Genomic DNA, 57,671 nt, shown 5'->3' with positions numbered 1-57,671 from the left:
GCCCTCGTGCTGCTCGTGTTGCCAATCCTGGGGCCGATCCCGGGACTGGGTGCTGGCCTCGCGCATGCGCAGCCGCCAGGTGACGAGGAGGGGACGCCAGGCGATGCCACGGAGGAGACCGCGACGACGCCTCCCACCGTCGACGAAACCGCGGCGCCCGTCGACGAGCCGAGCACCGAGACCACCGCCACCGTCACGACCCCGACCGCTCCTCTCACTCCCGGCGAGCCACCCCCGGGGCCCCCGCCCGAAGACGAGGACGACCGCCCTCCGCGAACGTACCCCCGCCTCGTGCTCGCGGGCGGTCCCGTGGTGGGCCCCCATGCATTCGGCAATGAGGAGTGCGACGCCGAAGAAGCGCGCTGCGAGACCAAGGGCTCGTTCCTCGGGCTGGGTGGTCAGCTCGAGCTCCGAGGTCGCCTGTGGCGTCTGCTCTACCTCCACGCCCGTGGCGTGATCGTGGGCAACGTGTCCCCCAACGATCGCGTCCATCGCGGCGTGGGCATGGTGGGCGTTGGCCTGGGCCTCTACGGCCGCCGAGCATTCGGCCGTGGCGAGTACCTCTACGTGGGCCCCTTTGGCGACAACCACTTCGAGCCACCGTTCTACGAGGGTGAGGTGGCCGTCGACGAGTGGGGCCACCACGCCGGCCTGCTGAGCGTGGGCTTTCGCCAGCCCCTGCCCGCGAGGCTGGCGGTCGAGCTATGGGGCGGCCTGATGATCGGCCCCCGCTCGGTGCGACGGGTCCCTCAGATCGAGCCCGACGAGCGCGTGCTGTCCACGTTCCTCATCGGGCTGAACCTGAGCTGGGACGCCTGGCCCTGATCGTTCGCGGCACGGGCTACGAAGCGAGGACGTCGTCGCGATCGTCGAGGGTGGGCTCGTTCGGTGGGGCTCGTTCGGTGGGGCCTTGGCGCCGCATTTGACCGCCGCGCCTGCAGGTGTTTCCCTGGGAGCGGTGGCGATGAGACCCGAGCGGAGGACCCTCGCGTGAAGGCTCGGATTCGAGGCTCCGAGCTGGTCCGGGCCCTGGTGCTGCTGGGGGTCGGGGTGATCCTTGGCCTGCTGATGGGCAAGCCCCACGATCTCTACCCCTTCACGGTCGTCGGCTGGGGGCTGTTCGTGGTGTTCGAACTCGCCTTGGTGGCGGGCGCGGTGCGCATCGTGCGGCTCGAGGCCATCGAGCCCGACGACCATCGCTTCGTGTTTCGAACGCGCGAGCTCTCCGTCTTCACGGAGCTGGGGATCGGTGTGTTCGGCGTCATCGGGCTGCTCCTGCTGACCTCCGGCTACATCGCCGCCTTCGGCACCGAGTTCGATCCACCCGGGCCCGCCTGGCATCCGCGTAGCCACGCAATGGACGTGATCCTGGGGACGGTGTGCGGACTCTTCATCGGGCTGCCGGCCGTCTTCTTTCGGCCCGCCTTCGTGCTCGATCTCGAAGAGGGCACCCTGCACCGCTACCCCTTCGGTCGGGCCCTGCCCGTGCGGAGCCAGGCGCTGCAGCCTTCGGTCCTGGTGGTCGCCGAGGGCTACTACGCCGGCAGCAACCCGCGCATTCGGATCGGCTTCATGATCCGTGGTCGCACCGCGGCCGGCAACTTCGAGCTCGAGCTGGTGCGGACCCAAGATCCAGCGGTGGTCGCCGAGCGCGAGCGCTACTGGCAAGATGCCATGCGACGCCTCGGCATCTCCGCGACCGCGGAGCCTCACGAGGGGTAGGGGATCGTTCGGGGTGGTCCTGCCCGAGTCGTCACGAACCGGAGATCGACCCCGCCACGATCCACGCTCGGCCTCCGATTGTCGCTCAGGCGGCCGCCTACGCCGTTGCTCGCGCAAGCGCGCCACAGTAGAAGCTCGGCCCCCCATGGACCTCCGGCACATGAACCCCAGCCAGCGCGCGGCGGTGGAGCACGTCGACGGGCCCCTGCTCGTGCTCGCGGGCGCGGGCTCGGGCAAGACCCGCGTGATCACTCATCGAGTGGCCTACTTGCTCGAGCTCGGCATCGTCCCCGCTCGCATCATGGCGCTGTCGTTCACCAACAAGGCGGCGGGCGAGATGCGCGAGCGCCTGGCCAAGATGGTGAGTCCCGGCATCGCCGCCGAGCTGTCGATGGGCACGTTCCACAGCCTGGGCGCGTGGATGATGCGCGAAGACCCGCTGACCTTCGGCCTGCCCGGCCCGCGCTTCTCCATCCTCGATCAGGGCGACGTCTACGGGGTGGTGCGAAGCCTGCTGCGGGAGCACGGGCACCACGCGGCGGGCAACGACCGTCGCTTCGACCTCGGCGCCATCGTGCAGCGCATCAGCCTGTGGAAGAACGACTTCGTCCGGGCCGAGCAGCTCGAGTCGCTCGTCGTCGACGAGTACGACGTGGTCGCGGCGGCGATCTACGAGCACTATGGCGAGCGCCTGCAGAGCCTGGGTGCGGTGGACTTCGACGACCTGGTGTGCCGCATCGCCCACGTGCTCCGCGGCGACGAGGCGGCGCGCGACCGCTGGCAGGGACGCTTCGACTACGTGATGGTCGACGAGTACCAGGACACCAACGGCGCTCAGATGGAGCTGCTGCGCCAGCTGGTGCGCCCGCCCCACAACCTCGCGGTGGTGGGTGACGACGACCAGGCGATCTACGGCTGGCGCGGCGCCAAGGTCGAGAACATCCTGCGCTTCGAAGAGCACTACCCCGGCAGCCGGGTGATCAAGCTGCAAGAGAACTACCGCTCGCGCGCGCCCATCCTCAAGGCGGCCAACGCGGTGGTGCGCAACAACCAGCTCCGTCACGAGAAGGAGCTGGTCATCACGCGCGGCGAGGGCTCTCCGGTGCAGCTGGTGGTGGCGGCCGACGGCGCCGCCGAGGCGGCGTGGGTGGGTCGCAAGATCCGCCGCATGGTGATGGACGAGGGCATCCCCACCACCGAGGTGGCGGTGCTCTACCGCTCGGCGCTGCAGGCCAAGGCGATCGAGGAGGAGCTGCAGCAGCACGGAGTGCCCTATCGCGTGCTGGGCGGCCAGTCGATGTACGACAAGAAGGAGGTCAAGGACGCGCAGGCCTACCTCAAGGTGCTCGTGATGCCGCGCGACGAGCTCGCCCTGCGGCGCGCGCTGGAGACCCCGCCGCGGGGGATCGGCGCCCGCAGCATGGAGCGCATGGCCGCGTGGGCGCGGGCGCACAAGGCCCCGCTCATCGAGGCGGTGCACCGCGCCAAGGACGTGCCCGATCTCCCCCATCGCGCGCTCGAGTCGCTCGAGTACTTCTCGCGGCTGGTCCACCGCCACCAGGCCCGCGTCCGCGAGGCCGGGGTGAGCACGGCCCTCGGTGAGCTGCTGGGAGCGATCGATCTGCAGGAGCACGTGCGCAAGGAGACCGGCTCGGATGCCGCCGCCGAGGCCCGCTGGGGCGGCGTCAGGTGGCTGCTCGGCAGCATCGACCGCTACGAGCAGCGCATGCGCGGCAAGGGCAAGCCACCGCGCTGGTCCGAGTACCTGGGCACGATGGCGCTCGACAACGGCAGCAGCGAGGACCCGAACAAGACCGAGGAGGCGCGCACCAGCATCAAGGGCCAGGTCACCCTGGCCACCCTGCACAGCGCCAAGGGCCTCGAGTGGGACCACGTGTTCATCATCGGCGTGGAGGAAGGCACCATGCCCCACCGCCGGGTGGCGGCGCCGCGGGCCAGCGATGCGATCGCCGGCGACCTCGAGGAGGAGCGGCGGCTGTTCTACGTGGGCGTGACCCGGGCGCGCGAGCAGCTGTGGCTCACGCGAGGTGCCGGGAGGATCGACCGCGGCAAGGAGATTCCCCGCGAGCCCAGCCGCTTCCTGCTCGAGCTGCCCGATGATGGCAGCGTGCAGGAGTACCAGATCGAGAAGGAAGAAGAGCTGAGCTCGCAGGCGATGGGCGACATCGCGGATGCGTTCCTGGCGATGATTCGGCCGCCGGAGTGAGCCCCGGGCACGAGCGGGCGTGGGCTAGAAGAAGTTCCCCGTGACCAGGATGTAGATCATCACCCCGCCGATCGCGATCGGGCACAGCACCTTGATCGCGAGCGCCCACACCCCGCCCAGGGGCAGCCCGTTCATCTCGTCGAGCGCCTTTTGGGCCCCCCAGCGCCAGCCCGCGAACAGGGCGATGAGCAGCGCGCCCAGCGACAGCGACACGTTGCCGAAGATGATGTTCATCAGGTCGAGGAAGCTCTGCTCGAACGCGAACTTGCCGAGCCCGTCCACCGCGCCCTGCGACAGCGCCGAGGGAATCGCCAGCAGCAGGCAGGCGCCCGTGACCGCCCAGACCGCGCGCTCGCGCTTCCAGCCGCGCTCGCCCACGAAGTAGGCCACCACCACCTCGAGCAGCGAGATCGTCGAGGTCAGCGCGGCCACGGCCAAGAGGGCATAGAACGCGGCGCCGAACGCCTGACCCAGCGGCATGCTGTGGAAGATCGCCGGCATCGCCACGAACACCAGGCCCGGCCCGGCGCTCGGCTTGGCCCCCACCGAGAACAGCGCGGGGAAGATGATGAGCCCCGCCAAGATCGCGATCCCGGTGTCGAACACCGCCACCGAGACCCCGGCCATGCCCAGGCCCTCCTTCTTCTCGAGGTACGAGCCGTAGGTGATCATGGCGCCCATCCCCAGGCTGAGGGAGAACAGCGCCTGTCCCAGCGCCGACATCACGGCCTCGCCGCTGAGCTTGCTGAAGTCGGGCGAGAACAGGAACCGCAGGCCCTCGCCGCCCCCGGGCAGGGTCAGGGCCCGAGCCGCCAGCACCACCAGGATCACGAAGAACACGGGCATCAGCACCTTCGAGGCGCGCTCGATGCCTCCGCTGACCCCACCGCGCACCACCACCGCCGTCAGCAGCAGGAACGCGGCGGCCATGCCCACCGTCTCCAGGGGGCTGCTGATGATCTCGCCGAAGATCCGGCCGCTCTCCTCGGGGCTCACCGTGCTCGCGAACGTCCCCGAGAGGGCTCGCCCGAGATACGAGAGCGTCCAGCCCGCGATCACGCTGTAGAACGAGAGGATGCCAAAGCCGGTGACCACCCCCAGGCCGCCGACCCAGGTCCAGCCCTTGCCCGTGCCCGGGTCGAGCTCACGGAACGCACCCACCGGGTTCTTGCCCGACGCGCGCCCGATCGACAGCTCGGCCAGCAGCACCGGCACCCCGATGAGCACCACGAAGCCGAGGTAGACCAGCACGAACGCCGCCCCCCCGTACTCGCCGGTCGTGTACGGAAAGCGCCAGATGTTGCCGAGTCCGATGGCCGAGCCCGCGGCGGCGAGGATGAAGCCGATGCGGGAGCCGAACTTGCCACTTGGGGGTGCCGAGGTAGCGCTCACGGGATCCTCCTGCCGGCCGCATCAATCGTCGTCGCGCCCCGTTGCCGGGGCAGGACCGAGCGTGCCGTCCGTGGACGGCACGGACGCTGAAGCGGTCTTCGCGCGCCGACTATAGAGAAGCCGCGTCATCGCGGCAAGCACGGCCCCCAGCACCACCAGCACGCACGACCACGGAAGCAGCCATCCGATGCGGGCGAACACGGTTGGCCGCGCGGCCGTGTTGCGGGGCAGTGCCACGTCGACCACGAGGCGCTCGGGCGGCACGGGGCTTTGCACCGTGGGCCCACGCGCCGGAAGGTGGGCCACCACGCGGCCCCCCGAGTCCACCACCGTGCTCACCCCTGCCGCCACGCTGCGCACCATGGGGATGCGATGCTCCACGCTGCGAAACTGGGCCAGCGCCAGGTGCTCCCAGGGCTCGGCCGTGGCCCCGAACCAGGTATCGATGGTCACGTTGACGAACACGTCGATCCCTCCGTCCTGGGTGGCCACGTCGCGGGCGAAGCCGGGGAAGATGTCCTCGTAGCAGATGAGCGGGCCGGCCACGAACGGCGCGGGCGCGGGCTCCTTGGGGCGCGCCGCAGGCTCGATCACGAAGCGGGCCGGGCCCTCGCCCGCCAGGTTGTGCGACATGCTCGGCACGTGCCGGATCGCCCACACGGGATCGACCAGCGGGACGTACTCGCCGAACGGCATCAGGATCACCTTGTCGAAGGTGCCGGTGACCGTGCCGTCGGCCGCCATCGCATAGACCGTGTTGCGCTCCCAGCGAACGTTGGGCTCGTAGCTGCCCGCGCCAAAGATGGTGGGCAGCCCGTGACCCCGCAGCACGCTGCGAAACGGATCGGGGAAGTCCTCCACGAACGGCCGCCGCGTGCGAAACGGGAACGCGCCGGCCTCGGGCCACACCAGCACCTGGGCGCCTTCGTCGGCCGCCCGCCGCGACATGCTCCGCAGCCGTCGCATGCGATCGCCGTTGTCGAGGGCCCCCAGCGCCGTGTTGGGCTGGATCACGCCAACGCGCACCGTCCGGGCCTCGTGCAGCTCGGCATCGATCGCCCGCAGGCGCCAGTGACCCAGCCCGGCGCTGACCAGGGGAATCGCCAGCGCCACCGCAACCCGGAGCAGCCGGGCCCGACGGGGACCCGCGAGGAGGATCGCGTCGGCGAGCAGCACCCCCACCAGCACCACCTGGGCTTCCACCAGCGGCACCCCGCCGAGCTCGGCGGCCTGGATCCAGAGCGGCTGCTCGGCGAACCCGATCATCGGCGTATAGGGAAACAGCGCCGGCCATGGGGTGGTGAGTCCGATCCACAGCACCACCGGCCACGCGATCGCCCACGCGCCTCGCGAGGGCCCGCGCGCCACCCCCCACGCCCACAGCCCGAACGGCACCGCGGTCCAGGCCGAGAACAGCAAGAGCCCCACGAGCGCGACCCAGCCCGGCAGGCCCCCGAAGCGCTCGAGCGTCTCGGCCATCCACGGAAAGCCCACCAGGCCCGTGCACAGCCCGCCGCACCAGCCCAGCCAGAACACGGGAGGGATCCGCCCTCGAATCCATCGCCGAGGGCCCCGCGATCGAAGGGGCGCGACCCGGGCCACCAACGTCAGCGGCACGAAGCCCAGCCACACCAGCCAGGTGATTCCTCTCGGCGGGGCACCCAGCGCCATCATCAGGCTCGCGGTGGTCGACAGCGCCGCCAGCGGCAGCACGCCGAGCGACTGGAGGCGCGCTCGCACGGGGCAAGCATGCGGCAGGTCGATCCCCACGCGCCAGCGGGGTCATCGAGGTGCCCGCACCGGACTCGGCGTCCGACGCCCATCCACTCAGAGCCCACGCACGTACTGCACGAGCGCCTCGAGCACCGCGGGCTTGGACCGCAGATCGGGATTGGGCGCCATCAGCGGGTGCCGCCCCACCGCCGGGCCCCCCTCGAGGATCACGGTCCGCAGGTGCTCGTCGCTCACGGTGGACTGCCATGCGCGATCGGAGAGCCGCCGGGGCTTGACCTCGAGGTGACGCGCCTGCGGCCCGTCGCCATGACCCCGCGGCCCATGGCACGTGGTGCAGCGCTCCTGCCAGATCCGCCGGGCCTCGGCCGCGATCGCGGGGTCCTGCGGAGAGGCCGGCTCCTCGCAGCCCGCCAACGCAGCGAGCAGCGCGAGCCCGCACCGGATCCTCACCCGAGCGATCACGAGGAACTCCCGCCGGATCGCCCATCCTCGAGCGCGTCGAGATCACGCGGCCAGTCCTTGCCCAGCAGCCGCGACATCGCCCGGTCGGCCAGCCTGCGTCCTCCGGTCTGACAGCCGGCGCAGTAGTTGGTCTCGCGATCGGCGTAGACGATCCGCTGCACCGGAGCCTGGCACACCGGACACGGCTGCCCGAAGCGGCCGTGCACCGCCATGTCCTCGCGAAACGCGGTGACCTTGGCGGGGAAGCCATCGCCCACCTCGTCTCGGATCCGGGCCGTGAACCCGGCCAGCACCTCCTGGGTGGCTCGCCACAGCCGCTCGATCGCCTCGGGCTCGAGGCGTCCGGTGAGCACCACCGGCGACAGCCGAGCCGCATGCAGGATCTCGTCGGAGTATGCGTTGCCGATCCCGGCCAGCCGCCGTGGATCGGTGAGCGCCCGCTTGAGGGTGTGGTTGCCCTGCGTCAGCGCCTCGGTGAACGCCTCGAGCGAGCAGCCCATCACCTCGAGGCCGCCGCGATCGTGCGCGCCGAGGCCCGCGCGGCCCTGCACGAGGTGCAGCGAGGCCCGCTTCTTGGTGCCCTGCTCGGTCATCACCAGCGTGCCTGCCTCGAGCACGAAGCGAGCCAGCAACGCCTTGCCTCCGGGACCCTTCTTGCTCGAGCCCGCCGGCAGCCACTGGAGCCGCCCCAGGCGCATCAGGTGCAGCACCAGCAGCAGCTCGTCCTCCAGCTCGATCACGATGCGCTTGGCCAGCCGCTCCACCCCGACCACCCGGCGTCCCTGCGCGTCCTGCCACGGCGGCAGCGCCGTCCGCAGCACGAACGGCGAGCGCAGCTCGAGCTTCTGCAGCACGTCGCCCACCACCAAGCGCCGCAGGCACTCCACGTAGATCGTGATGTCGGGCAGCTCGGGCACCGTGAAGACCGTGACGCCAGCAATGGATAACGCAAGGACCCCATCCCGTACTACCGTCTCGCGCATGCTCCCTCGACGACGATTCCTGGGCCTGGGCCTGGCCGCGGCCGGTGCATGCTCCCGTCGCACCGTGACCTCCGCGCCCGGGACGCCGGGCACCGCGGCCATCGAGCGAATCGTGCTCGGCCGCGTGCTGACCCTCGACCCCACGCTCCCGCAGGCCGAGGCCGTCGCCATCGCGGGCGACCGGATCGCCTACGTCGGCTCCGCCACCGACGCTCTCGCCCGCCGCAGCCCCACCACCGAGGTCATCGACAACGGCACCGGCCTGGTCACCCCGGGCCTGGTCGACGCCCATGCCCACCTGCTCGGCCTCGGCCGCAGCCTCGAGGAGATCGATCTACGCGGGGCCGCATCGATCGAGGAGGTCGTCGCCCGCGTGCGGGCGGGCGATCGCGGCCAGCCCTGGCTGCTCGGCCGCGGGTGGGACCAGAACCAATGGCCCGGCGCCGCGATGCCCACCCACCACCCGCTCTCCCGGGCGTTCGGCGAGCGCCCGGTGTGGCTGCGCCGCGTCGACGGCCACGCGGGCTGGGCCAACGAGGCCGCGCTGCGAGCCGCCCACATCGGGCCCGGCCGCGCCTCCCCCGAGGGCGGCGAGATCCTGCTCGACGCCGAGGGCAATCCCACCGGCGTGCTCATCGACGCCGCCATGGGGCTGATGCAGCCTCCGGACCCGAGCATCGACGACCTGCGCCGGCAGCTTCGCGCCGCCCAGGCGCACGTGCTGGCGCGCGGCCTCACCGGGGTGCACGACATGGGCGTGGGACCGATGGTCGACGCCCTCTATCGCGAGCACGACCACGCCGAGGATCCGACACAGCGCTTGCAGCTACGCGTGATGGGCTACGCCGACGCCGACTGGCTGCCCACCCTGGCGCACGAGCGCACCGCCGATCACCCCGCCCCCGAGCATCTCTATGCGCTGCTGGGGGTCAAGCTCTACGCCGACGGGGCGCTCGGCAGCCGCGGCGCCGCGCTCTTGCAGCCCTATGCCGATCGTCCCGATCACCGCGGGCTCATGCAGCACGGCCCCGAGGCGTTCCTCGCCCAGTGCGAGCGAGCCACCGCCGCGGGCTACCAGCTCGCCACCCACGCGATCGGCGACGCCGCCAACCGTGCCGTGCTCGATGCCTACGCCGCCGTGATCGAGCGCCACGCCTTGGTCGGTGCGCGGCTTCGGATCGAGCACGCCCAGATCGTCGACCTCGCCGACATCCCGCGCTTCGCCGCCCTCGGCGTGGTGGCCAGCATGCAGCCCACCCACGCCACCAGCGACATGCCGTGGGTGCCCGACCGCCTCGGACCGGATCGCCTGGCCGGCGCCTATGCGTGGCGGCGCTTCCTCGACGCCGGCGTTCCCCTGTGCTTCGGCAGCGACTTTCCCGTGGAGCTGCCCGACGTCACCCATGGCCTCCATGCCGCCATCACGCGGCAGGACCCCTCGGGCCATCCTCCCGAGGGGTGGCTGCCGCAGCAGCGCCTGAGCCTGCTGCAGGCCCTGGCCGCGTTCAGCTCGGGAGCCGCGTACGCGTGCTACTCCGAGGGCTTCGTCGGACGGATCGTCGCCGGACACGTTGCCGACCTCACCTGCTTCCGCGACGACCTGCGGCAGCTGTCGCCGCTCGAGCTGCGCGGGGCCCCCGTGGCGGCCACCCTCGTCGCGGGGCAAGCACGGTATCGAGCCTGACGGGGCGGGCACCGACATCCCGCCGCCGCCCCGCCCCGACCTGCGAATTGGAAGCAGACAGCGCCTCCCATCGGCGGCATCTTCTCGTGCCTGGCCATGGCCTCGGAGATCACCATGCTCGATCGAACCTCGCTCCACCTCTTCGCCCTCGCCCCGCTGCTGCTGTTGGCCTGCCCCGCCGACGAACCAACCCCGATCGAGACGGCGAGCGGTTCCAGCACGGGCGACACCAGCAACCAAACCCTGACGCTCAGCGATCCCTCGGTCACCGTCAGCGACACCACCCCGGACACCGGCACCGGCTCGAGCTCGGGCTCGTCCACCGCCGCCGTCGACTCCGGCTCGGGCTCGTCCACCGCCGACGACGGCTCCGACTCCGGCTCGGAGAGCAGCGGCGAGCCACCCCCGCCCATGCTCTGGGAGCGCGACTTCGGCTCGGGCGTGCTGCTCGACCCCGAGGACGACGACTACGGCCCCGGCGACTACGTCTATCCCATGGGCGTCGACTCCGGCTCGTCCGATCTGCGCACGTTCGAGCTCGACTACACCGCGGTCGACGGCATGCTGCACTTCACGCTCGGGCTGACCACCATCACCGAGAACACCCGCATCAGCATGCTGCTGCTCGACGACGACGCCTGGGCCAACGCCGGCAGCGACATCGTCTACACCGTGGGCGGCACCGAGGTGCGCACCCCCAACTGGAACGACAGCGGCGTCCAGCTGATCCTCATGGATCCCGCCAGCCCCCTGTTCGACTTCGGAGCCATCAACGACATCGATCCCTTCAGCGACAACCCCCGGCCCGACAACGCGATCTACCTGCGCGAGGCCAGCGGCGCCCCGTTCCTCGGCGAGGACGGCATGCCCTCCTATTCCACGATGAACCTGCGCCGGCTCGACGTGATGGTCGACACCATGGCCGACCCCAACACCATGAGCTTCGACGTCGATGCCACCTGGCTGGCGCCCTACCTCGACACGCAGAGCACCAACCTCTACGTGGCGGTGTGGACCTACACGCTCATCGATCTGCCGATGGACCAATGGTTCCAGATCGAGTTCGGGGCGGTGGAGATCACCGAGGCGCTCGGCGGGCTTCCCGTGGGCACCATGGACGACTGGCGCGACTGCGACGCCTACGACATGATGTTCTTCGACGGCGCGTTCTCGCAGGAGAGCTTCCTCGACGTGCCCGCGATGTTCATGGGCGATCCCGCCAACACGGTGGTGACGTTCGAGAACGTCGACGAGGGGGTGCTGCAGGTGCCGACCGGGGCGTAGCGCACCACCCCTGCCTCGCTCAGCGCGAGCCCGAGGGCCTGGGGCGAGCACGCGAGCGCGGTGCGACCCACTCGAGGACCCGGCATGAGAGCTCGTCGACCACGACGGCCGGGCTCACGTCGTCGGGAGGGTCGAGCACCAGCCGGGTCAGTGCCGCCTCGACGAGGGTCACGAGCAGGAACGAGACCTCCTCCACGCGATCCTGCCGCACGTGATCGCCAGCCATGCGGTAGGCCGTGCGCGCGAGCTCGAGGTAGCGCACCCTCGACTCGCGCTCGTGGGGCTCGCGGATCGTCTGGGGCACGTCCGCTGCGATCGCGCGAAGCAGCGGCTCGCGCGATCGCATTGCGGCGAACAACGCATCGATCCAGCTCGTGATCGCCGTGCGGACCGACACCCGTCCGAACGCCGGAAGCGGTCGGGCCGCGTCCTCCGAGAACCCGTGGGCGGTCCGCCGCACGACCTCGTACACCACGGCATCCTTGTCACCGAAGTACTCGTAGAGCGATCCGATGCTGACCCCTGCAACCTCCGCGATGTGGTTGGTGGTCAGCGCGCCGTAGCCGTCGGCGATCAGAAGCCGAGCACATGCCTCCACGATCGCGTCGAACGTCTGGCGCGACCTCGCCTGCCGCGGGAGCTTCTTGGGCTGGAAATCACTGGACATTTCTAGCAACTGACCGGCATGCCGCCCGGCCGCGGGGGGAATCCGAGTAAAACCGAGCGATTACTCGGATTATGATGGACCGCGATGTCGACGTCCACCATCCCCACCCGTTGGCATGCCGAGCGCCTGCGCAATCCTCCGGCGAGGCTTCGACGGATCGGGCGCGTGCTCGGCGTTCGGATCCACGAGACCGACGCCGACGTGCTCCGGCTCCGCGACGGTCTGCTGCGGGCCGACCCGGTTGCCGACGACTTCGTCGCCTGGGCGGCCGAGCAACCGCCGGGACACGGGCGACGGCTGTTCGAGCGAGCGGTCGAGGAGGGCCTGGCGGCCGTACCACGACCGCCGCCGTGTCTCGTTCGATGGTTCGAGCCGCTGGAGTCCAAGCCCGACTGGCTCGACCGCGACGCGCTCCGCCTCGCCTGCTGGACCGCCTGGCGCGTGGGCGCCTCGGGAGGCACGGTGCTGTCCGCGATGGCCCTGATGGGGGGCTACCGCAGCAGCGCCGCGTCCAAGCCGCTGGCGATGACGGGGGCGCTCGATCGCATGGTCGTCCGCCGCCTCGGCGAGACCTCTCGCTTCTACCTCGACGTGGTCGAATCGGAGACGTTCTCCCGCTTCTCCAAGGGCTTCAAGTCCACCTGCCGCGTACGCCTGATGCACGCCAAGGTTCGCCGTGGCCTCGCACGCCGATCCGACTGGAACGAGCGCGCGTGGGGTGTGCCCATCAATCAAACCGACATGGCCGCGACCCACCTCGAGTTCTCCGCGGTGTACCTGTCGGGCCTCATCGCCCTCGGATTCCGCTTCACCGCCGACGAGCGCGCCGCGATCATGCACCTGTGGCGCTACGTCGGGAACGTGCTGGGTGCAGACGACGAGCTGCTGGCGCACGACTATCCCACCGGCGTGCGACACATGTTCATCCATGGCTTGACCAATCCCCACGCCGACGACGACAGCCGCGCCCTGGCCCGGGCCCTGCATGGAGTACCCGCCCGCACCGCAAGCGGCGCGTTGGAGCGCGCCAGCGCCTACTGGACCACGCGCTACCGCACCGCCGTCTCCCGCTTCACGCTCGGCCACGAGGCGATCGACGACATCGGCCTTCCCCGCGAGCCTCTCACTCCGCTGCTGGCGCTGCTGAGCGCGGGGCGCTTCGGCCTGGAGACCATCCGCCGCCGCGTCCCCGCCCTCGACCGGCGCGCGCGCGTCCGCGGTCTCGAGGCGCAGCGCCGCGTGGTGGACGACCTCGTAGGGACGGACGAGGTGCACTACGTGCCGTACGACGAGCGCGGTCCCTCACGCGCGCGGGGGCTCGCCCAAACACGCGGGGTGACGTCCGGCATGGGAACATCGAGGTGATGCGACGAACCGTCACCGTGGTCCTCGGGCTCGCGACCGTCCTGCTGGCGAGCGCCTGCGCAGAGTCCTATCCCCAGTGCAAGGCGTTCGAGTTCGGCGATCTCGAGTCGGAGCCCCGCGTGACCGACGACGACGCGAGCTTCGAGGACTGCGGCCGGGTACGCGTGGAGGGACCCATGAATGCGCCGCTCGTGCCGAACGCGAGCGCGCTCGACTGCGCGCTCGAGCACCTCGCCGACGGGCGTGCGATGCGAATGGAGCTCGACTGGGGGCCGGACGCCGAGTACTCGGAGACGGCGGTGATCTGGTCCGACGACGGCAGGGTCGCCATGCGGTGGCGTCGGGTGACCAACGATCTGAGCCTCGAGCGCGAGGCGAGGGTCTACCAGCTCGATGCAGCCCAGTTGGAGGAGTGTCGGGCGCTCGAGGACGCGGGGGAGCGGTTCTCGTGCCTGTACGAGGCGTTCGACGCAGGGGAGCTCGTCGAGACCTGCCAGACCAAGACGTTTGCGAGCGAATAGAGCGTCGCGGTGGGCTGGAAGCCGAAGGCGTCGAGGGTCCGCGGATCCATCAGCGCATACACGGCCCGATGGGCTCGCGCACGAAGATGCCGAGCACGTAGAGTCGTCGTCGTTGGAGAAACCGAGTACCTCCGTCGATGATCGACGCCCGCGTGCAGGAGATGGCACCCGGCGGAGGAGGTGAAAAGGCCGTCTGCGCGGGCAGTCGCTGGATGAATTCGCGGAGATGGATTCGCAAACCGTACGGTCGTACGGGAATCCGAGTAGGTCCGAGTTCTCGTTCGGGTTACATTCGCTGCGAGGTGGGATGTCGATGTCCATTGCCAGCCGTGTCGTCTCGTTCGCGCCCTTGATGCTGCTTGCCTGCATGGCTTGCTCCGACGGGCCCACCGTTGGCGGAGGGGGGAGCGGAGGCTCGTCCGCCACCGGGGGCAGCGACGAAGCGGTCGACTCGACGGCCGCGGGCATGGACTCGACCGGCGCCGGCGACTCCGAGACCGGCGGCGACGCGCCACCGCAGAGCTGCATCGATCCCGCGGGTCCTTGGAGCCAGGGCTACTCGATCCCTCGCCAAGAGCCCCTACCCGGCGATCCGGTGATCGGGCTCGAGACGCTGCTCACCGAGGACTACGTGTCGTGCGGGATCCCGTGGGAGCTGTTTCCGATCGCACAGCCCCTGCTCGGCACGTTCGCCGACGGGCCCAGCCTCGGCTGGCGCGAGGGCAAGAACGCCCTGGTGCCGGTCGGGTGGAACGTGCTCGAGCTGCAGGACGGCTCGGAGCTCGTCGCGCCCAACTGCTTCAACTGTCACTCGGCCGAGTTCAATGGCGAGCTCGTCTTGGGGCTCGGTCGCCACGACGCCGACTTCACCAGCGATCTCTACTCGCTGATGCAGCTCGTTCCCCCGCTGCCGGCGTTCACCGACGCAGGCGAGGCGTTCAACAAGTTCATCCAGCGCTACGCCGTGGCCGGTCCGGCTTCGATCATGCTCACGACCGGGACCAACCCGGCCATCGAGTTCGCGTTCATCCTGCTCTCGCACCGCGACCCGTACACGCTCGAGTGGCTGGACGAGCCGATCCAGGAGCTGCCCGACGACATGATGATTCCCTCCGATCCTCCGCCGTGGTGGCACGCCAGGAAGAAGGCCTCGCAGTTCGCCAACGGCATGTCCCGCGGCGACCACCGTGGCACCATGATCCTGGCCTCGTCGCTGTGCACCGACACGGTGGCCGAGGCAGCGGTGATCCTCGACTACTTCGTCGACGTGGTGGCGTACCTCGAGTCGATCGAGCCGCCCCAGTACCCCTATCCCATCGACGCCGAGCTCGCGACGGCGGGGGCCGAGGTGTTCGAGTGCCACTGCGAGGGCTGCCATGGCAGCTACGACGCCAACGACGAGCACGAGTTCTACCCCAACATGCTGATCCCGCTCGATCTCATCGGTACCGATCCGGTGTTCGCCGCCTACGGGGCGGGGGAATTCAACTACCTCGAGGAGTGGTTCGAGTCGAGCTTCTTCGGGACCGTCACCGAGCTGGGGGTCACCGAGCCGTTCGTCGGCTACGTGGCGCCACCGCTCGACAGCGTGTGGGCCAGCGCGCCCTACTTCCACAACGCCTCGGTCCCCACGCTCGACCTCGTGCTCGACAGCAACGCGCGCCCGACGTACTGGAAGCGCGTCGACTTCGACAGCACCAACTACGACTGGGACGCGCTGGGCTGGCCGTACGAGGAGCTCGACCATGGCCAGGATCAGGCCGGACCGCTCGAGCCCCGCAACCTCATCTACGACACCACCAAGCCGGGGCACGGCAACGGTGGCCATGACTTCGGCGACGTGCTCACTCCCCAGGAGCGCGCGGCCGTGCTCGAGTACCTCAAGACGATCTAGGCACGGGGATGCCCTTGGACCGTCCGGTGCCGCGACTCACCGGGCGAGCCGGCGAGCGAGCGCGTCCTCGATCGCCCCTGCACTCGTGCCCGCAGCGCGGCAGGCCTCGTCCCATCGATCGGCGGTGGCTCCGAGCAGGTGGGTGGTGAAGGTGCTTGCTCCGAGCTCGGTGACCAGGGCATCCACGAGCAGTCCGGCGAGTGGGTAGCCGACTCCTTCCGCGATCGATCGGAACGCGCGCGGCTCGAGCAGCACCACGATGGGCGAGCGCCCGGTGCCGGCGATCTCCGGACGGAGCTCTTCGAGGGTGCGACCGGCATAGCCTCCGGCGACCCACACGGCGAGTCCCTCGGCCAGCATCGGCGTCGGGGCCGGGCCCCAGGCATCGGGCCCCAGGACGTGCGTGCCCTCGTGCGCGACGAGGGACTCGAGCCCCGGGCCGGCGAGGACGTGGAGCGTGTGCGACGACGGCACCGCATGACCATCGCCACCGTTGCCGGTGAGCGACTCCTTGCTGCGGCGATCGGGGTAGACGTACACGGTGACGGAAGCAGGAGCGGTGATGCCGAGCTTGGCGACGACGGTCTCGAGCCCTCGCATGCACGCGGCGACCAAGTCGGCCTCGTCGGCTGCGGCGGGCAGGCCGTCGGGGAACCGGAAGTGCACGTCGGCTGGAGTGGTCGCGTCCGCTCCCGTGAGCTCGCGATCGACGGTACGCCACGCGATGCGCCGTGCCTGCGCTCCGAACCGTACCGCGAGCGCGTCGCCGCGCCCCTCCCACCGTCCCTCGACACGGCGCCCGAACGCATCCGCCACGAGCACCTGCTCGGAGCCGAGCGGCAGCGCATTGATCTCCGCGATGCCGGGCGTGCCGGTGCCCGCGTAGAGCAGGAACTCGGGATGGCGGGTGGTGGCGGGCACCAGGGCGATGACCCGGTGCTGGTCGCCGGTGAACGCATGGTCGCCGATCACGAGCTCGCCGGGCGACAGCACGAACGGCAAGGGGAGGACCGCAAGCAGCGAATTGACGTGCGGGCCGCCGTACACGATCGGCCGAGCCGGCCACGCCGAGGGGCCGGCGGCGAGATCGATCGACGTATCGTCGACGACGGTGGCATCGGCGAGGAGCGTGCGCGCCAGATCGATCTGCGCCGCGATGGCGCGATCGGCCACGGCGTCGCCCGCGGTGCCGCGCACGAAGGTCGCCGGTCCCTCCGCGGTGAGAAACGCCTGGATCGACGCCGCCCGTGGAGGCGCCGCGACGTCGTCCCCGGCCGGTGGCACGGGGGACGATGGCGGCGATGCAGCAGGAGCCGGGTGCGTCGAGGTCTCGACCGGCGGGGCATCCCGCTCGCATGCCGCGAGCACGAGCGTGACGGCCACGGAGCTCGCCACCCCGAGCCGCGGTTTGCGTCCATGAACGCGACGCATCAGCGGCGCTCCTCTCGTCGAGGGATCATGCTCCTCATCGCTCGACCGGGTTGATCCCCGCCCCACCCCCGGCGAGCCGGGCCACGGCCTGCTCGCCGGGGATCTTCACGCTCGCCCACACGGTCAGCCCATCGGGTGGTGCGGGTGGAATCTCGAAGTAGTCCCCCACCGCCATCGACAGCGTGTGGCGCTCTCCCGGCCGCAGCACCACCGTGATCGCCCCCGTCGTCCTCGTCGGCTGGAACCACCGAACCCCGGCTCGCGGCGGCAGGAACGTCTGATCTCGTCCGTGCGGCAGCGAGAGGTAGAGCGAGACCAGCTCCGATGGATCGTCGTACGAGAAGCGCAGCACGTGATCGCTTCCGTTCTCCAGCTCGATGCTCATTCGCACCGGCCGCGGGTGGCCGTCGCTCCACGAGCCAGGGGCCCGCAGGCGCAGGCTCACCCCCTCGTCGCCGTACCATTGCTCGTGGTCGTAGCGCGCGCGAATCCGAGTCTCGACCGGGTACCGCGAGTCCTTCTGCACTTCGAGCAGGAGCGCGGCGATCTCCTCGCGACGAAATCCCGCGAGGTAGTCCAGCACGCGCGGGACCTCGGGCGCCGACGGGTCGCGCGCGATGGCGATGAGATCGCGCAGCAGGGGCTCGGAGGCCAGCCGAGGGGCGAAGGGCAGCTCGTCGACGACCCGATCCCGCCGTCGACCCGGCGGCTCCGCGAGGCGGTGGCGCAGGTACTCCGCGAGCCGGACCGGGTCGGCGTCGTTCAGCGCATCGATCGCCCGCGAGTAGGCGTTGGCGTCGACCTCGGATCGATCGAGGAAGCGCTCGAGCAGCGCGGCCGCGTCCTCGCCACCGAGTGCTCCCAGGCGGCGCAGGGCGGTGTCGATCGCGGACTGATCTTCCCAGTCCGCCGAGCCGACGTGTGCCTCGAGGATCTCCTCGAGCGCGGCGACATCGGCGGACTTGGCCGACAGGGCATCGAGCCGCGCCGCCTCGAGCTCCTTTGGGTCGATGTGACCGATGCCCGGGTTCGACGTCAGCTCCAGGTCTCCATGGATTGCGTAGCGAACCTGGGCCGGCTCGCCCTCGGTCGGAAACCACTGTCGCAGCCGCAGGAATTCGCCGGGCGCGAGCACGACGGGCTGGTAGCTCAGTCCGCACGAGCTGAACACGTGCCGCTGCGCACGATGCCACTGGCCATCGTCGGTGCGCGCCTCGAGCTTGACGTAGGGGTCGCCGTCCTCGGCCGGCAGCTCGATGGGATCGCCGGTGCGGTTGACGAGGTAGAGCGGGACTTCGTCGGCACCGGCGGCCTCATAGTCGGCCCACAGCGTGAGCATGCCCGGGGGAGCCTCGGCCCCGCCAGGGAGGTCCGAGAGCGGGCGGGCCTCCGAAGAGATCGCGTGCGTGCGCGTGGGCGCCTCGGTCGAGGATGGGGTGCAGCTCGCGATCATCGTGAGCATCACGGTCGCCAGCGTCGCCTTCTGTTGCCATCGCTGCCATCGCCCGCGCATCGCGGGACTACGATAGCAGGGCCGAGCCTGCGATGGGCCTGTGGGCGTCGGCAGCGTCGTCGAGCGCAACGGGCCGAGGCCGGGTGGAGGAATGGGCGGGGTCTGTCGGATCACGACCCGTGTGGTCGATGCTGGTCCGAGCATGCGCTTGCATCCGCGCTCTCGAGGGACTCCTGCTAGTCTTCGCCGTGCATGGGGGCAGTCGAGCTCATTCCGCCCGAGGACGAGCGCGAGTGGGTGCTCGACGCGCTGCGCGAGCTGGTGGCGTCGTGCGGCCATGAGCACCTGGTGTGCACGCCGGTGGTGCTCCCGAGCAGCAGGTGGTTTCCCGACGCGTGGAGCCCGGACGCTCGCGGTGTGCGTCGGCTGGCGCTGCGGATCCTGCGGTATGCGGAGCTGGCCGAGCACGACGTGGCGATCGAGATGTTCGACGATGGCCGCGCCGCCGCGGAGCGCATCGACCTCGGCGCGCGGGTCCACTCGCAGGCGCATGAAGGGGCAGCGGCGTGGTTTGCCGGGATCGACGACGACGACACCTGCTGGTTCGGGGCCAACGTGAGCCTGCTCGGTGATCCGGGCGGGGTCACGGCTGCACTCGCCCACGAGACCGCGCACGCGTTTCGCCACGTGCACGAGCTGGAGGTGGAGGATCGGGATCTCGAGGAGTGCCTCACCGATCTGTCGACGATCTACCTCGGGCTGGGCGTGCTCACGGCCAACGCGAGCCAGCGCCACCGTAGCTGGTCGCTGCAGGGGGACGGCGGTGCGCTCGGCGGGCACGCATGGTCGACCTCGCACCTGGGCTACCTCTCGCCGCAGGCGATGTGCTTCGGGCTCGCCGCCTTCGTCCGTGCACGCGACCACGGCCCGGCGGAGCGCCGCGCCGTCGTGGCGGCCCTGCACACCAATCAAGCGGGCTTCTTCAAGGCGGCCGAGCGATGGCTCGAGCGAGCGCTCGGCGGTCCCGAGGGAGTGCGCGAACGACTGGGGCTGCCGGATCCGCAGCACTGGCCCGCGCCGACGCGACTCGAGGAGCTGCTCGCGGCGCCGCTCGAGGATGGGGAGGGCGAGGGCGAGGGTGAGGGCGAGCTGTCGACCGTCAGCCGCGAGCGGGGTTGGAACGAGGGAGGCAAGGTTCATCGGGTGCCGTATCCTGCATCGCCGCTGCTCGGCATGATGATCGTGATGGCGGCGATCGTTGCTTCGATCCCGCTGTTCAGTGCAGCCCTCGAGTGGCTCGCGCTCGCCGTGCTGGTGGTGGGGCTGGTCCTCGCACGGGAGCTCCCGCGGAGATTTCCCCGTCACGAGTGCTCGACGTGCAACGGGCTCATACGGCGTGATGACGAGCGCTGCGCCCTCTGTGGCGGCACCGTCGCGGGTACGCTGGCGCGGGCCGAAGACCGACTCGAGCTGCCCGAGTCGTGAGGGGAGGCACGCGACGCAGACCCGCTTGGTCGCTGGCGTAGAACGAGCTCGAGAGCCAACGAAATTGTGCGCCGGTCGACGCGACGGCGATCAGGGGCAGGGTGTGTCGGGCTCGATGGCGATGTAGGGCTCGCCGTCGAACTCGAGCGGATCGAAGCCCTCGAAATGCATGCCGATCAGGAAGTAGACGAGCGCAGCACGGGCCAGCTCCGGACGGCAGCACTCGAAGTCACACGCGAAGGGACTGTGGACGAAGCCTTCGATGTGGATGGAGGCTCCGGGAGCACAACCTCCAGGACTGGGATCACGTCCGTAGTCTTCGCCGGGCTCGAGGGCCGAGAGCGTGTCCCCGAGCTCGGCATGGGCACGCTCGCTCAGGATTCCGCACTCGTGGCGCTCGCGGTCACCCTTCACGCCGATGATGTCGATGCGCCGGTCGAGCCGGTAGATTCGGGCAAAGGAATCGTCGTACTCGAGGACACCCGGTGGCTCGGAGTCATGGGGCGCCTCGGACTCACAGCCCATCGCAATCGATGCGAGGCTCGCTGCGGTGATGACCCTCCTCATGACCTCTGCTCCCTTGTAGCAGCGCTCGCCCACGCCGTCCGTGCTCGATGCAGCCATGGCTAGAAACCCCAGTGCATGCCGACTGGTGCGGCGTCCGGTGGTGTCTGCGCGGTTCCTGCGCAGTCGAAGTCGCGGGCGCCGGGCAGGCAGCGCCACACGTGCAGTTCGTCGCCCAGGGCGTCGAGCCACGCGATGTCGTGGCAACCATCGGCATCGAAATCGCCCACATAGGGGCTGTAGTCGCCTTCGAGGACGAACGCCTCGGTCTGGTGGCCGCCCGTGGCGTCGAAGTACCAGATGAAGCTCGGGTCGGTGGTGAAGGCCGACGGGCCATCGGCCGTCATGCCCCAGCTTCGATGCCAGAAGATGTCGTCGATGCCGTCGCCGTCGAAGTCACCCACGAACGGTCGATGGGACCTGCCGACCGACTTGGGCACGGTCGCGAAGACGAGCGCTTCCGCTGTGCTCCGCGAGAACCACAGCACGTCCTCGATCTCGGGGAACCCGGCGGCCTGGTTGGAGACGCCCTGCCACATGATGTCGGCCCGGTCGTCGCCGTTGAAGTCTCCGATGGCCGGAACATGCTCACCGGGTACGAGACCCAGGTCACCTCGAGCCGTCCTGGTCACCGCCACCGGATCGAGCAAGCCGCTGCCGAGGCGCCACGCGATCACCTTGCCACCCGCGTTGGGCTCGAGCCACACGATGTCGTCCGGGTGCTGAACGCCACGATAGGGCGCCGCCAAAGGGTACGCGAATGCGGTCTGCTGAGGGACTTCGGTGACGACTGAGACCTGGTCGTTCGAGATCACGAGCGCGGTGCTCTCCTCGGTGCCGGGTTGGTAGAGATAAACGACGTCGCGCCCGAGATCCGAGCCGTCGAAGCGACCGACCACGGGCACGGCGAAGGCGTCGTGTGACCACTCGATGGCGGTCGTGCTCCCCCCCGAGTTGAGCACCACGAAATCGTCGACGTCGGGGCCCGAGCCGTAGAACAACAGCCCAAAGCTGTTCGGCACGTCAATGCGCAGTGGGATGACGACCTCGCTCTGGTTCGGGTACCAGCTCTGGGGCGGGCTCTCGTTCGGCGACCAGTAGGGGAATGGTTGCTCGACGAATGAGATCGCGCCCGCCACCACCTGTGGGCGCCAGAGCACGCCCTGGGGTGCTCCTTCGGAGTGCCACAGGATCTCCGCTCCCCCGTTGGCGATTCCTCCGTAGCGGTAGCCCGCGTTCGGTGGCCTGGTTTCGAACCGAGAGCGCGGTGTGTGGTGCAAGTAGAATCCTGAGAGCCGATCATGGTGCGTGAGGATCTCGGCGTCGCCGGACATGCCCGTGCACCCAGGCGTCGTCATGATCGACCGGGAATCGGCGGGAGTCAGCGGGCGCGGATCGGCATCACTACAGCCTTCTCCCACCGAGCCGGGATGGTTGACCTCTTCGTGGACGAATCCCATCACATGGCCGAGCTCATGACGGAGAATGACGCGCAGCAATGACTCATTCACGTTCCACACGGGGCCGGAGCTGAGCATCAACGCTCGCTTGAGAACTCCTCCGCCAAGAGGCTCGAGCGCGGGGTCGTTCCATGCTTGCGGGACGGAGTTGGTCTCTCCCTGCTTCTGAGGAAGGAATGCCGTGAACACACCGAAGTACGACCGCGTACCCGTGGCGCACTCCGGACTCAAGATCGTGAAGCCGCCGGGTCCCGGGGTTGGGTGCGGTTGACTGGTGGGCGTGTCGTCGGCCACCACGTGTACGAAGTTCGCCCCCGTGACGCGCTCCCACTCCGCGGTGGTGTCGACGAGCGAGCGAATCATCCGATGATAGTTGTCCTCGTTCTCCGCGTCTTCGCCGGGAACCGCCGTGATGCAGTACGACAGCTCGAGCTTGCGCGACTCGCCCCAGCGCTCGTGGATGTGAGGGCCCTGAGTGGTTGCCCCGAACGGGCGGCTCGGTGCGGTCAAGGCGAATGGCTCGGCATGCGAGGCATGGCCGGAGGACGGGTCGTTTGGCGCTTGGGTGTCGCCGCGAAGCGTGACGACGCGCGTGATCTTCCCGGGCTGCGCACGGGCCTCGAGGTCGTCGGGAGACCACCCCGGGGGAGGAACGACCTGCACGGGGCAACTCGGTCCTCCCGGGCCGGGGACTTGGTCGTCGGGCATCTCGTCGCCACCCGTGCCGGATCCGGCAGGGCCGCTGTCGTCACCGCAAGCGGGCGTGATCGCGAGGAACGCCACGCCGAGCATGGTGTGTGCGAGGCGGCCGGTGCAAGTGGGTGATTGCGCGGCGAGTTCGGTGTTCGAACCCACGAGTGGTCATGGTTGCATGGCGATTTCGATGCAGGCAACACGGCACGAGTGGAACATGGTCTGCGGGGCTCGAACGTCGAACCGAGCACCGTGCACGATGGCCCAAGGGGGGCAAGATACCAGATCGAGGCTACTCGTCGCCCCACAGCAGGTTGGCGGTGCACCAGAGTCCCCAGGCGCCGCCGCAGGCGATGAAGCCGAAGCCCGCCACGGAGAGCACGAGATCGGGAGCCAACGGAAACGTGGCGCTGGTCCACCCGCCGGCAAGGCCGATGAGCAGGATGCCCGCGAGCACCAGGGCACCCACGATCACGAGAACGGAGCCCACGCCCACGCGGAGGAGCGCCGCCCTCACCTGCGGGAGCCGGGCCACCCTCACCAAGACATGGAGCACGCCAGCGATGGCAATGAACGCGAGCACGGCCAGCCCCAAGGAACCGGTATGGTCCATGGCCTCGACGAGCCCGTGGCCCAGGCCGCTCAGGATCTGGAGCATCGCCGTGGCCACGGGCCACAAGAGAAGGGACCGGCGTAGCCGCGAAGGCAGGGGACCCGGCGGGGGACTGGGCGGTCGTGGCATTGGTGTCGAGGCGGGTGTGTCGGGCCGTCGAACTCGAGCGGATCATAGCCGCCAAGTGCATGGCAACGAACCGGTAGACGAGGGTGGATCGGATCAGACAGCCGAAGTCGTCCGCCGTACACACCCCCACCCTTCCCTCCCTCCACCCCCGCTCCACATAGGGACGCCCGTCCCCTGCATCTTTCCGCTTGCGATCCCGCCGTCAGGCCCTTTACTGCCTCGGCGCCTCGAGTTCCTTCGAGCCGCACTCCACCCCCCACACGCGATGGGAGCCCGGGCATGCGTCATGCCCGGGCCCTCACCGAGGACCTCCGCATGCCCCCGACCTTCGAGCCCAGCGCCTACACGTCCGTTCCCACCCGCAATCCTGCCACCACCCTCAGCCTCTCTCGTACCCTCCTCGCCGCTGCTCCGCGGCGGCCGAGCACCACCGTCCGCAAGCGTCTGGTCAAGCTGCGGGCCCGCGCCACCGAGATGCAGGCCGCGTGGGTGGATCTCTCCCGCCCCGTCCCCACCGTGGACGATCTGCGTCCGTTCGACTTCGTGCTCGATCGTCGCTGGAGCGCGGTGCGGTCGCGGCTCGAGGGCTGCATGCAGCTCGGCGACGACGACCAGGCGCCGCGGGCCGAGCGGATGGTCGCCACCTTGTTTGCCACCGGGCTCGACTTCCTCAAGCTGCCCTACACCGAGCAGTGGGCCCAGAGTGAGCGGCGGCTCGCCCAGATCGAGACCGACGACCTCGCCGACGAGCTCGAGGCGCTCGTGGGCGAGTCCTACCTGCCGCTCTTGCGGCAGGCCCACGCCGCCTACGGCAAGGCGCTCGGCATCACCGAGGCTCGCGAGGCCGCCTCCGAACCCGCCCGCGTGCTCGAGCCCCTGCGTGCGCTCCAGGCCGCCATCGCCAGCTATGCGCGCGCCGTGGTGGGTGAGGTCGACGAGGACGACGAGGACGACGTGAAGGCCGTCATGCAGCAGCTCGATCCGATCCGCCGTGCCCGCCGGACCCGTGCTGCCGGTGAGCCCGAGCCCAGCGAGCCCTTCGACGTCCCGCTGCCCGAGGTGGGCGAAGCCGGCGACGCATCCGCGTAGTAGCCCGCAGCCCGCAGCGAGCAGGCCCATCGAGCAAGAAGGCCCGGCAGGTACGTCCTGCCGGGCCTCTTGCGTTGGGACGCTCGGCCTCGCGCCGGGGGATGTCCGGGGGCCTTCGGGTGAGCTCGGCGGAGCTCTCGTGGATGTCCCGGGACATCCCTGTACAGCTTCGCGGAGTTCTCGTGGATGTCCCGGGACATCCCTGTACAGCTTCGCGAAGCGCTGGTGGATGTCCGGGGACATCCCTGCACAGCTTCGCGGAGCGCTCGCGGATGTCCCGGGACATCCCTGTACAGCTTCGCGAAGCGCTGGTGGATGTCCGGGGACATCCCTGCACAGCTTCGCGGAGCGCTCGCGGATGTCCCGGGACATCCTGCACAGCTCCCCGAAGCTCTCGCGCATGTCCCGGGACATCCGCGAGCGTTCACCGGAGCTCCCGCGCATGTCCCGGGACCTCTCGCCGACCTCCGTCTTGCTCCCACCTCGCGGGTGCTGCGCATGCTCTCGGCACCGTGCCCCCGCGCGCGGAGAGAGCATGGCCAGTCACCGGCAGTCGTCCCCCGCGATCGTGATCGACATCGTCGAGAGCGCGGTCGCATCGACCTTGCGTGTGAATCGGAGGGAGTACCGGCCGGCGCGCAGCCAGATCTCGGCGTCGAGCTCACGGTATGACCGCGCGAAGGACTGAGACGCGCAACCCAGCGCACATTCCTTGAACTCCACCGAGCCGCGATGGCCGGCATAGCTCGGCACACCCTCGATCCGGTAGTAGCCCTCCGCGGGGATGTCGATCGCGACGTAGCCAAACACCTTGTCGTCACGCGGACCGATCGCCGTCGCGGCGTCGCATCCGAGCGAGATCTCGATGGGGATCGCCACCTCTCCGTCGCACCGCGGGCGCAGGGCCTCGGGAGCGTCACACGGGAACAGCGGATACCGATACCAGCGCGACAGATCGCAGAACCGCTCGGTGTCCTCGTAGTCGGCGACCAGCTCGTCGAACGACATCGCCGTCGCCGACTCGAGCACCGCGATCGCCTCGTCGGCGGACACGCCGACCGGTGCGTTCTGGAACAGCGCGGAGGTGACGTCGGGCCCGTGGTAGCGGTGCAGATAGGAGAAGAAGTGCCCCGCTCGGGGGTACCACGGATCCTTGAGCGACTCGTCGGCACACGACTCGATCCCCTGGCGCAGAGGTCCATCCGCGAAGTTGCGCCCGGCGTTCACCTCGTCGTCGTCCCCGAATGCCTGCGCGGCGCCCTCTTCGAAGAAACGGTACCCAGACCTGGTGCGTGCGGCGTGGATGAGCTCGTGCTCGTGTGGGGTGCGGCGCGTGTAGATCGTGCCCCCAAGTACACACGCGTAGGCATCGCACGGGTTCACCTCCCCTTCCGGGTCGAGCACGTAGACCGTGCGTCCGACCGAGAGGTCAAACGCATCGCCGGCAAGCCCCAGGTATCGATCCATGTAGGGGAGCGTGCCGGCGCACAGCTCGTCGCCGCCTACGACCGGTGCGAAGTCGAGATGCTCCCCGCTCCACACGATCGGCGGGAGTTCCTCGCCGGGAGCGCAGGCCCCGGCGCACGCAACACACGAGAGGAACGCGGCGGCACGCATCATCCTCACCCGTCCCCATGCCACCGCGCAGCAGCGATGACAACCATCCACGGTTCGCCATCGACCGTTTCCTCGATCGCGAACCCCGACGAGGCCCAGCCCTCTGCATCGTGCGCCACGACGATCGGCGTCGCGTTCGTCACCCAGCGGTGTCGGCTCTCGCCAAGGGCCGAGACGCCCGCACTGAACCGGGCGGCGCCGGGCGCGATCGTCAACGTCGACCCTTCCGCGACGCCGGATGCACGCTCCCAAAGACGCAAGTGGAGACCCTCGATGGGGATCTCCATGCCATACGCGACGATCGTCGTGGCGCCCGAGTGCAGCGCGAGGTTCTCGAGCGCGCCGCTCGTGATCGCGAGCGTGCTCGTCGTGTCGAGCGCGGCAGCCCCCTCCGCGGAGGGTCCGATGAGCGACGCGCCACCACCGGATGCGAGGCGCAACACCACGGTCTCGGGAGGCGGGTCGACCTCGACGAATCGCGTCGCATCGTTCTCGTCTGCCGACGAGCAGGTCAACGGCGCAGGCTCATCGTCTCCAATCGGATGGAGCGTCGACATCCATGCGGAGTACACAGTGAGTTCGACGTTCTGCACTAGCCCCGGGGGGTCGAAGCTCCAGACGCCGTTCTCCAGCATGTCGCCGAAGTCGACGGCCCCGTTGTTCTCTACGTCGCACAGTTGCAAGACCGTGGCGATATCGGTGTCGTCACGGAACGCTGTGACACAGTCGGTCTGGTGTTCGTCGACATACTCGGCGACCTTGAGGACCGCAGTCCGCTTGGCGGTGTTGAGCGCCCCGGGGAACGCATCGTGAGCATAAGCCTCGATCTTGTCGACCATCGAGCGGCACCCCTGCTCGATGACATCGATCCAGCACGCGCGCTCGTGCGGTTGGGCGCAGTGGGGCTCGTCGAGGTCATACCACGGACAGCACGCCATCACGAGCGGGTCGCTGTAGCTGTCGCCGTCTACCTTGGGACCAAAGACGAATTCGAGGAACGCCATCTCCGGAGAGCCCGCGAACGCATGCTCGACGACGACGTCGACCAACACGACACCACCGCATTGGTAGCGATACCCGTAGCGATCGTCCTTCGGGTCGAAGAGGCAGTAGCCATCGACAGGCGTCGGCCCCGTCCCCATCTCGTCGGGCGCGTTGCCCGTACCCGCGCCGCCATCGGTCGCGCTGGCCGAGTCCGAGGCGAAGTCCGGATCGTCGACCGGCGGGTCGCCGCAGGACAAGACCCCGAGGAGCGGCAGCAGTGACCGGGCCACCATTCGATCGCCGTGCACGTCGGCGAAGCTGCGCCGCCCGAGAACCCCTGCAACCAGAGCTTCGTAGAATCATGGATCGACTGGCTCTACCGCGCTCGACCGGCTGGCACGTGCCATCACCGGCAATCGCCCCCCACGATCGTGACGGACATCGTCGAGAGCTCGGTCGCATCGACCTTGCGAGTGAATCGGAGGGAGTACCGGCCAGCACGCAACCAGATCTCGGCGTCGAGATCACGGTATGACCTCCCGCTATAGTGCGACGCACACCCCAGCGCGCATTCCTTGAACTCCACCGAGCCGCGATGGCCGACCTCGCTCGGTGCCCCCTCGACCCGATAGTAGCCCTCAGCAGGGATATCGATCGCAACGTAGCCGAACACCTCGCCTTCACGCGGACCGATCGCCGTCGCAGCATCACACCCAAGCGAGATCTCGATGGGAATCGCCTCCTCTCCGTCGCATCGCGGGCGCAGGGCCTCGGGAGCGTCACACGGGAACAGCGGGTACCGATACCAGCGCGACAGCTCGCAGAACCGCTCGGCGCTCTCGTAGTCGGCGACCAGCTCGTCGAACGGCATCGCCGTCGCCGACTCGAGCGCCGCGATCGCCTCGTCGGCAGTCGCGTCCCTCGGTGCGCCCTCGTAGAGCGCCGAGGTGACGTCACGCCCGTGGTAGCGGTGCAGATAGGAGAAGAAGTGTCCCGCGCGGGGGTACCACGAATCCGCGAGCGACCCGTCGGCGCTTGCCTCGATCCCCTCGCGTAGAGGTCCATCCGCGAAGTTGCGCCCGGCGTTCAGCTCGTCGTCCTCCCCGAATGCCTGCGCGGCGCCCTCTTCGAAGAAACGGAACCGGGTCCCGGCACGTGCGGCGTGAATGAGTTCGTGCTCGTGTGGGGTGCGGCGCGTGTAGATCGTGCCCCCGATCGTGCAGGCGTAGGCATCGCACGGGTTCACCTCCCCTTCCGGGTCGAGCACATAGACCGTGCGTCCAACCGAGAGATCGAACGCATCGCCGGCAAGCCCCAGGTATCGATCCATGTAGGGGAGCGTGCCGGCGCACAGCTCGTCGCCGCCTACGACCGGTGCGAAGTCGAGATGCTCCCCGCTCCACACGATCGGCGGGAGCTCCTCGCCGGGAGCGCACGACAAGACTCCGACGAGAGGCAACGACCGGGCCACCATTCGATCGCCGTGCACGTCGGCGAAGCTGCGCCGCCCGTGAACTCCTGCAACCAGAACTTCGTAGAATCATGGATCGACTGGCTCCACCGCGCTCGACCGGCTGGCACGCACCATCACCGGCAGTCGTCCCCGCGATCGTGGTGCTCGTCGTGCTACCCTGCGCGCTCATCGACGATCCACGTACCACTATGCCACCGCTCACGACCCGCGCGCTGCCGTTGCTCGTGGCCGGCCTCGGTACGACGATGGTCCTCTGCGACGAGTCTGCGCTCGCGGTGGTGGTCGACATCGCGATGGGAGGCATGGTGCTGCTCGTGCTGGCGCTCGTGCTGGCCGAGCTCGCGCGCCGCCGAGGAGCTCGCACGGCCGCGGTCGTCACGGCCCTGGTCTCGATCACCGCGCTCGGCTTCGCCGTGGTGCAGCGTTGGGGGCGGATCTCCTGTGAGTCGGTGCAGGTGTCGAGCGGTTCGGTGACGTTGGCCGGTACGGTCTGCCGACCGCGCGGATCGAGCGATGCGGCGGGCGCGGTGCTCGTGCACGGCTCGGGCCCGGCCACGCGCGACGAGTTCTCGTCCCTGGCTCGGCTGCTCGCCCGACGAGGCATCGCGGCGGTGGCCTACGACAAGCGCGGGGCCGGCGAGTCGACGGGCGAGACCCATGGCGGGCCCTACCGCGACTACGCCCAGGACGCCGCGGCGATGCTGCGCCACCTCCAAGCCGTGCCCGGGGTCGACCCCACGCGCGTGGGGCTGGTGGGCATCAGCGAGGCCGAATGGGTCATGCCGCAGGTCCCCACCCTCGGCGTGCGCCCGGCGTTCATCGTGGTGATCGGAGCGAGCGGAGTGAGCCCGCTCGCCCAGGTGAACGACCAGATCCGCCTTCGGCTCGAGCGCAACGGCTTCGATCCCGCAGCGGTCGACGCCGCGGTGGCGTTCCACGACCGGTACCACGAGTACCTGCGCGGTGCCGTGACGGCGGAGACCATGACCGAGGAGCTCCGCGCGGCCCGTGCCGAGGGCTGGTACGCGGCGGCAGGCAAGCTGCCCGACGCCGTCCATCCACGAGAGGAGTACGCATGGTGGATCGGCGTGATGGACCTCGATCCCACCCCTCTGTGGCAACGGATCGATGTACCCGTGCTCGTTCTCAAGGGGGAGGCGGACGATCGCTCCGACGCCTCGCGGGCCGTGGCCGCGATCGAGCGGGCGCTGCACACGGGTGGCAACGAGCACGTGCGGACCGAGATCCTGCCCGGGGCCGACCACTCCCTACTCCGATGGCCCCTGGGAGAGCGCGTGCCTCCACCACGGTTCGCCGATGGCTACCCCGAGTCGATGGTCGCATGGATCCTCGAGGTTGCGACTCGCATCGGCTGACCGACCTCGAGATCTTCCAGCCAGCCTTCGGCATCGACATCGACGGCGTGCAGGTGCTCCCGGCCGGCGCCCTGCACGTACAGGGGGTTCGTCCCCGCACGAGCATGGACGAGACCCCTCACCCCGCCGGCGGGATGAAGTTCTCGCACGACCCCTCGATGATCCCCAGCGCCTCTTGCAGCGGCGTCGAGTAGTCCGATCCCGAGATGTCCGCCCAGTACGAGTTGGGCGCGACCAGATCGAGGAATGCATGGATCCGCGGCGCATCGGTCTCCCCGCCGCCCCCCTGGGGCCCGGAGATCGCCACCGCCACGAGGTTCTCGGGGTGCCCGCCCTTGAGCCCGACGAGCATGTCGTGGAACTGGGACACCGGCGCGATCATCCCGGGCCCACCGAACAGGGGCCAGTTGGTGGGCGACATCCACACGGACTGGTCGTCTTCGTCGGTGACCAGCACCAGCACCAGCAGGGCGTCGTCGCGAAGGAAGCCGAGATTGTAGTGCTCGACGTCGGTGACCCGGTCGATCAGCGCCATCCGCGTGGCCTCGAGCGGCGCTTCGGAGCCGTTGAAGTCCTGGGCCTGGACCAGCGACGCGATGCACGTGAACTGGTTCCCGACCGCGGCCGCCCCCTCGCTGCCCTCGATCCACCTGCCCGTGGGAACGTCGCTGCACGGCACGCGGCCTTGGTCGTGCTGCAAGCGCCCCAGATACCCGGGCCCGCACAGCGCTCCGAACAGGCACATCGTCTCGTCCGTGATGTTCGAGGAGACCACGCCGATGCGGTAGTCGATGCCCTGCTGGTCGACGAGCGTGTCGTCGATCGTCTGGGCCATCCCGGGGAACGCGGCGGTCAGCTTGTCCTGGTTGTCGGACATCGAGCCCGAGTCGTCGATCACGAACAGGATGTCGACCTTGTCGCAGCCCATCGTCACCCCGTTGGTCTCGGATCCGTCGGGGTTGGCGAGGTCGAACTTGAAGCCCGTGTCCTCGTCGACTCCTTCGCTGCTTCCCGCGCTCGAGCTCGAGCCCGAGCCCGTCCCGGGCGAGGTGGAGGTCGGACCCGCGGTCGTGTCCGCCGTGGCCGTGGTGCCCGTGGCACTGGTCATCGGCGAGTCGAACGGCGAGGTGTCCGAGTCCCCGGTGTTGCATCCGACGGCCAAGAACCCGGCGACCCCAACGACGACGAAACGAGACCAGCGCATGAGATCACGATAGGCCAGCCGCGTGTGCGTTGACAAGCACTCGCCCTCACACCTCCACGATCCCGAACATCTCCACGTCCACCCCGTCGCACGCATGCACGAACACCGGCTCCGCCGACCGCTCGCTCACCCCCGCCGCCCGGGTCAGCGTCTCTTCCATCCCCAGGTGCAGCTCCGCCTCCCTCGCCCGATACGCCGGATGATGCACCCGCCCCCGGTAGAGCCGCCCCCGTCGCTCCGAGTACAGCACGTACCGCTCGAGCAGCCAGAACTCCACGGTCCCCGGCGTGCTCGCCCCCAGCACCGCCCCGGGCGTCCAGCTCGCGACCATCCTCGCCCCATCGCTGCGCCGCACCGTCTCGTAGTCGATCCGCTCCCCCTCGTGCCGCATGCTCATCCGCGCGTGGTGATAGGGCAGCGACCACCCCAGCCGCGCCGCCATCACGGCCGACCACGACGAGGCCTCGAGCGAGAAGAACCACACCCCGGGCTCCTCCCCGTCGAGGTGCACGTACGTCCGCAGGTTGGTCTCGAGGAAGTCCTGCGCCAGCACCCGCGGCAGCCAGCGCGGTCGGATGTTCCGCATCGCGAACGGAACCATCCCCACCATCGCTCGCCCGTCCCAGGTGTCGATCGACAGCCGCGCGGGCACGAGCGGCCGCAGCAGCTCCTCCGGCACCTCCCAGTGCACGAACAACAGCTCGCGCCAGCTCTGCGTCCCCGCGTTGGGGCCCTCCGGTCGCCTCGTGGGAGCAATGCGATCCACTGCCCGCAGTCTACCGCGGACGCACGCCCCACCACCGTGCTCGGCGCGAGCTACGGACGCTCGCCACCGTCGAGCTGCCCGTCGGCACCGTCGGCACCGTCGACCTGGCCACCACCCTCGCCGCCCTCGCCCTCGACGGTCCCCTCGTAGGGGCCGGGCTCGGGCGCAGGCTCCTCGTTGTTGCCGTTGCCGTCGTCGCTGGGCTCCTCGGGGGGAATCTCCTGCGGCGGATCGTCCTGCGAGGGCTCCTCCTGCGACGGAGGCTCCTCCTGCGACGGGGGCTCTTGGTTGGTGGGATACTGCGGCGACTCGTCGCCCGCCGAGTCCTCCGAGGGCTCCTGCGCGCTCGGCAGGGCCGGTCGCCCCCCATCACCGGGATCGAACGGCTGCACGTCGAGCGGCTCGCCCGGCTGCCCGATCGAGGGCCCGTCGTCACCGCCCTCGTCGTCGCCGCCCGCTGGCGTGGTGGGCTTGACGGGCGTGGTGGGCTTCTTGGTCTTGGCGCGACGCTTGGCATCGCGCTCGGCCTGCTTCTGCCGCCGCTCGAGACGAAGCTCGCGGCTCGACTTGGTCTTGATGCCGATGAAGCGCGGCTTGGAGATCGGACCATCGAGCTTGAAGCCCAGGCCCTGCTCGGGCGGGTCGAGCTTGGTCTTCGCGTTGGCGGTCTGGATCATGAACCGCATCGGCTCGCTCTCGTTCTGGAGCTTCTCGCTCAGGTTGAACTTGAGCACCATCTCGAAGCGCGACTTGGCGAACGGATCCTTGAACGCGATCTGCCCCGAGATCTCGATCCACACGTCGTCGCTCTTGGTCTCGATCGGCCCGTCGGTGGTGGCGATCCCGTTCTCCACCGTCATGCGGCCCGCCAGCGTGCCCATGTCGATCTCGGGGATCACCACGCCGCTCTTGAGCGAGGCGGAGCCGGGCACGAACAGCCGCTCCTGACCATCACCCACCATGCACGCGGCGCAGGTCAGCTCGATCGAGCCCTCGGCCTCCGAGAACTTGCCCTCGGGCATGGTCAGATCGACCTTGATGGCCAGGATCCCTCGCAGCGGGGCGTTGAGCGCCTGCGCGGCCTTGGGTACGCCGTAGAGCGGCAGATCGGCGACCTCGAGCGCGAACGCGCTCTTCTCGGCGGACTGCTCGTAGTGTGCGGTGATCGTGCCCTCGTCGAGCTCGGCCTCCACGTCGATGTCGAGATCACCCATCGCGAGCGCGAGCAGGCCCACGTCGACCTCGATCTCGTCCACCACGAACTTGGTGGGGACCTGCCCCGGCCGCGAGGGCGTGAACGTCCACTGCACGTTCTCGAGCGTCACCCCTCCGAACGGCGAGATCGAGATGTCCTCGATGTCGATGATGTAGCCGCGCGCCTTGGCCTCGTGGCTGATGCGCCAGGCCAGCGCTCGCGTGGGCAGGCTGAGCCAGGCGAACAGCACGAAGAACGCCAGGCCCACGCTGCCCCACAGCATGACCTTGCGAAAGTTGCGACGCAGGCTCCGAAGCCCGCCGCCCCCCTTGCCGGGGATCTTGCCGCGGGTCATCGTGAAGTTGGGAAGCTTGACGGTGAGCTTCACGACCCGGCTCCTTCCTCGGTGCCTTCCGCCGCCGCCGGCTTCTCCTTCTCGCGGCGCTCCCACGTGGCGATGGTCACCTCCACGTTGAGCCGATCCTCGGCGCTGCTGGGCGAGCGAATGACGACGTGATCGGTGATGATGACGTGCCCCGGCTTGCTCTCGATCTTGGTGAGGAACTTGACCAGGTCCTCGAGGGTCACGCTGCTCAGGTTGAACTTGTAGCTGCGCTTGATGAGCCCCCCGCCCAGCTCCATGGCGGTCAGCTCCTCCTCGTTGCTCACCTTGACGGTCTCGCCCGCAACCGTCGACTCCTCGACCAGCGTGGAGAACAACAGCGTGTCGGACGAGATCTTGGCCTCGCGCTCCTCCTTCTCGGCCAGGCGCTCCTTGTAGACCGCGCCGCGCGTGTGGACCGCGTCGAGCGCTCGACGCGTGGAGGCGATGCCTTCCTCGATGTCGCGCAGCGCCTTGTCGCGCAGGTAGAGCAGCACCAGCGTACCCATCCCGAAGAACACCAGCACCAGCACCAGGATGTAGGTGCGCTCGCGCGGGGTCAGCCGGCTCATGAAGCCTCCGCCCATGGAGTCGCGTGCCATCAGCCGTTCTCCCCTCCGTCAGCCGCCTCGGAATCCGAGGTCTCCTCGGTCTCGGGCTGGGCGTAGTAGCAGCCGTTGTCCATCGTCATGTCGAAGCGCTTGCGTGGATCGCCCGTGGCCTTGCCGTTCTGGATGTTGGTGAGGCACGAGTTCTGCTTGAGCTTGTAGTTCAGCCGGTCCTGCGCCGCGGCCGAGTTGGCCTCGACCCGCAGCTCGATCTTGCGCTCGCGGATCTCCACCGTGCTCAGCGTCAGCTCGTCCGACATCACGATGCCTCGCGTCAGATCGACGACCTCGACCTTCTTCTTCTCGACGGGCGGAGGCTCGTCGCCGCCTTCGTCGCCCTCGTCGTCGTCCCCGGACTCGATGGGCTCGCCCGTCACGGGATCGACGAGCGGCAGCGGCTGCCCGGTCGCGGGGTCGATCCCCGCCCCGGGCGGGGGGGCCTGCCCCAGGTCGCTGGGCGTGGCCGCCTCGACCACCATCGCGAGCACCTCGAGCGCCCCCTTCTCGGGCACGAGGCTCGTGAGATCCTGCCCGTCCACCGCGGCGAGCGTGGCCTCGATCTTCGAGGGCCCCAGCACCTCGCCGAAGGTCTCGAGCGTGGCCGCGGCCAGCTCGTCCTCGTAGGCGGCCTGCTCGGCCTCGAGCGCCTTGACCTGCGCGATGGTGTCGAGCGCCCCGAACGCCATCACCGCCAGCCCGATCGCGATGAGCGACGACATGCGCTCCTGGACCCAGCTGCCCTCGGCCTCCGCGCTGCTCGCATCGTGGAGCTGCAAGAGCGGTCGTCGAGCCGCTCCGTAGGCGGCCCCCAGCGCGACGGCGTAGGTGCCGAAGTCCTTGCCCTCGGTGCCCTTGACCAGCAGCGCCTGTGGCTGCAAGCGATCGACCGGCAGCCCCGTCTGCTCGCGCAGGTACGGCACCAGGCCCTGCAGCGCCGCACCTCCGCCGGCGATCTGCAGCCGCACCACCTCGAGCTTGTACGTGGCCCGCAGCCACACCCGCGTCTGACCGATCTCTCGCAGCAGCGGCTCGAGCGCCCGGGCCACCACGCGGCCGGCATCGAGCTGCTCGTCGTTCATCTGCTCGAGCCCGTGATGGGGAAGGAACGCATCGCGGTGCTTGGCGGCCTCGGCCTCCGCCTCGCCCATCGAGTAGGCCTTGGCGATGGCCGCCGTGACGTGTCGACCGCCGCGCCGCGCCACCCGGATCGCACGCGGCCCCTTGGTCGACAGCGCCACCAGCTGCGTGCTGGTGTGGCCGAAGTCGACCAGCAGCGACACGGGCTCGAGCCCCCGCTCGGAGAGCTCCGGCGGAGTCGGCGTGGCCGGAGGCCGCGCCGCGATCTGGGCCATCGCCACCGCCCCCGAGGTCACGGTGCGAAGGTCGACGCTCGCCCGCTTGAAGATGTCGGAGATCGCCTCGACCTTGTCGCGCCGCGCCGCCGCCACCAGTGCCCTGCCGCCCCCCGCAGCGCCGGGCACGATCACGTGTCCGTGGAACAGCTCGTCCACCGCCACCGGAAACTGGCCCTCGGCCTCGAACGCGACCGCTTGCGCGATCCGGCGCTCGTCACTGAACGGAAAGCTCAGCACCCGGTAGCTGCACATCGATGGCGGCAGGCAGATGCCGACCGGCAGCGAGGCCAGCCGGCGCTGCTTGACCACCGAGAGCGCGGTGGCCAGCACCACCCCCAGGGGATCGACCTCGGGGTCGTCCTCCGGGGCGGGCCCCACCGGCTCGGAGAACGCGTCGGTGACCTGCACCCCGCGCAACCCGGCCGAGACCACCACCACCTTCACGTGGTGCGCTCCGAGATCGATGCCGACGAATTTCTGCGCCATCGCTCTTCCTCACTCTTCCCGAATGTAGAGCCACGCCCCCTGGCCCTGGGTGTTCTGACGCGCGTACTTCATGTCGTAGACCGCCGTGAGGTGCTTGCGGACCGCGCCCACCTCGGTGAACACCTCGATGCGGTAGATGCTCTCGGGCATGACCGTGGCCACGTCCTTGATGCCGCCCCACGTGTCGCCATTGCGCTCGCCGCCGTTGACCCGCACCTCCATGCCCTCGGGGATCCGCGGCAGGTTCTGGTTCTGATCGGCGTCGCCCCCCAGCGCCGCGAGCGGCGAGATGAACATGTCGGGCTGGGCCACGAGGTCCTTGAACGCCTCTTCGTCCTTGAACAGCGAGAACTCGCGGCTCTCCACCACGTAGTTGGCCAGCGGCAGGGTCTTGAGCAGGAAGTTCTCGCCCTCGGTCTTCCACTTGTCCTCGGCCGAGACCGAGTGCTGGAGCACGAGCGCGATCTGGTCGGCGCTGGCGAAGTTGAGGTTGACCTTGCAGCCGCCGTACACCGTCAGCTCGTGGCCGAACGCGGCCATCCAGTCGTCGTCGATGCCCTCGACCAGGTGCAGCTCCTCGACGGTGTCGAGCCGGGCGTTGCGCTCCTGGTAGGGATCGAACAGCTGCGTGTAGCGGTAGCTCTCGGGCCGCGAGCTGGCCGAGCGCAGCTTCACCAGGTCGAAGACGTTGATGTCGTCGTCGATGTAGTCGGCCATGTTCCGCACGATGTCGCTGCGCGTGTAGTACTGGCCGTCGGACTTCTGCTCCTCGAAGTACGGATCATAGAGGGTGGGCAGCATCAGGTTCTCGACGGTCTGGATCACCCGCCCGGCGGGGTTGTCCTTGGCCCCGTCAGTGGTCGGCTGCACCGCCAGGCAGTTGACGTTGATCTTGCCGCTCTCGGCCGCCACCCGGTACTCGAAGCTGCCCCCCGAGATCGCCAGCTCGGACAGCGCGCTGGTGTCGATGCCCACCATCGCCCCCAGGCCCTCGGCCCCGTCCTCGGTGCCGAACACCGACATCAGGTACGGCGCCACCTGGGTGATGTCCATGCTGCCCACCATGTCGCGGAACTGCTTTTGGTTGAACACCATGCGCTGGACCTCGAACAGCAGCAGCGACAGCTGCATCGCGCCGCGCTGGATCTGCCGCGCGGTCACCTCGTCGCGCACGTTGATCGCCGACTGCCAGTCGACCCGCGCCTGGTAGTTGAAGCTCGCGGTGAACGGCGCCACGATCGCCAGGCAGGCGATGACCAGCAGCACGGCGACCCCGTGCTGGCCGGCGTGGGCTCGGGTCCGGGGCCTGCGACGGCGTGGCGACCCGCCGCAGACGATGGGCTGGCTGGCGTCGCTCATTGTTGCCCCTTCGACAGGTCGATCGGCTCCTGCATCATCAGCGGGACCTGGGTTCCGAAGTACACCACGTCGTCGCCGTCCTGGACCCCGAGCTTGATCTTGACGCGCGTGGGCAGGCGGTTGGGCTGATAGTCGTTGGCGGTGGTGCGCCACTCGTCGACCCACTCGATCTTGGTGGGGTCCCAGTACTGCACGTCGAAGCTCACCACGTCCTCCACCAGCACGTACGCGGGGAAGAAGCGCTCCATGTCCTCGGGGCGATCGCCGGTGAGCCGCCGCGACTCGCGACGGTAGAGGTGCGTGCGGCTCTTGTCCTCCGGGTCAGAGCCCAGGAAGTACTGGATCACCGACTGATCGCTCTCGTTGGCGTCCTTGCGCATCCGCAGGTGGGCAAAGGCCGAGAACGTGACCGAGTCCGAGTCGAACTCGTCGCGGCCCTCGAACAGCGTGTAGTACTTGGAGAAGTTGATCGCGGCCTCGATCTGATTGAGCGACAGGTACGCCATCGACAGCTCCGTCTCCATGCGGAGCATGCCGTTGCGCACGATCGCGTAGCGATCCTGGATCTGCTCGCTGACCTCCATGGCGCGCAGCGTGCCCTTGAAGCTGCTCCACACCGAGATCATCAGCATCGCCAGCACCGCCAGCGACACCATCACCTCGATGAGGGTCAGGCCGCGACCGCCCACGCACCGTGCCTGGCTCGAGGGCCGACGTGCACGCCGCAGTGCCATGCGCATCACTTGAGGCCTCCTCGCCCACCCGGACCCTGCGGGATGCCCTGGTTGATCGTGGGCCGCGAGCCTCCTCCGGCGCCGCCACCCCCGGGTCGCCCGCTGCCGCCCGGTCGTCCGCCGCCTCCCGGCGTGGTGCCACCGTCGTCGTCGCCACCACCACCACCGCCGCCGTCGTCCTCGCCTTCCTCCACCTCACCGCCGCCGAGCGACGGCAGCTGCTGGAGCTTGAGCGGGTCGGTCCAGAACGTCGCAATGGTCAGGCACTCGTTCTCCTCGTCCTCGCACAGCCACTCCCTGGACAGGCGCTTGCGCTTGCCGCTGCCGTGCCATCGCACGGTGCACCAGGCCTTGCGGATCGACTGCTCGATGGCCTCCTTGATGATGGGCCACACCATGCCGAGCATGCCGAACGCCTGATCGCCCGCGTCTTGCAAGAAGTCGTCGCCGTCGGTCTCCGACGCGTCCTTGGCCTGCACCAGCTGCTCGTACTCGGGCAGCTCGATGAGGTCGACCACGCACACGTACTCGATCTCGGGCCAGCCCTCCTCGCTGAAGTCGCCGTCGAACGTCTGATCGTCTTGCCCCCAGCCGTCTTGCTGGAGCTCGTACTCGATCTCGACCAGCTGCCCCTCGGCCAGGAACGCCACCGAGGACAGCATCCGCGCCTGATCGGTCGCCCGCAGGCTCGCCATCTGCGAGCCGAGCAGCGACGTCAGCGAGATCGAGAGGATCGCGACCGCGATCAGCACCTCGAGCAACGTGAAGCCCGCCACCCTCTGCTTGCCTACCGCTGGCCGCGGGGGGCATGCCTCCGCCGTGGGCACACCATGCCCCCCCCCTGGGGGGCAGCTGGCTGGCTGCTTGCCTACCGCTGGTTGCGGGGGGGCCATTATTAGAAAGTCCTCCGCTCGAGGCGGTTGCCGAGCTCGCCCTCGTCGTCGAGCACGTCATCGGGCAGCACCAGGTCCTCGTGACCATCGACGATCGTCACGCGGCCCGTCAGCGGCTGCACCTTGATCGTGTAGCGGGCCTCGACCTCTTCGTCCTCGAGCTGGATGTGGGCCTCCTGCGTGCGCCCGCGCGGAAAGAAGAACAGGCTCGCCTCGCCCTGGGTGACGGCCTCGACGTCATCGGCCGTGCGCACGTAGGTGATCTTGACCCCCTCGGGCAGCTTGATCGGCTTGGCCAGATCGGACAGCGCGTTCTCGTCCTCGAAGCTCTCGAACAGCGGCGGCTTACGCCGCGGAACGGTCTTGCGCGAGGCCCGATAGGGATCGATCTCGTCTCCGCCGCCACCGTCGCCGCCCGAGCCGCCCCCGTAGACCTGGGCCTGGACCGAGCGGTTGTAGGACTCCTCGGCCCGCTGATCGCGATCGGCTTGATCGGCGGCCTTGGCCTCGTCGACCTCGAAGAGCTTGCCGTCGCGATCGGTGGCCGGCAGGTACATGCGGTCGTCACCCTGCTGCAGCGAGATCGTGTTCTCGTCGAGGTTGATGAGCAGCCGATAGTACTCGCCGGTCACGCGCGCCTTGTCGTAGCCGTAGCGCACCAGGTTGGCGACCTGCGTGGTCGTGCGCGAGACCTCGGCGTTGCGCCCCGCCCCGAACCCGATGGTCACCATGCCCACCATCAGCGCGAGCACGCCGATGACGATCATGATCTCGATGAGCGTCAGGCCCCGCTGGCGCCCATCATGATGGTGGGTGCCAGACAGCCCGCCAGGGGCGGCCGAGGCTGGAGAGCAGGTGGCCATGGTCTCGATGGACGCGACGGTCTGCGGTGGCGAGCGCTCAGCCCTCCTCGCCCTCGCCTTCCTCGCCGTAGTTGGTGATGTCGTCGGCCGTGCCGATCTCGCCGTCCTCGCCGGGCGAGATCACGTCGATGCTGCTCTTCTCGCCGGGACACTTGAACTCGAAGTCGTTGCCCCACGCGTCCTTGGCCACCTTCGAGATGAAGCCGGCGGCCTTGAGGTCCTGCATGGTCTTGGGGCACTTGCCGCGCTTGGCGGTGCGGTACTGCTCGATCGCCCCCTGGATGGTGATGGTCTCGGTCTTCGTGTTCTGCCGCTGGGCGTCCTGGTAGCGGTTGAAGGCCATGATGCCGACACCGCCCATGACGAGGCTGATGATGGCGACGACGACCATGATCTCGATGAGCGTCATGCCCAGCTGTCCGTGGGCTTGGGCACGGGCCACGAGGCCCAAGCGGTGGCGGCGGTGGCGGCGGTGAGCGAGGTTGGAAGTCTGCATGGGTGCTCCTTTTGGTCTTCCCTGAATCCGGGGTGAGTCTCGGTGGGGTGATTCGGTGGTCGTTGGTGTGGTGGACGGCGCTCGGGCTCCTAGCATGGCTCGCACGCTAGCTTCCGGCCATCTCCGTGAGCATCATGATCGGCTGCATGATGGACGCCACGACGAAGCCCACGCCGACCCCCATGAACACGATCATGAGGGGCTCGAGCAGGCCGGTGAGGCGCTGGATGGAAGTGTTGGTCTCGCGATCATACGTGCGGGCGACGTCGCCGAGCATCTGCTCGAGCTGCCCCGAGCGCTCGCCCACCGCGATCATGTGCGTGACCAGGGGCGGAAATTGACCGCTGCGCTTGAGCGCCGGCGCGATGTTCTCGCCCTCGCGGATGCTATCGCGCGCCTTGGCGATCACGTCCTCGAGCACCACGTTTCCGAGCAGGGTGCGGACGATGTCGAGCGCGTGCAGCAGCTGCACGCCCGAGGACAGCAGCGTCGAGAGCGTGAGCGAGAACCGCGAGATCGCGATCTTGCGCACCAGCTCGCCGACCACGGGCAGCCGCAGCACCATCGCGTCGCCGGCCCAGCGACCCGCCTCCGTGCGACGCCAGCGGGCGAACGCCCAGCCCAGGAACCAAATCAGCAGCAGGATCGCCCACCAGTAGCCCGAGATGGTGTCCGACATCCAGATGAGCAGCTTGGTGTTCCACGGCAGCTCGGCGCTCATGTCCTCGAACATGCCCGTGATCTTGGGAACGATGCCCACCATCAGCAGCGTGATGATCGCGGCGCCGAGGATCGCGAGCACCACCGGGTAGAGCATCGCCGAATTGATCTTGTTCTTGATCTCGAGCTGCTTCTCGAGGAACTCGCTGAGGCGAAACAGCACCGTCTCGAGCGCGCCCGAGGCCTCGCCCGCGCGGATCATGTTGACGTAGAGCTGCGGGAACACCTTGGGGTAGGCGGCCATCGAGTCGGCCAGCGACGAGCCCTGGTTGACCTTCTCGGAGATGTCGGTGAGCACCGTCTTGAAGCGCTGGCTCTCGACTTGATCGGTGAGCGCGGCGAGGGCCTCGGGCAGGGTCACCCCCGCCTGCAAGAGCGTTCCCAGCAGCTGGGTCATGCTGGCGACCATCTTGGGCGTCACGCGATCGAACAGCTTGGCCAGGTCGATCTCGCGGTCGGCCCCGCCGCTCGCGCTCGCGGCGGCTCCCGCAGCCGCGGTGGTCTCGTTGACCGCGGTGAGGTAGATGCCGTCGCGCCGCAGCGACGCCTTGAGCGCGGCGACGTTGTCGGCGGTGGCCACCCCCTTGACGTTCTTGCCCTTGGCCGACAGGCCCGTGTACGCGTACGCCGGCATCGACGTCAGGCCTCCTCCGCGGTCACGCGCATGACTTCTTCGATCGTGGTCAGCCCCTGCAGCACCTTGAGCGCGCCGTCATCCCGCAGCGTTCGCATGCCCTGCTCGACCGCGGCCTGCTTGATCTGCCCCGCGTCGGCGTTGCGGATCGCGAGGCGCCGCACCTCCTCGGTGATGGTGAGCAGCTCGTACACGCCGGTTCGGCCCGAGTAGCCGGTGCCGCTGCAGCGATCGCAGCCGTGCGGGTTGTGGCCCCACACCGTGCCGGTGGGCGGTGCCTTGCGCCCCTGCGGAACCACGACCGGCAGCGCGTTGCCCTCCTCGTCGCGCAGCGGCTGGTGCAGGCAGTCCTCCCCCGCGAAGAAGCGCTTGGCGTCGATGCCCAGGTCCTCGAGCTCGGCCGCCAGCGGCGTGTGCGGCTGGCAGCAGAACGGGCACACCCGGCGAAGCAGGCGCTGGGCCTGCAGCGCCACCAGCGACGAGGCCACCAGGAACGGCTGGACCCCCATGTCCACCAGGCGCGTGATGCCGGTGGCGGCGTCGTTGGTGTGGATGGTCGAGAGCACCAGGTGGCCGGTGAGCGAGGCCTGGATCGCGATCTCGGCCGTCTCGAGGTCACGGATCTCGCCGACCATGATGACGTCGGGGTCGTGACGCAGGAACGAGCGCAGCCCGCTGGCGAAGGTCAGGTCGATCTTGGGCTGCACCTGCACCTGCGAGATCCCGGCCAGCTGGTACTCCACCGGATCCTCGACGGTGAGGATGTTGAGGTTGGGCTGGTTGATCGTGGCCAGGCACGAGTAGAGCGTGGTCGTCTTGCCCGAGCCGGTGGGACCGGTGACCAGGAAGATCCCGTGCGGGCGATGGATCACCTCCTTGACGATGCGAAGGTGATCGGTCGCCATCCCGATCGCATCGAGCGACAGCGCCATGGCCGACTTGTCGAGCAAGCGGATGGTGATGCGCTCGCCGTGGGCGGTGGGCACGGTGGCGACGCGCATGTCGACCTCCTTGCCCGCGATCTTGCGGCGGATGCGGCCGTCCTGCGGCAGGCGCTTCTCGGCGATGTTGAGGCCCGCCATGATCTTCACGCGCGCCACGACGCTGGCCATGTGGGCCTTGGGCGCGCGCCTGACCTCGTGCAGCACGCCGTCTACCCGGTTGCGCACGATGATCTCGCGATCGCCCGGCTCGATGTGGATGTCGGAGGCCTTCTCCTTGCTGGCGTTGAAGATCAGGCTGTTGACGAAGCGGATGATCGGCGCGTCCTCGGCCGAGGCGTGCAGGATGTCCTCGTCCTCCTCGTCGAACGCCTCGTCCTTCTTCTCGAGATCGACGTCCTTGGTCCGCTTGGAGTAGATCGCGTTGATGAGCTCGCCCACCGCCGAGGGGGGCATGAGCGTCACCTCGACCACCGCGTCGTAGACCTGCTGCAGATCGTCGAGGTCGAGCAGCTTGGTGGGATCGGAGGCCAGCACCTGCAGCGCGCCGAGGTCCCCCGCCTCGGAACGGCTGAGACGACGCGGCAGCAGCATGTTGGCGCGGGCGTAGGCGATCGGGAGCTGCTCGACCAGCTCGTCCTCGATCTCGGCCGCCGGCAGCGACTCGAGCGCGGGCAGCCCGAACTGCTGGGCGAGCGCCTGGCACACCTGCCAGTCGCTGCAGTGCTTGAGCCGCACGAGCGTCTCCCCGACCCGCTCGTCCTCGAGGTGCTGCACCGAGAGCGCCTCGGCCAGCTGATCGGGCGAGACGAAGCCCCGCTCGATCAGCAGCTCGCCCAGCGGACGCGAGTCGGGGCGCAGCCCCTGCGGGGGCAGGCGCGGTGCGGCGGGCATCGCTGCGTCGAGGACGGCGGCCGGATGCGGGTTGGCTTGCATGGCGAGGCTCACTGCGGCCGCGGGCTGGGCGTGCGACCACCGGAGGACGGCCGGGTGCCGCGCGGGGGCTTGGGTGGCGTGGGCGTGGTGGTGGGCGACGAGGGCGAGGGCTCGTCCTCCTCCTCGTCCTCGTAGAGCTTCGGCGACAGACCCAGCTCACCGGTGATCTGCTGCTGCTGCAGCTCCTCCTCGGCCGCACGCGTCAGCGCTTCCTCGATCACCATGCGATCGGCTTCCTGGTTGACCGTGGCGAGCAGCCCGCTCTTCTTGCGGTAGTTGACGCTGGTGCTGAGGTCCTTGCGCTCGAACGCCGACTCGCGCTCGAGGAACTCGAGGCGCTCCTCCATGCGCTGCTTGTGGATCCGCCGCGCGTCCTCCGGGGTCTCGAGGATGTGCGGCACCAGCACCATCATCAGGTTGATCTTCTCCTTTTGCTTGCTCTTGCGCTTGAACAGCCAGCCGAGCAGCGGGATCTTGCCGAGCCCGGGGACCTCCGAGGTGCTCTCGCGCTCGACCTCCTGCACCAGCCCGCCGAGCACGATCGGCTGATCGTCACGACCGAGCACCTTGTCGAGCTTGAGCCGCCGCTTGGTGGTCGTCACGCCCAGCGTGGGGCTGGTGGCCTCGATGTCGTTGTTCTCCATCTCGATGTCGAGCGTCACCGTCTTCTCGTCGTTGACGTGGGGCGTGATCGTGACCTTGAGGCTGACGTCCTGCCGGTTGACCGACTGCACGGGAACGAGCCCGCCGCCCTGACCGCCGCCGGGGAACGCCAGCGCCCCCTGGGTGGGAACGTTGCGACCGACCTCGATGCTCGCCTCCTGGTTGTCGGCCGTATAGAGGTGCGGCTGCGCGACCAGGTTGACGTCGGTGTCGTCGGCGACCGCCTGGATGATCACACCGAACGCGGGGATGTCCTGGCCCAGGCCCAGGAACTGCCCCGAGCCCTGCACCTGCGGGCCCAGCACGCCCGCCGCGATCCCGTTCAGCAGCGAGGGATCGAGCAGCACCGAGTTCTTGCCCTCGGGCGACGAGGCCACGAACCCCAGGCCATCGCCCGAGGTGCCGGCGACGTCGCCCACGGGCACGTTGGCGCCGAAGTGAGCCGATGCGCCGCCCTGGATCTTGCGGCTGAGCGACAGCTCGAGCAGGTAGACCTCGATGTAGATCTGCTTGCGCTCGGCGTCGAGCACGTCGATGACCTCCTTGAGCGCCCGGAAGTCGCTCTGCGAGGCCAGGATCACCAGCGAGCGCGTGGACGGGTCGGGCGTGATCTTGACCTCGCCCGAGAACAGCTCGGCGGCGGCCGCCGCCGGCGCGGCGTTGGCCTGGTTGCCGCCTCGACCACCGCGGCCACCGCCACCACCACCGCCTCCGCCCTGGCCGAGCTGCGACAGCACGTTGGCCACCTCCTCGGGGTCGGCGTTCTTGAGCCTGACCACGTTGATGCGACCACCGCCGCCGGCGAGCGGCACGTCGAGCCGCTCGACCAAGCGCCGGATCACCTCGTAGTCGGCCTCGGGCGCGACCACGATGAGGGTGCCCGTGCGATCGTCGACGATCACCCGCGAGAACCCGGGCTCGCCCGCGTCCTTGGCCGTGGCCTTGCCCTTGGTGCCCTTGCCCGCCTCGCCCTCGCCGAAGATCTCGCGGATCATCTCGGCCGTCTCCTCGGGGTCGGCGTACTGGAGCTGGAAGAAGAAGATCTTCTCGAGCCGCGTGTCCGACTCGTCGACCTGTCGCACGATCTTGAGCAGCCGTCGCACGCTCGCGCCGGTGTCGGTGAAGATCACCAGGTCGCCCACCGCGTCCACGCTGCCCTGCTTGGACTTGAGCTTGTTGATCAGGTCGACCACGTCCTTGGGATCGCCCTTGGTGCGGTAGAGCTGGGTGACGTAGCGATCGTTGTTGGGCGCTCGCGACTCCGGACCGTAGACCGGCAGGGTGCGCCCCTTGACCTCGGACGTCTCGACGATCTTGAAGTACTTGCCCGAGGGCTCCACCGTCAGCCCCATCGTCTGCAGCGCGGCGTAGAACGCCGCGTAGGCCTCGTCGATCGACACGGGCTCGGGCGACAAGATGGTCACCTTGCCCGCGCGCGCCTTGAGGTCGAGGATGAACTTCTGACAGGAGATGCTCATCATCCAGTTGACGAGGTCCTGCAGCTCGGCCTCCTTGGGGAGGGTGATGCGGAACTTGGCGCCCCGCGGCTGCTTGCGGCAGGTGTTGTGCCCCACCCCGCCCTCGTCGCCGGACAGCTCGGCGCCTCCGCCCACCGAGCCCCCGCTCGAGCCCGAGCCCGCCCGGGGGGAGGGCACGGTGCCCGGTCGCATGGTGGATGGCGGCGTGGGCCTCCCTCGCGTGGTGGGCGGAGCGGCCAGGGCCGTGCTCGAGATCGACGGCGCGCCGGCGACGGTCAGTGCGAGCGCCACGGAGGCGCGACGCAGGAAGCTCGAGGCAGAAGTCATTGGATCTGGATGTCCTTGTTGATGGTCTTGCCCTTGCGCTCGATCGAGACCGAGAGGTTCGAAGCGCGGCGAAGCTTGGTGTAGAGCGCCATGGCCTTGTCCATGGACTTGAGCTCCTCGCCGTTGACCGCGGTGATCATGTCACCGTTCTTGAGGCCCAGGAGCTTGGGGAGCGAGCCGCGACGGATGCCGTAGAGCTTGTAGCCCACGACCTCGTCGTCCTTTTGCTTGGCCACGATGCGGGCCTGCTTGGCGAGCAGGGCCGGGTTGGCCATGAGCTTCTCGACGAAGGCGCGATCGACCGTGCAGGTGTTCTCGTTGGGGCAGTTGATCGCCTCTTCGGCGCCCTCGATGGCACGGTCGTTCTTGGGCGGCGCGTCCTTGCCCTCGTCGTCCTTGGCGGGGGTGGTGGCCCGCGGTGGGGGCGGCGCGTCGTCGCCGATCTCGATGTACTCGAGCGCGGCGTTGTTGCGCAGGTGGACCAGCCCCTGCTCGACGCCCACCACCTCCACGCCCTTGCGCACCAGGTCGCCGCGCCCGAACAGGCCCGCCACGCCCACCTCGGTGTCGAGGATCGTGGCCAGCGAGTCCTCGGGCTCGACCGCCTCCATGGTGGTGACCAGGCGCAGCGGCAGCTTGGACTTGGTCTCGCCGGGCGACAGCAGCGGGCCGGTGGGTCGACCGCTGTCATCGAGCCCGGCGTCGGCGACGGGAACCTCTTCGGCTGGCGGCGCGCAGGTGGGGCAGAACACGTTGTGCTTGCGGATCCGCTCGCCCACGCGCTCCTTGTCCTTGGACTTGCTCGTGGTGCTGCTGCCACCGAACGCGTCCTCGTCGAAGCGAAAGCCCCGGCTCTTGCTGGTCTTGGTCTTGGACTTGGTCGCGCCGTCCTCGTCGCCGTCGTCCTCGCCGTCGTCCTCGCCGTCCGAGTCGGCCTCGTCCTCGTCGTCAGCCTCGGCGTCGAACAGCATGCTCGCCCCGATCTGGGTGGTCACCGCACTCGCCGCCAACCCGCAGGCGACGGCGATGCCCAGGGTCTTGATGACCCAGAAGTACTTCTTGAAGAGCGCTTCCATGACGGTGACCGTGGGCGGGAGTTGGAGGCAGGGGCCAAGACCAGGATCGAGGACTAGTGGAGCACCCCGTCGCCGCCCTTGTCGGGCTGCGGCTCGTCGCCGCTGCGTGCGGGCGCCGAGCGGAACGACTCCTCGGAGATGAAGCCCGACTCGAGCTTGCGGTAGATGGTGCGGGTGGCGATGCCGAGCAGATCGGCCGCGAGGCGCTTGTCGCCGCGGGTGAACTTGAGGGTCTCGAGGATCATCCGGCGCTCGACCTCCTCGAGCGGAGTCCCCACCGAGAACGTCACCTGTCGCCCGTGGCCGGCCGAGGGGTCGCGCAGCTCGGGGGGCAGGTCGTCGGCGCCGACCTGCGGGCCGCGACACAGCACCACCGCCCGCTCGACCGCGTTCTCGAGCTCGCGCACGTTGCCCGGCCAGCCGTAGTTGCCCATCAGGTGCAGCGCCTCGTCGGTGAAGCCGTCGACTGCCTTGCCGTGCTTGGCCGCGTACATGCGAAGGAAGTGCTCGCCGAGCAGGGGGACGTCCTCCAGCCGGTCCCGCAGGGGCGGGATGCGGATGGGGATGACGTTGATACGATAGAAGAGATCCTCGCGGAAGTTGCCGGTCTTGACCTCCTCGGTGAGGTCACGATTGGTCGCGCAGACCAGGCGAAAGTCGACCTTGGTGGTGCGTCCGCCCACGGGCTCGATCTCACCCTCTTGCAGGGCGCGCAGGAGCTTGACCTGGACCGTCTGCGTGATCTCGGCGATCTCGTCGAGGAACAGGGTGCCCTTGTCGGCCTCGAGGAAGCGGCCCTCCCGCGAGCGCACCGCGCCGGTGAAGGCGCCCTTCTCGTGCCCGAACAGCTCGGACTCGAGGATCGACTCGGGCAGCGCCGCGCAATTGACGGGCACGAACGCCTGGCGATCGCGCGGGCTGTGACGGTGGATGTAGCGGGCGAGCAGCTCCTTGCCGGTGCCGCTCTCGCCGAGCAGCAGCACGGTGGCGGTGCTGTTGGCGGCCTGCCGAGCGATCTCGAGGGTGGCCCGCATCACCTGGCTGTTGCCCACGATCTCGCGGGTGGTCGCCGCCTCGAGCCGCGCTCGCAGGTCGCGGTTCTCGGCGAGCAGCGCCGCCTTGTCGAGCGCCTTGCGAACGGTGGCGACGACCGAGGCGCGCTTGAGCGGCTTGCTGATGAAGTCGTAGGCCCCGCGCTTCATCGCCTCGACCGCGGTCTCCACCGTGCCGTAGGCGGTCATCACGATCACCTCGACCTCGGGGGTGATGGCCTTGATGGCCTTGAGCAGATCGTCGCCGCCCATCCCGGGCATGCGCAGATCGGTGATGGCCACGTCCACCGGTCGCGTGCGCACGAGGTCGAGCGCCTCGCGACCGTTGCCGGCCGGGAGCACGGTCATGCCCTCCTTTTGGAGCACCTTGCCGAGCGCGTCGACGATGGAGGCTTCGTCGTCCACGACGAGGATGGTGGGCGCGGCAGACGACGGGGTCGCGGGGCTGATCATGGGTCGGGCTTCCGAAGGGTTCGGCCCGAGGTCAGCAAGAAGCGCGCCTTGGGCGGGAGCAGTGTGATCCTGGTAGGTTGTACCTCGGAACCGGGGCGCGAGGGCGCCCGAATGTCACCGTGTCGAGCGGGGCGTGACAAGGTGTCAACGCGGCTGGACGGGGTGGTGAGCGCCGTTGGCGACGGCCACCGCCCTCGTTGCCCGCAGGCCCCACCCGTTGCCCGGTCGCCGTGACCTTCGCTCACCCGAAGCGAGGCGCCAGCGGCCCTCGACTCGGCTCGATGCGCTCGCCCGAGATCACGCCGAGCTCGGCGAGGAACCGCCCGACCTCGCGGTGGTAGTCGGTGCGGAACACCTGCAGGATGTGCCCTCCGGCGAACTCGAACCGCCGCGGTCGTCCCCAGTGCTCCCACAGCACGTCGGTGTGCTCGGGGGTCACGAGGTTGTCACCGGCCGCGCCCACCACCAGGCGCCCGCGCCATGGCACCTTGGGCCGATACGTCAGCGGACAGTGCAGCGCCCACGCGGCGGCGAAGCGCTCGCGGGTCATGCCCATGTCGCTGACCTTGCGCAGCACCGGATCGCCCTGCCCCGCGTCCCAGAACAGATCCGACAGCGATGCGGGCGGCAGCACCGGAATCGCAAAGTCGAGCGAGTCCTCGAGCGACGCCAGCAAGGCCGTGGTGTAGCCCCCGAGGCTGCTGCCCATCATGCCCAGCGGACCCGAGCTGCGCGCCTTGATCCACCGCAGGGCCGCGCGCAGCTCGATGGTCTTTTGGACGAAGGCCTCGTTGGTCCGCATCAGGTTGGGCGACGGATGCAGCTCGCCGGAGAACCGCGCCGCGCTCGGCCGCCGCAGCCAGTGGAACGGCATCACGTAGTAGTAGACGTCGAGCCCCAGCTCGCGGAACAAGTAGTCGAGCCCCAGCTCCCACTGGTGGATCTGCTTGCGACCCACGCCCCATCCGTGGGTCACCAGGATCGACGCCGGGGCTGGCCGAGCATGCGTCCACGAGAACAGGTGCACCGTGTCGAGCCGATCGTAGCGGCGATACTCCGCTGCGTAGAGCCGGTGGATCGGCTCGTAGGGGGTATCGAACACCAGGTGCGAGTGCAGGCCTCCGCGTACCGGTCGACGCCAGCACGCGCGCACGTCGGGCAGGCGCGCGGGCGGGGCCAGCATGCGATCGGGCTCGGCCAGCACGGCCGGGTCCATGTAGACCCGCAGCATGGCGAACGCTCGCTCGAGCTCGGCCGGCGACATGTACGGAATCCCGCTGCGAAGGTAGAGCCCCCGCAGCACTCGGCGCAGCACGTCGTCGCTGCGCTGGCCGAGCCACGACGCGAGACGCCGACGTCGACGCCCGGTGGTGGCCAGACCACCGAGCATCTGTGGCAGCATTCGCATCGGCCCTGCGTCGTTGGCCACCACGTCGGTGACCTCGACGTCGGCGTCGAGGACGGGATCGAGAGCGGTCGAGCTCGAGTCGGACATGCGAAAGGCGGCGACGAGGGCGCTCCTTCGTAGAACGCCGATTCGACCGCGTCCTCGCACTATAGCCCATCGACCGGCCAGTTGCCCGGATCGCGGCACGACCCGCTGTGGACGACCCGTCACCGGTCCCCAACCGGTCCCCAACCGATCCCGGAAGTGCGACAGCCCGTGCTAGAAGCGGGCCGATGCCCGCCGCTCCAACCAGCTTCGGCCTCGGCTTCGGTACCCGCTTCGGCCCCCGTCTCGGGATGGGACTCGCCGCCGTCGCCCTGTGCCTGGCGTGCTCGACCGAGACCCCGACCTCGTCCGCGGCTGCGGGCGACCCGGGCTCGGTCGCCGCGGACCCCGGCGGTGGCTCCCGCACCATCGCCGTCGCGTGCCAAGCCGGCCACACCATCGACCCCTCGGTGCGCGCGGCGGTCGAGGGCCAGGCCCGGGTGCTCGTGCAAGCCCTGCACGACGGCAAGACGGACGCGCTATGGGACGAGCTGCACCCGCAGGCGCGTCGCGACGATCAGCGCCAGCCGTTCATGGACGCGCTGTCGTCGATGCGCGACCGGCTGCGGGGCACCTCCGGCGAGCCTCAGCTGGAATCGGTGCACGTGGTGGACCTGAGCGGCGGGGCCAACGATCTGGCCCGGGTCCAGTGCGGCGCCCCCGACGACCCGCGACGCTTCACGCTCATGGTCAACGCCGGCGGCGAAGACGTGGCAGTGGTGGTCTTGCGTGCACCCGAGGGTGCGCCGGGGAGCGAGTCCGAGCAGGCGATCACCGTGCAGCTGCGTCAGCGCGGCGAGCACTGGCACCTGCTGGGGATCCAGGTCAACCCGTCCACCTGGCAGGGCAAGGACGCGGTCGGCTGGGAGATGATGGGCGACGTGTACATGTCGCAGCAGAAGGTGGTGATGGGCTACCTGCTGCTCGGCCTGGCGCAGACCCTCAGCGATCGCGGGGCCTCGATCACCTCGGCCATGCACGCACGCATCGAGGACAAGCTCGCGGCGATCCAGCGCGACCGCCTGTTCGCGGCCGAGACGGGGATCTGGACGGTGGGCGACGCTCGGTTCCGCATCGAGGGGCTGTCGCTGGTCGCCACCCGCCGCGACATCTCGCCCGTCATCAAGTACGTCAGCCCCCAGGGACTGGTGGAGGAGCTGCTCGATCGCGACGCCGATGCGCTCGTCGAGGAGGTGCGCCGCCGCTTCCCCGAGCTGCAGCAACACTTCGATGCCGTGGTGTTCGAGGCCTACGCGCAGGTACCCAGCCAACCCGGCCAGAGCTATCAGGCGTATCGGATCGTGCGCTTCCTGGACCCGACCAAGGCGCGAGGCTGACCCGCTCGGGAGCGCGCGGGCGCGTGTGCGCACGCCGTTGCCGCGACCACGGCCCCCGACGGCGCGACCGGCCGCGGTACCCTTGGCCCTGCATGGGGGAGACGAGCAGAGCCCTGGGACCAATGCTCGCCGCGGTGCTCGTGGCCGGCTGCTTCGAGGAGGCGGTCACGCCGATCGACGACGAGTCGAGCGGTACCGCGGGCACGACGAGCGGGCCATCGGGCTCGATCACCGCGACCGGGCCCGAGCCGACCTCGACCATGGGCACGACCGACGATCCCACCGCCGGCCCCACGACCCAGAGCACGCTCGACGGTACGAGCACCGAGAGCACCGGCGATCCGCTGCCGATCGCGTGCGGCGATGGCCTGGCCGCTCCCGGCGAGCTGTGCTTCGAGGACACCACGGTGGTCATGGCCAACGACGCCACCTACTCGGCGCGGATCGGGGACGTCTCGGGCCCGAGCAGCGGCGACCTGGTGCACCTCATCCCCGATCAGGTGGTCGTGCGCGTGGGCGATGGGGCGGGCAACTTCGGGCCGGCGGTGTTCGATGCGTCGGTGGTGTCGCAGCGCATGGAGCTGGCCGACCTCGACGACGACGGCGAGCTCGACCTGTTGGTGGGCCGGACCGCCGGGGCGCTGGACCTGCTGCTGGGCAGCGGCGCGGGCTCGTTTGCAATGGCGAGCACGGTGACCGTGGGCGCCGAGCCCCGGGCCCTGGCGATCGGCGACGTCGATGGCGACGGCTCGCTCGACGCAGTGGTGGGTACGATCGATGCCAGCGTGCACGTGACGCTCGGCGATGGCATGGGGGGCCTGATGGCCCTGCCGCCGTTTGGCAGCCTGGGGCCGGTCACGAGCCTGGCCCTCGCCGATCTGGACGGAGACGGGGTGCTCGACCTGGCGCTCGCGGTGGACGGCGGCGCTCGGCAGGGCGTGGACCTGCGGCGCGGGCTGGGCAACGGGACCTTCGGTCCGCAAGAGCCCTCCATCGCGCGGCTGCCGGGGACGCGAGCGGTGGCCGCGGGCGACCTCGATGGCGACGGCTCGATCGACCTGGCCTACGTGAGCGCAGCCAGCGATGCGCTCGGGGTCTTGTGGGGCAACGAGCGCGGCAACCCGACGAGCGAGACGACGATCGGAACGGGCAGCACCCCCAGCACCCTCGTGGCGGCCGATTTCGACAACGACGGGCGGCCCGAGCTCGCGGTGGGTCACGCCGACGACACCACGCTGCGGGTGTTCGTGATCGAGCCGGAGCGGACGATCACCGAGGGCCTGTCGCTGACGCTGGCGGCCCCGATCACCGCGCTCGCGGCCGGAGACGTCAACGACGACGGCGTGCCCGATCTGGCAGCGACCTCGACCTCGGCCGAGATCGTCACGGTGGTGCTGTCGACTCCCTGAGAGGCTGACCATGGCAGCCCCCTTCGGGAGCGTCGCCTCGCGGCGCCTACCGGCAGGCTCCGCCTGCCTTGGGTTACTTGGCCCGCTTTCGCGGCGCGCGAAAGTCCTCCTTGCGCAGCCCGTGACGGCGCATCTTGTCGAACAGGGCACGCGAGGAGATCCCGGCGTGTCGCGCCACCTCGCCCACGCGCCCGTGAGTCTGCCGCAGCAGCACCGTGAGGTACTCGCGCTCGCCCTCGAGCAACAGCGCCGCGCGCACCTCCTTCCAGCTGCGCTCCGCCCAGGCCGAGGGGAGCTTGATGTCCGCGTCGGCCACCAGCGCACGCACCTCGGACGGGATGTCGAACGGGGCGTCGGGCACGGCCTCGAGCGCAGCGTAGGCGGGACCATGGCGTGCAATGGCCACGGGCAAGTCACCGATGTCGATCATCGAGCCTCGGCACAGCAGCACCGCGCGCTCGATCACGTTGACCAGCTCGCGGACGTTGCCCGGCCAGGGATAGCGCACCAGGGCCACGCGCGCGTCCTCGGTGAAGCCCTGCACGTCGCGGCCGAGCTGCTGACGCTGCACCGCGAGGTAGGCATCGGCCAGCGCGGGGATGTCCTCGGGTCGCTCCCGCAGCGGCGGGACGACCAGCTCGATCACGCTGAGGCGATAGTAGAGGTCTCCGCGAAAGCGCCCCGCCTCGACCTCGGCTCGCAGGTCGCGGTTGGTCGCGGCCACGATCCGCACGTCGACGAACACGGGCTCGTCGGCCCCCACCGGGCGGATCTGCTGATCCTGGATCGCACGCAGGAGCTTGGCCTGCAGGTGGAGCGGTACCTCGGCCACCTCGTCGAGCAGCAGCACTCCGCGATCGGCGAGTTCGAACTGCCCGCGGTGAGAGCGATGCGCCCCCGTGAACGCGCCCTTGACGTGACCGAACAGCTCGCTCTCGAACAGATCGGCCGGCAGCGCCGCACAGTTGACGGTGATGAACGGGCCCTTGGCCCGAGGGCCCGCCGCGTGGATGAGCGCGGCGATCCGCTCCTTGCCCGCCCCGGTCTCCCCGAGGATCAGCGCCGGGCTGTCGGCAAAGGCCACGCGTCGGGCCGTCTCCACCACCTCGTGCATCGCCGGACTCGTGGTCACGAGGTCCACGGGCTGACGACGCTCTCGCAGCGCGGCACGGTGACGCTCGAGCCGGCGCTCGCGACGGCGCTCGATCAGCGCGGCGAGGGCGGCATGCAGCGAGTTGGGATCGCTGCCGGGGTCGAGCACCGCGTCGGCCCCGGCGGCCACCAACACCGCCCGGCGCGCCGCATCGTGCCCCCCTTCGAGGAGCACGAGGGTGGGCCGATCGGGCAGCGCTCGTAGCGCGGCCATCAGCGCGGGACCGTCGGCCAGGGCCGCCCCGGCATCGAGGACCGCGAGGTCGAAGCTCTCCTGCAGCAGCGAGCGCTGCGCACTCGCATCCTCGGCGGTCACGAGGCAGTGAGGACCCGCGAGCAGGTCACGAACACGATCTCGAACGGACGCATCGCCAAGCGCCAAACGAACCCGAATCAGCATCGGTGCCGGTGCGGAGCTCCTCCCCCAGGGGTCGGCAAAGGGTAGCTCCGGCCCAGTCCGGCGATCCAGCATCGGAAGGAGCAAATCCGATTTAATCGGCGTCGGCGGTTCCATGATCACGATGCGGCCCATCAGTACGGCTCCACTTCCTCGAGGTCCTCGTCGTCCGGTATGCCAGCGTCGTCGTCCGACGCTCCCGGCGAGGCCGCGTCATCGGGCGTCTTCGTGGGCTCGGTCTGCGCACGACACCCGGCCAGCGCCAACAACAGCGCACAGCAGGTTCTGGTCGACATCGACGAATTGGAGCCGCCCGGCGGGCGGAACGATGCAGACCGACTCGCGTCCTACTCGCGCCCTACTCGCGTTTGGCCGGGCGAGCCATGAGGGCCTCGGCGAGCTGCTCGGCCGACAGCTCACCCGCCATCAGCCGGGCCAGCCCGCCCGACAGCGGCACCTCGACCCCGACCCGACGCCCGAATGCAGCCACCTGCTTGGCCAGCAGAGCGCCCTCGATGTAGGCCCCCGCGCGCTCGGCTGCGGCCCGAAGGCCCAGTCCTTCGGCCAGCGCCCGGCCGAACTCCACCTCGGGACGACCGTCGCCCGCGACCGCGGCGATCAGATCGCCGGCGCCGGCCAAGCCCGCGAAGGTTCGCGCCGAGCCTCCGCGCATCTCCCCCACGCGGGTGGCCTCGGCCAGCCCGCGGGTGGCGAGCACCGCGAGGGTGCCGGGGCCCATCCCCAGCCGCTGGGCGTAGCCCAGCGCCAGCGCAACCAACCCGACGAGCGCGGAGGCGATCTCCACGCCCATGAGGTCGTCGGTCCCGTACACCCGCAGGGTCGGGCCGCCGATCGCATCGCTGACGGACTCGACGACCTCCGGAAACGCGGAGCCGATGATCGCCCCTCCCGGCTGCCCCTCGACGAGGTTCCTCGCCACCAGGGGTCCCGCCAGCGCGCCCACCCGGCGACACGGCGTGCGCGAGGACAGCACCTCGCTCACGGTGTGCAGGTCGTCGCCCAGAAGACCGCGGCTGACATGGACCAGCAGGTGGGAGCCGTCGAGGCTGCGGCCCAGCTCGTCGGCCAGCTCGGCCACGTAGGGCGACGGCACCGCGAACAGCAGCAGCTCCGCCTCGGCCAGCTCGGGCAGCGCGCTGACGGTGTGGATCGAGCCATCGCCGGCCACCGCGGGCATGGGTCGGGGTTGGCGGCTCCACAGGAGCACCCGCTGCCCGACCCGCGCGGCGGCCTGCGCAAGGCTGCGACCGAAGCTCCCTCCTCCCACGACGGCGACCGGTGGGCTCATGCGTGGTGCTCCATCCCGGCGATCTCGCGCGCGGCGATCTGATCGGCCTCGTCGTCCCCTGCGATTTCGGGGGCGAGGGTCCGCAGCCGGTTCTGGTAGAACAGCAGCAGGTTGGGATCCTCGGCGATGAGCGAGCCGCTCTGCACGCGCGCCACCGGACGCGCCGCGTGATAGCCCGACCAGGTCGCGAGCACCCCGTCGAGGATGTTGGCGGGGGGCTGACGGCGCACGAAGTTGCTCACGTGCACGCGACCGGCCGCCTCGAGGGCCAGCAGGCGATCGCGGGTCTGGCCGATCTCGGTCACGAGCTCGTCGCACGGGATCGCGATCGCACCGCGGTAGCGCAGCCGCGCGAACAGATCGAGCCCGGGGGTCGCTCGCACCACGCGACGGAACACCACGTGGGCCACCAGCTGCGTGGGCATCACGACCGTCTCGCGCTGGTAGGCCTGCGCCAGCACCTTGCCCAGCGCGCGGGTGTAGGCCGCATCGCGGCGGGCGTCGACCGATGGGGTGCCCCGACGGCTGATGTAGGTCCCGGGATCGATGATGCGCCCATCGGGGGCCAGCGAGGAGCCCTGCTCGTCGACCGGGTTGCCGAACGGATCGAGCGGCTCGCCGAAGCGAATCACGCACACGCTCTCGAGCCCGCGGAATTTGTTGAAGAACGAGATCCAGCGCTCGATGCGAGAGAACTCGTCGTCCTCGATGATGTAGCGGGCCCGTCCTTCTTCCTTGAGATAGTCCTCGATCAGGGTCTCGGCCTCGAGGACCAGGGCGTAGTTGATGGTCGTCGGCACGAAGTACACCGGGCGATCGATCCCTCGTGCCCGGTTGCGGGCGAACGCCTCCACTCCGGTGCCGGCCAGGCCCAGCTTGAGGTGGTTCTCGATCGCGCCCGAGCGGCTGCGCGTTCCCCCGGGAAAGAACAGGGAGTGGTAGCCGCGCTCGATGACCACGCAGGAGTAGGCCTTGAGGATCTCCTTGTACAGCCCCGCCTTCACCCGCCGATCGACCCGGTAGGCGCCCAGGTTGTGCATGAAGAACGACACGATCGGGTTGGTGAACAGGTTCTTGCCCGCGCCGTAGACCACCGGCGACAGCCCCTCGCGCTGGAGCACCCAGCCCAGTGCAATCGAGTCGAGGTTGGACGAGTGGGTGGGCACCAGCACCGCCGTGCCGCGCTTGGAGATGTGGCGGATCTTGTCGATCGGTCCCTCGGTGGCCACGAGCCCGTCGAGCCGCCCGGCGCTGCCGACCACGTTGTGGAGGATGTTGGACGGGTTCATCGCCGCGGTCAGCACGCCGGGCACGAAGCGGCTGGCGAAGTGATAGACCCGCGGATCGAAGTTGCCGGCCACGTCCTTGGCCATGGCGTGGGCGATCTCCCGCAGGGTCTCGTGCTTGCCCTCCACCGACATGCGACCCACCCGCCGGAGGATCCCGCGCCAGTAGTCGAGCTTGTGCCGGGCTCCCTCGGACTTGTCGGCCTCGAGGCGGCGGATCTCGTGGTAGGCGGCGTCGTTGAGCGCGAGCTCGGCCGACTCCTCGGCGTCGTAGCGCTCGAGGATGCGGCGCACGACCTCGTCGACGATGTCCGCGCGCTCGCTGTTGAACCAGAAGATCTTGGGATCCTCGGGGCGAGGGACGT

Annotated in this window: 46 protein-coding genes (2 of these 46 only partly in view); 13 read left to right on the top strand and 33 right to left on the bottom strand. The window is 69.5% G+C overall.

Annotation, left to right across the window (positions count from 1 at the left end; all coding sequences use genetic code 11):
- From OEB96_RS20295 to OEB96_RS20285, 3 genes are all read left to right on the top strand, one after another.
- Positions 1–825, top strand: the 3' portion of a protein-coding gene (locus OEB96_RS20295) for a hypothetical protein (RefSeq protein ID WP_266218013.1). The gene continues 9 nt to the left of window position 1, outside the view; the window shows 825 of its 834 coding nt (coding positions 10–834); its start codon lies beyond the left edge, outside the window; it ends in the stop codon at positions 823–825.
- Positions 826–990: 165 nt separating this feature from the next.
- The gene (locus OEB96_RS20290) at positions 991–1,722 is read left to right on the top strand and encodes a hypothetical protein (protein WP_266218011.1); all 732 of its coding nucleotides are present in this window, start codon (positions 991–993) and stop codon (positions 1,720–1,722) included.
- 145 nt (positions 1,723–1,867) lie between these two features.
- Positions 1,868–3,949, top strand: coding sequence for an ATP-dependent helicase (locus tag OEB96_RS20285; RefSeq protein ID WP_266218009.1), 2,082 nt, complete (start codon positions 1,868–1,870; stop codon positions 3,947–3,949).
- A gap of 24 nt (positions 3,950–3,973) precedes the next feature.
- Here OEB96_RS20285 and OEB96_RS20280 read toward each other — a convergent pair whose 3' ends face one another.
- From OEB96_RS20280 to OEB96_RS20265, 4 genes are all read right to left on the bottom strand, one after another.
- Positions 3,974–5,341, bottom strand: a complete 1,368-nt coding sequence (locus tag OEB96_RS20280; protein WP_266218007.1) for a sodium-dependent transporter — start codon at positions 5,339–5,341, stop codon at positions 3,974–3,976.
- A 21-nt stretch (positions 5,342–5,362) separates the two neighbouring features.
- Positions 5,363–7,081 carry an apolipoprotein N-acyltransferase gene (gene lnt, locus OEB96_RS20275; RefSeq protein ID WP_266218006.1) on the bottom strand — a complete coding sequence of 573 codons (1,719 nt, stop codon included), beginning with the start codon at positions 7,079–7,081 and terminating at the stop codon, positions 5,363–5,365.
- Positions 7,082–7,168: 87 nt separating this feature from the next.
- Positions 7,169–7,525, bottom strand: coding sequence for a c-type cytochrome (locus OEB96_RS20270; RefSeq protein WP_266218005.1), 357 nt, complete (start codon positions 7,523–7,525; stop codon positions 7,169–7,171).
- Positions 7,526–7,533: 8 nt separating this feature from the next.
- Positions 7,534–8,454: a DNA-formamidopyrimidine glycosylase family protein gene (locus OEB96_RS20265; RefSeq protein WP_266218004.1), complete on the bottom strand. Its 921-nt coding sequence runs from the start codon at positions 8,452–8,454 to the stop codon at positions 7,534–7,536.
- A gap of 64 nt (positions 8,455–8,518) precedes the next feature.
- Here OEB96_RS20265 and OEB96_RS20260 point away from each other — a divergent pair, with 64 nt between their 5' ends.
- Positions 8,519–10,204, top strand: coding sequence for an amidohydrolase (locus OEB96_RS20260; RefSeq protein ID WP_266218003.1), 1,686 nt, complete (start codon positions 8,519–8,521; stop codon positions 10,202–10,204).
- 96 nt (positions 10,205–10,300) lie between these two features.
- On the top strand, positions 10,301–11,488 hold the full coding sequence (locus OEB96_RS20255; protein ID WP_266218002.1) for a glucodextranase DOMON-like domain-containing protein: 1,188 nt from the start codon (positions 10,301–10,303) through the stop codon (positions 11,486–11,488).
- A gap of 19 nt (positions 11,489–11,507) precedes the next feature.
- Here the strand turns inward: OEB96_RS20255 and OEB96_RS20250 are convergent, their stop codons facing one another.
- Entirely contained in the window at positions 11,508–12,155 is a 648-nt protein-coding gene (locus tag OEB96_RS20250; protein WP_266218001.1) for a TetR/AcrR family transcriptional regulator, read from the bottom strand.
- Between the two features lie 84 nt (positions 12,156–12,239).
- Between OEB96_RS20250 and OEB96_RS20245 the strand changes: the two genes are divergently transcribed.
- From OEB96_RS20245 to OEB96_RS20235, 3 genes are all read left to right on the top strand, one after another.
- Positions 12,240–13,520, top strand: a complete 1,281-nt coding sequence (locus tag OEB96_RS20245; protein WP_266218000.1) for an oxygenase MpaB family protein — start codon at positions 12,240–12,242, stop codon at positions 13,518–13,520.
- Complete coding sequence (locus tag OEB96_RS20240) at positions 13,520–14,041, top strand: hypothetical protein (RefSeq protein ID WP_266217999.1); 522 nt, start codon at positions 13,520–13,522, stop codon at positions 14,039–14,041. Before OEB96_RS20245 ends, OEB96_RS20240 begins: the two co-directional genes overlap by 1 nt.
- 367 nt (positions 14,042–14,408) lie before the next feature.
- Positions 14,409–15,935, top strand: a complete 1,527-nt coding sequence (locus OEB96_RS20235; protein ID WP_266217998.1) for a c-type cytochrome — start codon at positions 14,409–14,411, stop codon at positions 15,933–15,935.
- A 36-nt stretch (positions 15,936–15,971) separates the two neighbouring features.
- Here the strand turns inward: OEB96_RS20235 and OEB96_RS20230 are convergent, their stop codons facing one another.
- Entirely contained in the window at positions 15,972–17,366 is a 1,395-nt protein-coding gene (locus tag OEB96_RS20230) for a hypothetical protein (RefSeq protein ID WP_266217997.1), read from the bottom strand.
- Between the two features lie 34 nt (positions 17,367–17,400).
- Positions 17,401–18,879, bottom strand: coding sequence for a hypothetical protein (locus OEB96_RS20225; RefSeq protein ID WP_266217996.1), 1,479 nt, complete (start codon positions 18,877–18,879; stop codon positions 17,401–17,403).
- 192 nt (positions 18,880–19,071) lie between these two features.
- Here OEB96_RS20225 and OEB96_RS20220 point away from each other — a divergent pair, with 192 nt between their 5' ends.
- On the top strand, positions 19,072–20,304 hold the full coding sequence (locus OEB96_RS20220; RefSeq protein WP_266217995.1) for a hypothetical protein: 1,233 nt from the start codon (positions 19,072–19,074) through the stop codon (positions 20,302–20,304).
- Between the two features lie 90 nt (positions 20,305–20,394).
- Here the strand turns inward: OEB96_RS20220 and OEB96_RS20215 are convergent, their stop codons facing one another.
- From OEB96_RS20215 to OEB96_RS20205, 3 genes are all read right to left on the bottom strand, one after another.
- Positions 20,395–20,928, bottom strand: a complete 534-nt coding sequence (locus OEB96_RS20215) for a hypothetical protein (RefSeq protein ID WP_266217994.1) — start codon at positions 20,926–20,928, stop codon at positions 20,395–20,397.
- Between the two features lie 2 nt (positions 20,929–20,930).
- Positions 20,931–23,183: a zinc metalloprotease gene (locus OEB96_RS20210; RefSeq protein WP_266217993.1), complete on the bottom strand. Its 2,253-nt coding sequence runs from the start codon at positions 23,181–23,183 to the stop codon at positions 20,931–20,933.
- Positions 23,184–23,313: 130 nt separating this feature from the next.
- Positions 23,314–23,691 (bottom strand): hypothetical protein, encoded by a 378-nt coding sequence (locus tag OEB96_RS20205; protein ID WP_266217992.1) that lies wholly within the window; start codon positions 23,689–23,691, stop codon positions 23,314–23,316.
- A gap of 351 nt (positions 23,692–24,042) precedes the next feature.
- On the opposite strand from OEB96_RS20205, the gene OEB96_RS20200 reads away from it, so the two are divergent.
- On the top strand, positions 24,043–24,852 hold the full coding sequence (locus OEB96_RS20200; protein ID WP_266217991.1) for a hypothetical protein: 810 nt from the start codon (positions 24,043–24,045) through the stop codon (positions 24,850–24,852).
- A gap of 543 nt (positions 24,853–25,395) precedes the next feature.
- Here the strand turns inward: OEB96_RS20200 and OEB96_RS20195 are convergent.
- From OEB96_RS20195 to OEB96_RS20185, 3 genes are all read right to left on the bottom strand, one after another.
- Positions 25,396–26,472: a hypothetical protein gene (locus tag OEB96_RS20195; protein ID WP_266217989.1), complete on the bottom strand. Its 1,077-nt coding sequence runs from the start codon at positions 26,470–26,472 to the stop codon at positions 25,396–25,398.
- A gap of 2 nt (positions 26,473–26,474) precedes the next feature.
- Positions 26,475–27,761 (bottom strand): hypothetical protein, encoded by a 1,287-nt coding sequence (locus OEB96_RS20190; RefSeq protein ID WP_266217988.1) that lies wholly within the window; start codon positions 27,759–27,761, stop codon positions 26,475–26,477.
- Between the two features lie 98 nt (positions 27,762–27,859).
- Entirely contained in the window at positions 27,860–28,894 is a 1,035-nt protein-coding gene (locus OEB96_RS20185) for a hypothetical protein (protein ID WP_266217987.1), read from the bottom strand.
- A gap of 221 nt (positions 28,895–29,115) precedes the next feature.
- Between OEB96_RS20185 and OEB96_RS20180 the strand changes: the two genes are divergently transcribed.
- Positions 29,116–30,303: an alpha/beta hydrolase family protein gene (locus OEB96_RS20180; RefSeq protein ID WP_266217986.1), complete on the top strand. Its 1,188-nt coding sequence runs from the start codon at positions 29,116–29,118 to the stop codon at positions 30,301–30,303.
- 118 nt (positions 30,304–30,421) lie between these two features.
- Here the strand turns inward: OEB96_RS20180 and OEB96_RS20175 are convergent, their stop codons facing one another.
- The 16 genes from OEB96_RS20175 to OEB96_RS20100 form a co-directional block, all read right to left on the bottom strand.
- Entirely contained in the window at positions 30,422–31,507 is a 1,086-nt protein-coding gene (locus tag OEB96_RS20175; protein ID WP_266217985.1) for a vWA domain-containing protein, read from the bottom strand.
- Between the two features lie 46 nt (positions 31,508–31,553).
- Entirely contained in the window at positions 31,554–32,273 is a 720-nt protein-coding gene (locus tag OEB96_RS20170) for a YqjF family protein (protein ID WP_266217984.1), read from the bottom strand.
- Positions 32,274–32,323: 50 nt separating this feature from the next.
- Complete coding sequence (gene gspN, locus OEB96_RS20165) at positions 32,324–33,856, bottom strand: type II secretion system protein GspN (protein WP_266217983.1); 1,533 nt, start codon at positions 33,854–33,856, stop codon at positions 32,324–32,326.
- The gene (locus OEB96_RS20160; RefSeq protein WP_266217982.1) at positions 33,853–34,452 is read right to left on the bottom strand and encodes a hypothetical protein; all 600 of its coding nucleotides are present in this window, start codon (positions 34,450–34,452) and stop codon (positions 33,853–33,855) included. The genes gspN and OEB96_RS20160 overlap by 4 nt, the downstream gene beginning before the upstream one ends.
- Positions 34,452–36,299, bottom strand: a complete 1,848-nt coding sequence (pilM, locus tag OEB96_RS20155) for a pilus assembly protein PilM (protein WP_266217981.1) — start codon at positions 36,297–36,299, stop codon at positions 34,452–34,454. The genes OEB96_RS20160 and pilM overlap by 1 nt, the downstream gene beginning before the upstream one ends.
- 9 nt (positions 36,300–36,308) lie before the next feature.
- Entirely contained in the window at positions 36,309–37,658 is a 1,350-nt protein-coding gene (locus OEB96_RS20150) for a type II secretion system protein GspK (RefSeq protein WP_266217980.1), read from the bottom strand.
- The gene (locus OEB96_RS20145) at positions 37,655–38,398 is read right to left on the bottom strand and encodes a type II secretion system protein GspJ (RefSeq protein WP_266217979.1); all 744 of its coding nucleotides are present in this window, start codon (positions 38,396–38,398) and stop codon (positions 37,655–37,657) included. The genes OEB96_RS20150 and OEB96_RS20145 overlap by 4 nt, the downstream gene beginning before the upstream one ends.
- Complete coding sequence (locus OEB96_RS20140) at positions 38,398–39,168, bottom strand: prepilin-type N-terminal cleavage/methylation domain-containing protein (RefSeq protein ID WP_266217978.1); 771 nt, start codon at positions 39,166–39,168, stop codon at positions 38,398–38,400. The genes OEB96_RS20145 and OEB96_RS20140 overlap by 1 nt, the downstream gene beginning before the upstream one ends.
- Before the next feature lie 119 nt (positions 39,169–39,287).
- On the bottom strand, positions 39,288–40,148 hold the full coding sequence (locus OEB96_RS20135) for a pilus assembly FimT family protein (RefSeq protein ID WP_266217977.1): 861 nt from the start codon (positions 40,146–40,148) through the stop codon (positions 39,288–39,290).
- Positions 40,149–40,185: 37 nt separating this feature from the next.
- The gene (locus tag OEB96_RS20130; protein ID WP_266217976.1) at positions 40,186–40,644 is read right to left on the bottom strand and encodes a type II secretion system protein GspG; all 459 of its coding nucleotides are present in this window, start codon (positions 40,642–40,644) and stop codon (positions 40,186–40,188) included.
- A gap of 106 nt (positions 40,645–40,750) precedes the next feature.
- Positions 40,751–41,998: a type II secretion system inner membrane protein GspF gene (gene gspF, locus OEB96_RS20125; RefSeq protein WP_266217975.1), complete on the bottom strand. Its 1,248-nt coding sequence runs from the start codon at positions 41,996–41,998 to the stop codon at positions 40,751–40,753.
- A gap of 5 nt (positions 41,999–42,003) precedes the next feature.
- The gene (locus OEB96_RS20120; protein ID WP_266217974.1) at positions 42,004–43,875 is read right to left on the bottom strand and encodes a GspE/PulE family protein; all 1,872 of its coding nucleotides are present in this window, start codon (positions 43,873–43,875) and stop codon (positions 42,004–42,006) included.
- Positions 43,876–43,883: 8 nt separating this feature from the next.
- Positions 43,884–46,343, bottom strand: a complete 2,460-nt coding sequence (gene gspD, locus OEB96_RS20115; protein WP_266217973.1) for a type II secretion system secretin GspD — start codon at positions 46,341–46,343, stop codon at positions 43,884–43,886.
- The gene (gene gspC / locus OEB96_RS20110) at positions 46,340–47,419 is read right to left on the bottom strand and encodes a type II secretion system protein GspC (RefSeq protein WP_266217972.1); all 1,080 of its coding nucleotides are present in this window, start codon (positions 47,417–47,419) and stop codon (positions 46,340–46,342) included. The genes gspD and gspC overlap by 4 nt, the downstream gene beginning before the upstream one ends.
- A 53-nt stretch (positions 47,420–47,472) precedes the next feature.
- Positions 47,473–48,924 carry a sigma-54-dependent transcriptional regulator gene (locus tag OEB96_RS20105; RefSeq protein WP_266217971.1) on the bottom strand — a complete coding sequence of 484 codons (1,452 nt, stop codon included), beginning with the start codon at positions 48,922–48,924 and terminating at the stop codon, positions 47,473–47,475.
- 241 nt (positions 48,925–49,165) lie between these two features.
- Positions 49,166–50,419 carry an alpha/beta hydrolase family protein gene (locus tag OEB96_RS20100; protein ID WP_266217969.1) on the bottom strand — a complete coding sequence of 418 codons (1,254 nt, stop codon included), beginning with the start codon at positions 50,417–50,419 and terminating at the stop codon, positions 49,166–49,168.
- A gap of 185 nt (positions 50,420–50,604) precedes the next feature.
- Between OEB96_RS20100 and OEB96_RS20095 the strand changes: the two genes are divergently transcribed.
- Both OEB96_RS20095 and OEB96_RS20090 read left to right on the top strand, forming a co-directional pair.
- Positions 50,605–51,753 carry a hypothetical protein gene (locus OEB96_RS20095; RefSeq protein WP_266217968.1) on the top strand — a complete coding sequence of 383 codons (1,149 nt, stop codon included), beginning with the start codon at positions 50,605–50,607 and terminating at the stop codon, positions 51,751–51,753.
- A gap of 122 nt (positions 51,754–51,875) precedes the next feature.
- Entirely contained in the window at positions 51,876–53,162 is a 1,287-nt protein-coding gene (locus OEB96_RS20090) for an FG-GAP repeat domain-containing protein (protein WP_266217967.1), read from the top strand.
- A gap of 73 nt (positions 53,163–53,235) precedes the next feature.
- On the opposite strand, the gene OEB96_RS20085 is transcribed toward OEB96_RS20090, so the two are convergent.
- The 4 genes from OEB96_RS20085 to OEB96_RS20070 all read right to left on the bottom strand — a co-directional run.
- Entirely contained in the window at positions 53,236–54,630 is a 1,395-nt protein-coding gene (locus OEB96_RS20085) for a sigma-54 interaction domain-containing protein (protein ID WP_266217966.1), read from the bottom strand.
- A gap of 215 nt (positions 54,631–54,845) precedes the next feature.
- Positions 54,846–55,007, bottom strand: coding sequence for a hypothetical protein (locus OEB96_RS20080; protein ID WP_266217965.1), 162 nt, complete (start codon positions 55,005–55,007; stop codon positions 54,846–54,848).
- A gap of 62 nt (positions 55,008–55,069) precedes the next feature.
- Positions 55,070–56,020: an NAD(P)H-dependent glycerol-3-phosphate dehydrogenase gene (locus OEB96_RS20075; RefSeq protein ID WP_266217964.1), complete on the bottom strand. Its 951-nt coding sequence runs from the start codon at positions 56,018–56,020 to the stop codon at positions 55,070–55,072.
- A protein-coding gene (locus OEB96_RS20070; protein WP_266217962.1) for a 1-acyl-sn-glycerol-3-phosphate acyltransferase crosses the window boundary here: on the bottom strand, positions 56,017–57,671 show its 3' portion. 49 nt of this gene lie beyond the right edge of the window; the window shows 1,655 of its 1,704 coding nt (coding positions 50–1,704); its start codon lies beyond the right edge, outside the window; it ends in the stop codon at positions 56,017–56,019. The genes OEB96_RS20075 and OEB96_RS20070 overlap by 4 nt, the downstream gene beginning before the upstream one ends.

This window comes from Paraliomyxa miuraensis, assembly GCF_026337845.1.
GTDB lineage: Bacteria > Myxococcota_A > Polyangia > Nannocystales > Nannocystaceae > Paraliomyxa > Paraliomyxa miuraensis.
The sequence above is the reverse complement of the archived record's forward strand: the minus strand, read 5'-3'. Positions and strand labels throughout refer to the sequence as shown.

Excerpts from the sequence above, each read along its gene's own strand:
- OEB96_RS20285 (WP_266218009.1), top strand. The coding sequence starts at position 1,868 with ATGGACCTCCGGCACATGAACCCCAGCCAGCGCGCGGCGGTGGAGCAC.
- OEB96_RS20260 (WP_266218003.1), top strand. The coding sequence starts at position 8,519 with ATGCTCCCTCGACGACGATTCCTGGGCCTGGGCCTGGCCGCGGCCGGT.
- OEB96_RS20255 (WP_266218002.1), top strand. The coding sequence starts at position 10,301 with ATGGCCTCGGAGATCACCATGCTCGATCGAACCTCGCTCCACCTCTTC.
- OEB96_RS20250 (WP_266218001.1), bottom strand. The coding sequence starts at position 12,155 with ATGTCCAGTGATTTCCAGCCCAAGAAGCTCCCGCGGCAGGCGAGGTCG.
- OEB96_RS20245 (WP_266218000.1), top strand. The coding sequence starts at position 12,240 with ATGTCGACGTCCACCATCCCCACCCGTTGGCATGCCGAGCGCCTGCGC.
- OEB96_RS20240 (WP_266217999.1), top strand. The coding sequence starts at position 13,520 with ATGCGACGAACCGTCACCGTGGTCCTCGGGCTCGCGACCGTCCTGCTG.
- OEB96_RS20235 (WP_266217998.1), top strand. The coding sequence starts at position 14,409 with ATGGCTTGCTCCGACGGGCCCACCGTTGGCGGAGGGGGGAGCGGAGGC.
- OEB96_RS20230 (WP_266217997.1), bottom strand. The coding sequence starts at position 17,366 with ATGCGTCGCGTTCATGGACGCAAACCGCGGCTCGGGGTGGCGAGCTCC.
- OEB96_RS20225 (WP_266217996.1), bottom strand. The coding sequence starts at position 18,879 with ATGCGCGGGCGATGGCAGCGATGGCAACAGAAGGCGACGCTGGCGACC.
- OEB96_RS20220 (WP_266217995.1), top strand. The coding sequence starts at position 19,072 with ATGGGGGCAGTCGAGCTCATTCCGCCCGAGGACGAGCGCGAGTGGGTG.
- OEB96_RS20215 (WP_266217994.1), bottom strand. The coding sequence starts at position 20,928 with ATGGCTGCATCGAGCACGGACGGCGTGGGCGAGCGCTGCTACAAGGGA.
- OEB96_RS20200 (WP_266217991.1), top strand. The coding sequence starts at position 24,043 with ATGCGTCATGCCCGGGCCCTCACCGAGGACCTCCGCATGCCCCCGACC.
- OEB96_RS20195 (WP_266217989.1), bottom strand. The coding sequence starts at position 26,472 with ATGATGCGTGCCGCCGCGTTCCTCTCGTGTGTTGCGTGCGCCGGGGCC.
- OEB96_RS20180 (WP_266217986.1), top strand. The coding sequence starts at position 29,116 with ATGCCACCGCTCACGACCCGCGCGCTGCCGTTGCTCGTGGCCGGCCTC.
- OEB96_RS20175 (WP_266217985.1), bottom strand. The coding sequence starts at position 31,507 with ATGCGCTGGTCTCGTTTCGTCGTCGTTGGGGTCGCCGGGTTCTTGGCC.
- OEB96_RS20160 (WP_266217982.1), bottom strand. The coding sequence starts at position 34,452 with ATGGCACGCGACTCCATGGGCGGAGGCTTCATGAGCCGGCTGACCCCG.
- pilM (WP_266217981.1), bottom strand. The coding sequence starts at position 36,299 with ATGGCGCAGAAATTCGTCGGCATCGATCTCGGAGCGCACCACGTGAAG.
- OEB96_RS20150 (WP_266217980.1), bottom strand. The coding sequence starts at position 37,658 with ATGAGCGACGCCAGCCAGCCCATCGTCTGCGGCGGGTCGCCACGCCGT.
- OEB96_RS20145 (WP_266217979.1), bottom strand. The coding sequence starts at position 38,398 with ATGCGCATGGCACTGCGGCGTGCACGTCGGCCCTCGAGCCAGGCACGG.
- OEB96_RS20135 (WP_266217977.1), bottom strand. The coding sequence starts at position 40,148 with ATGGCCACCTGCTCTCCAGCCTCGGCCGCCCCTGGCGGGCTGTCTGGC.
- OEB96_RS20130 (WP_266217976.1), bottom strand. The coding sequence starts at position 40,644 with ATGCAGACTTCCAACCTCGCTCACCGCCGCCACCGCCGCCACCGCTTG.
- gspF (WP_266217975.1), bottom strand. The coding sequence starts at position 41,998 with ATGCCGGCGTACGCGTACACGGGCCTGTCGGCCAAGGGCAAGAACGTC.
- OEB96_RS20120 (WP_266217974.1), bottom strand. The coding sequence starts at position 43,875 with ATGCAAGCCAACCCGCATCCGGCCGCCGTCCTCGACGCAGCGATGCCC.
- gspD (WP_266217973.1), bottom strand. The coding sequence starts at position 46,343 with ATGACTTCTGCCTCGAGCTTCCTGCGTCGCGCCTCCGTGGCGCTCGCA.
- gspC (WP_266217972.1), bottom strand. The coding sequence starts at position 47,419 with ATGGAAGCGCTCTTCAAGAAGTACTTCTGGGTCATCAAGACCCTGGGC.
- OEB96_RS20105 (WP_266217971.1), bottom strand. The coding sequence starts at position 48,924 with ATGATCAGCCCCGCGACCCCGTCGTCTGCCGCGCCCACCATCCTCGTC.
- OEB96_RS20100 (WP_266217969.1), bottom strand. The coding sequence starts at position 50,419 with ATGTCCGACTCGAGCTCGACCGCTCTCGATCCCGTCCTCGACGCCGAC.
- OEB96_RS20095 (WP_266217968.1), top strand. The coding sequence starts at position 50,605 with ATGCCCGCCGCTCCAACCAGCTTCGGCCTCGGCTTCGGTACCCGCTTC.
- OEB96_RS20090 (WP_266217967.1), top strand. The coding sequence starts at position 51,876 with ATGCTCGCCGCGGTGCTCGTGGCCGGCTGCTTCGAGGAGGCGGTCACG.
- OEB96_RS20080 (WP_266217965.1), bottom strand. The coding sequence starts at position 55,007 with ATGTCGACCAGAACCTGCTGTGCGCTGTTGTTGGCGCTGGCCGGGTGT.
- OEB96_RS20075 (WP_266217964.1), bottom strand. The coding sequence starts at position 56,020 with ATGAGCCCACCGGTCGCCGTCGTGGGAGGAGGGAGCTTCGGTCGCAGC.